Raw genomic sequence first — 57671 nt, 5'->3', positions numbered from 1 at the left:
CTGTGGGTCAAGGAGATCGAGGGTTTCCGTATCCAGTTCGACTGGTACCCGACCAGCGACTCCACCGATCCGGTCAACATGCGGCTCAACCTGCTCGCCGACGGCAAGACGGTGAGCGAGACCTGGCTCTATCAGTACTTCCCGCCGGCTCCGGAGGAGCGCCAGTATCCGGCGCACCCCAACCAGCCGAGTTGAAGCCGAACGGCAGTGAAACGAGCCCTATGACCGAGAGGTAACCAACAATGACACAGACAACCTCCATTCCGCTGGTCGACATGAGCGGTGTTCGCGAAGGCGACGCCGCCAGCTTGGCCCGTGCCGGGGAAGCGATCCGCCGGGCCTGCACCGAGGTGGGGTTCTTCTATATCGTCAATCACGGCCTACCGCAGACGGTCATCGACACCGCCCTGGAGACCGCCCACGACTTCTTCGCCCTGCCGCTGGAGCGCAAGGTCGAGGTCGCGGTCAACAAGCGTCATCGGGGATTCCACCGCAAGGGCGGCGCCACCATGTACCAGGCGACGCGCCCCGACGAGAAGGAGTTCTACAGCATGGGGCTCGACCTGCCGGAGGACGATCCCTGCGTGCTGGCGGGCGAGGCCTTGCGCGGCCCCAACCAGTGGCCAGCGTTCATGCCCGAATGGCAGCGGGCGATGGATGCCTACTTCGCCGAAGTCGGCCGCTGCGGCGCCGATCTGCTGCGGGCGGTGGCGGTCAGCCTGGAGATCGATCCGGAATTCTTCGCCGCCAAGTACACCAAGCCGCTGCAGCGCACCCAGGCCGTCTACTACCCGGTGCAGCCCGACGATCGCCCCGAGGATCAGTTCGGAGTGGCGCCGCATACCGACTATGGCTGCATCACGCTGCTGTACCAGGATGACGTCGGCGGCCTGCAGGTACGTGAACTGGGCAGCGAGCGCTGGATCGACGCCCCCTTCGTGCCGGGCTCGCTGGTGGTCAATGTCGGCGATCTGCTGGCGCGCTGGTCCAACGATCGCTTCCTGTCGACGATGCACCGGGTGATCAACGCAAGCGGTCGCGAGCGCTATTCGATCGCCACCTTCTACGATCCCGACTATGCGGCGATCGTCGATCCCGCCGACCTGGGGGTAGCGTCCGAGGCGGTGAAGTATCCGCCGGTCGCGGCGGGGGACTACATTCTCGGCCGCATCGACGCCTCGATGAGCTACCGCAAGCAGGCTGCAGGCTCCTAGCCCACTTCCGGTCCCGCGTCTGTCGTGGGCGGCGCGGCAGCACTCCGGCCATAACCGAAACGCGCCGCCACCGGGGCGGTGATGCCGGCGATCATCGCCAGCTCCTCGTCGCTGAACTTCGGCTGGTAGTAGGTCGGCGCGTGCAGACCGCTGGCGGCCTGCTCCAGCGTGTCGGGGGCGATCTCGAGTCCGGCATGATCGAACACCTGCCGCAGACGTTCCCGCGGCTCGCCGCAGAGATCCTCGTAGCGCACCACCAGGCAGGCCTGGCGCAGTTCGGGATCGGCTTCCAGGGTATCGGCGACATGGGCGTAGATCGCCGCCCAGTAATGCGCCAAGCCCTTGACTTCCTGGCCGGATTCCCATAGCTCGGTGATGCGCCGGGTCTGCTCGTCGTCGCCGACGTTGATGGCGCGTCGGTCGAGGCCGAATTCGTAGTGGCCGACCCGGCGCATGTGCTCCAGGGCGCGGGGCTCACTGGTCTCGCCGGCAACGAACAGCTTCTGCTGCTTCATCAGCGAGGCGATGTGCCATACCGGATCGCGAATCGCGACGATGAAGCGCGCTTCCGGGTAGAGCTTGTGCAGATACCCCAGCCGCACCAGATTGTAGTTGCCCTTGGCGACGTAGCGCTGGCGCTTGCGCACGGCGAGCAGCTTGCGAATGTGCTCGTCGTAGAAACGCTCGAACTCGGGATTGGCGGCGTCGCGCCCCATGACCGAGCTGTGGGCCGGATCGTGGGTATCGGGGAAGAACGCCATCCACAGCATCTCCTCGAACGCTTCCGGGCTCTTCGAGGTCACGGCGATGCCATCCTTATGGGCGCGCTCCTGCGCCTTCTCCTGGGAATTGGGAACCAGCGCCAGCCAGCGATTCCACCAGTAAGGCGTCAACAGCGGCGGAAAGTCGGCGTAGCGATGGGTCGCCACCGCCGGATGCCGAGCCAGGTGCTCGAGCAGCACGGTCGTGCCGGAGCGGGCCAGGCCGGCGACGTAGACCGGGCGGTCGACGCGGATATCGGCGATGGCGTCCTGCACCGCGCGGCTTTCCACGTTGCCCAGCTTGATCCAGGTGCGTGGCCGGCGATGAACCCAGCCGCCGAGCCAGTGCATCCAGCTGGGCACCACGAAGCCCGGATCGCTGACCTTGCCGCTGTCGGCCGGCGTGTCGGCACGCGTATCCGAATCGCCCGGGGCGTGTTGGTGCGTCGAGTTCTGGGGCGTCGGCTTTTGATCGGGAGAGGTGGTCATTCGATTTTCGCCCATCGGTAGGTGAGCAGGGAGACGATCAGCATGACCGGGAAGAACACCGCCAGCCAGTGGCGCATCCAGCCCGGGCCGAAAGGCAGATACTCCGGCTGCGGCAGCTCGACGGTGATGCGCTCGACGCCGCTTTCCGCCGGCAGGTAGCCGAGTGGATTGCCGATCAGCCAATTCCACCATTGACGCTGTTCGATCACCGGAATGGGGGCCGTCATCTTCACGTTGACGAGTTCGCTGTCGCTGTCACTGACGGTCAGGTGGGGGCCGTCGTCTTCTTGCGACCACTGCGGCTCGTAGGTGTCCGGCACGACCTGCATCTGCGGTGTATCGCCTGCGGCCGGCAGCGCGTGCGCATAGTGACTCTCCAACCAGGTCAGCAGTGCCAGCAGCGGCAGGATCGATACCAGCGTCGGCACAACCACCAGGCCCAAGTGCTTGAAGGCGCTGGAGAACTGATCGCGGATCAGCGGCCCGGCGTCGCTGAATTCACCATCGAATTCATTGAGCCGTTTGCGCGCGGCGCGGGCGTTGCGCTTGGCCTCGCCGATCTTGCCCTGCGGGGAGAGCAGCCGATAGAGAAACAAGGTGCCGACACCGGCGATGATCGCCCACACCGCCAGGCGCAAAGTGGCCGGCAGAAAGGTTGCCATGCCGCCGTCGATGACGCCGAACAGCGGGTCGGGCAAATCCAGTAATCCCATGTGTCCTCCTGACACGAGACGAGCGTTGCAGCGTCAGACCCCGCCGCGGCTGGATCACTCCTCCCGCGGCGAGATGCTCACCTGCTTCAACCATGGTTCGGGGCGCGGCTCGGCGCGGTATCCCTGCCGTCTGCCGGCCGCGCCATCAAGGTCGGTCAGGAACGGTGGCCGGCATGCGTGGTACCGGATGCCGTATCGTCGTTGTGCGGGGCGTTCGTTCCCGCTGCCGGCTCGTCCTGTGCGGAGCGCGCCTGGGCCACGCCCGAACCCTCGGCACCTGCATCGGCAGCGGCTGCCTCGGCCTTGCGCCGGCGGCGCATGCGGCGGATCGGCCACATGATCACGAAGAAGACCGCCATGCCGATCGCGGCGACGATGCCCCAGAGAGCGGTCAATAGGCTGAGCCCCGCACCTGGGCCGACATAGGCTTCGGCGGTCAGTGGCAGGGTGGCGCCAACGGCGAGCAGGCCCGTCAGCAGGAACTTGTCGTATCGCTTGGTCAAACGCGTCATGACGATCACCTCCCAGTGGTGTCGAGATCGGCGCGGAAATCCGCGTCGAGGTTTGCAACGGTAATGCGTTGGCCCGATGAGACAACGGGGATGTACTGATCCTTGTCTCCCCCGCGCACGGGATTGATGAATTCCCAGGCGATGTCTCCCTGTGGAGTCGCCTCGAACACCCGGCCGCCATCGGACTCGGTGATCAGCCGGTTGCCGTTCGGCAGCGTCTCTGCGGCGCCGCGCAGTCCGCTGTCGAAGGGATGTTCTTCACTCCCGGTATAACTTGCGACAATGGCATGGCTGGTTGGGTTCACTTCCAATATCCGCGTGCGGTTGTCCGGCTCGAAATTCCCCAGGTTGTCGAACAGGGTGAAGTTGCCATTGGGCTGCACCCGCGCATAGTGCTGGCCGAGCCAGGGGCCCTTGGTTGCCCAGGTCATCTCGCCGCTGCCGGGATCGACCAGCGCCACTGCACCGGGATGACGGAACGACAGCATCACCTGACCGGCGCGGCCCCTGGCGGGGGCGAACGCCTGGGTCAACTCGTCGTCCAGATACTGCACGCTGTTGGTATGCAGCGGATCTTCCATGGCGAAGCTCGGCACGGCATAGAACAGGCTGGCAAAAGGGGAATCCATGAAGGCGTCGCCGAGCGACACCTTGCTGATCTCCTCTCCGGTTTCGCCGTCCAGGACCACCAGATAATCGTTCAGCCAGGGGTACTCCAGCGCCCCGAGATCAGGAACCTTCTGCTGGGTGAACTCGTGCGTCAGAGTCACGATGTCGCCATCCGGCGTGATGTCGAGATCATGGTGAGTGCTGGCATGGTATTTCCACACCACGTTGGAATCCGGGTCCAGCCGGACCAGCCCGTAACCCCACGGCGTATCGTTGTCGGCGATATACATCGCCACCAGATCGCCGTTGGGCATCAGTCTTGCCTTGCGCCAGTACATATGATCGTCCGGACGTGGATCGCGGCCGACCGGGCTTTCGTCCCAGATGGCGCTGTAGGGCAACTCCCAGTGATGCACCACGTTGCCCTGCATATCGATCAGATTGGCGTAGGTACCGTCGCCGGAGGTGTAGAGCGTCAACCCGTCGTAGGCCTTCGAGGCGTCGTCGATCGTCACGCCCTGGTCGCTGCGACGGGCTTCGCGCCACAGGTCGGAGTCGGCATAGAGGTCATCCGAGGCGTACTGCTTGACGAGGGCGCCTGCTGCCTTATAGGCGTCGTCCAGATAGGCATAGGGAAACGTTTTGGTGAGAATCACGAAAGCCCCACCAATGAAAGCAATGAATGCAATCGCCACGCAGAAGATGGCGAAGCCGGCACGATCCGAGTTGTGCATTGACCATTCCTGAAGTTGCTGCGATAGCCCCTTCAATTCACCCCGGGGGCGGCCATGTTGGCGTTGATCTGGTCCGGGCCGCCCGAGCCGACGCTTCCTGCGTCGGTCGTTATTGCTTATTCAGCTTAAGAAACGTAAACGGAAAATGACATGAGGTTTTTGTTAACCGATTTGCCGGCAAGTCCGACGCTTTGTAACGGCAGGTGAGTGTGGTTGCCGAGTGACCGGCGCGAGGGGCTGGCATGGTGCCGCCAACAACCCCGAATTGGAACGGGCTCGATCCGCGCTTGCGCAAGATTCCCGGCCGCCGAGGCTGTTAAGCTAGGGGACTGTTAGCCTGAAAAAGGAATCCGGCATGAGCAAAGGCACCGGCAAGAGTACCAAAACGTCCAAGACGGCCAAGAGCACCAAGCGCGGTACGGCACCGCTGAACGCGGATGCGATGGCGTTTCTCGAGCGCTATCTGAACAACGCCTCGCCCACCGGCTACGAGTGGGAAGGCCAGAAGCTGTGGATGGACTATCTGCGACCCTACGTCGACGAATTCATCACCGACACCTACGGCACCGCCGTCGGCGTGATCAATCCGGACGCCGACTACAAGGTGGTGATCGAAGGGCATGCCGACGAGATCTCCTGGTACGTCAACTACATCACCGACAACGGCCTGATCTATGTCATCCGCAATGGTGGCAGCGACCATCAGATCGCACCTTCCAAGCGGGTCAACATCCACACCGACAATGGTATCGTGCCGGGCGTGTTCGGCTGGCCGGCGATTCACACCCGCCGCCAGGGGCCGAAGGAGAAGCCGCCGGAGCTCGACAATATCTTCATCGACGTTGGTTGCAGCACCAGGGATGAAGTCGAGGCGCTCGGCGTTCACGTCGGCTGCGTGATCACTTATCCCGACGAATTCATGGTGCTCAACGGCGACAAGCTGGTCTGCCGCGCCATCGACAACCGCATCGGCGGCTTCATGATCGCCGAGGTGGCGCGGCTGCTGAAGGCGCGCAAGCAGAAGCTCGATTTCGGTCTGTATATCGTCAACGCGGTGCAGGAAGAAGTCGGCCTGCGCGGCGCGGAAATGATCGCCGAGCGTCTGAACCCCAACGTTGCCATCGTCACCGACGTCAGCCACGACACCTCGACGCCGATGATCGAACCCAAGCGGGAAGGAGCCAACAAGATCGGCGACGGCCCGGTGATCTGCTACGCGCCGGCGATCCAGAACAAGCTGCGCGAACGTCTGATCGAGGTCGCGACCGAGCAGAAGATCCCGTTCCAGCGCCTGCCGCGCTCGCGCGCCACCGGCACCGATACCGACGCCTTCGCCTACTCGAATTCCGGTGTCGCCTCGGCCTTGATCTCGCTGCCGCTGCGCTACATGCACACCACCGTCGAGATGGTCCACAAGCAGGACGTCGAAAACGTGATCGAGCTGATCTACCACACCCTGCTCAATATCGAGCCGGGAGAAACGTTCAGCTATTTCGACTAAGGACGCGTTCGACTAACGACGCGCTGGCGTAATCCAGGCGCCCCCGAAGAGTCATCATCGGGGGCGCTGTCGTTATCGGATCAGATGCTGATCAGGCTTTCCCAGCGACGGCGCAGCGATTGCCACCAGTCATGACTGTTCTCGCGCGCCTGGCGGTCGCTGTCGAGATAGATGGTGGCGGTCAGGCCGGCGGAGAGCTTGGTGCCTTCGGGGATCTCGTCGAGGGCGATGCGGACCGGAATGCGCTGCGACAGACGCACCCAGTCGAACGAGGCATTGACCGCGGCCAGGCCGTTGTCCTGGCTGCTCAGGCTGTTGTCCGTGATGCCGCGGGCGAAACTATCGACATGGCCCCAGATCGGCTCATCGCCGGCAAGCAACTGTACGCGGACCGGCGCGCCGATGTGGACGCTATCGAGCTTGGTCTCCTCGAAATAACCCAAGGCGTAGAAACTGTTGGCGTCGATCAGTGTCAAGGCATCGGTGCCGACACTGACGTACTGCCCGGGGCGCAGCAGCAGATTGGTGACATAGCCGTCCACCGGCGCCCGCACCGTCGCACGCTCGAGGTCCAGCTCGGCCTGCGCGACCGCGACCCGCGCCTGCTGCACGGCGGCCTGGGCCGTCAACAGGGCGAAGCGGGCATTGTCCTTGTCTTCCTGCGAGACGTAATCGTGCAGGCGCTGGCGGCGGCTGTTGGCGGCCTGGGCCTCGTCGCGCTGCTGTTCGAGCTGGCTGAGGTTGGCCTTGGCTTCATCCAGCGCCAACTGGTAACGCTGCTGGTCGATGGTGAACAGCACATCGCCTTTCTTCACCAACTGGTTATCGTGTACCTCGAGGTTGTCGACGAGGCCGGCGACGTCGGTACCCAGGTTGACCACGTCGGCGCGAATGCGGCCGTCCCGGGTCCAGGGGTCGTGCATGTAGTGATTCCAGATCTGGGCGACGGCGACGATGGCGGCGGCGACCACGGCCAGGGTCAACAGCAGTCGAACCGTTTTACGAAGCCCGGTTGGCCAATTCATCGATACCTGTTCCTTATCCTGCAAGCGGTAGTGAGCCGGTGAGCGTCAGCACGGCCCACAACAGCAAGGCGTAAATGGCGATATCCAGAAGCACCGGCTGCCAGAACCAGTGATAGAGTTTCAAGCGGACGAGCAGACGGCGTAACAGGACATAGCAGCCGAGCGCCAGTAGCACCGGTACGGCTAACGGTGGCAACAGGAAACCGAGAAATGACCATTCAACCAGCATGCTTGGGATTTTCCGCCGTGGTGGATGAGGGTTGCCGCTCTGCCTGATTGCTGCTCTCGAGCTCGATACCGGGGGCGTTGCGCATCAACTGCCTCAGCATGGCGAATTCGCCGATGGTGGCGATCGGCAGATGGGCTTCGTGGTAGAGCCGCGAGACCCAGCCCTGCGCCTGATCGGTCAGGGTTTGCCACATCTTCGGGTCGTGGTGATGCGTGGCGAGACGGGAGCCGATGGTCGCCAACCAGGTCTCGATGTCGTTGTGCCGGGGGCCGATGTCATCACGCAGGCGCCGTATCCGCCACACGCACAGCGCCATGGCATGCAAGTCGACCGCCTCGCGCAATGCCTTGTCGGTGCCGCCCAAGGCGACCAGACGCCCGAGGCGATCGTAGAGACGGCTTTCCAGGCGCGCCCGATTGGGCAGAGCGCGGTCCTGCATCAGGCGCCTGAGGCCACGCCAGTAGGCGTTCATCAGTGTCTCGATACGCTCTGCCGGGGAGCGTTGCCGGAGTAGCGAGAAGGTCACCATGGAAGCGAGCGTGCCGATGATCGAGGCCAAGCCGCCGTTGACGTAGCTGGCCGGCGAAAAGGTGTAGGTCGAGTGGAGATTGAGCAGTGTCATCATGACGATGGCGCCCGCCATGCCGATCAGCGACCAGCGGAGATGCGGCGTCATCAGGGTTCCGATGGCGACCGGGATACCAATGGCGATGGCCAGTAAAGGAAAGCCGTTGATGACTGGTAACACCAGAAACAACAGGATGCCGCCGAGGATCACCGCGGCGATCGTTCCCCACAGGAACTGATAGACCACGGCGGCGGGATCGGGCGCCTTGGCGAACAGCATGGTAAACACGCCGAGCAGCATCATCGCCAGGTAGCCGGAGTGCCAGCCGCTGTGTATCCAGAACAGACCCAGCAACTCGACGGAGATGAACAGACGAAACGCATTGTAGCGCGCGACGAAATGCTCGTTGTGCGTCGTGCGCGAACGGCGTGAACGGGGCAGTGTCTTGACCTTGGAGGACGCCGGGTCATCGAGCGCGTTGCGCAGGTGGTGGCCGTGTTGCAGAAGTCCCAGCACCTCTCCCAGGCGTTGCCTGACCAGTTCGGCTCGTGTCCGCGAGCGGGGTTCGACCTCGTCTTCGTCCCAGACGAAATCAGCCAGTTGCAGATGCTCGCCGGGACTACCGTCCGGTGCTGCCTCGATTGCCTGGAGCAGGGGAGTGGCCTGCCGTTTCAACTGGCGCAACCAGTGTTCGCCATCGTCGCATTCACGCAGATAGTCGAGCGCCGTTTCCAGTTCCCGAACGGCGGTGAGCAGTGCCAGGCTATCGCTGGCGAAGCGATCCAGTGCGGGGATGAAATGGCTCAGCCGGCGCGTTTCGAGGCGGGTCAATCCGCGTAGTTGCTCGAATTGCTGGTGGTGCTGCAGCAGCGCCTTTAGCCGAGCGTCGCGGGTCTCGCGAGGGCGGACGGTCTCCATCGCGGCCAACGTCTCGGTCGCTGCCTTGGAGAGAAACTCGGAAAGCGCTCCCGGCAGTGCGCGACTGCCGAAGCGGGGGGCAATCGCGACGTGCACCACGAGCGCGCAGCCGATGCCCAGGGCGGTCTCGCTGAAACGTCCCTGGGCCACGGACCAGATATCCTCCACGCCGGTACCGATGGCGGTCAGCGAGACCAACGTCGAGGTGTAGCCGCTCAACATCATCACGTAGCCGAGATACTCATCCTGCTCGAGCATCACCCAATAGAGGCAGAAAGCCAGCCAGCCGCCGGAAAACAGCAGATAGAGCATCGGCTGCTGACCGAACAGCACGATCAATACCAGGCCGACGATGGAGCCGAACAATGTCCCGAACAGGCGCGCCAGGCCGCGCCCGATGATGATGCCGATCGGCGGCGTGCCGCCGGTGAACATGACCGGCTGCAGCGTCACGATCATCACCGCCATCATCGCCCAGGCCGGTTGGTAGAGATCGAGACGCAGGGAGAGAAACAGCGCCAGCCAGACGGCGAGCACGGTTCTCAATGCCAGGAGCCAGTGATCGGCAGGAATTCGAATCATAAAAGAGCGACGCCCGTGAGTGCGGACATTCACGGGAAGCAAAGTCAAAAGCAGCGTTAAAATTAGGCTGCGAAGTGTTTCATCTTATGTGACTTTTGTCCACCGATTCCGTACGGCATCGGGCTAGCTTGGTGGGAGATGAGGCCGGGAGGGGAAAATCTTCGAATAAAAAAGGCCACCGGGCGGTGGCCAAAACAGCACAAGTGACTCGGTGATCAGAAGCGGTAACCGACACCTGCCATGACGACCCATGGATCGATATGCACGGTGGTGTCGTAGGACTGGCCGCCGACCTTGGCGGTGGCGTCGGAGTCGATGTCGATGTACCAGGCGGCAGCATTGAACGACCAGTGATCGTCGACCAGCAGATCGACCCCCAGCTGACCGGCGGCGCCCCAGGAGTCGTCCAGATCCAGGCTGCCGACATCCAGATCCTCATCGGAGAAGTGGGTGTAATTGACGCCGGCGCCGATGTACGGCTGCACCCAGGCATCGGTGCCACCAAGCGGATAGTATTGCAGGGTCAGGGTCGGCGGCAGGTGCTTGGTGGAGGCAAGATCGTCGCCGTTGAGGTTGATATCATGCTTGAACGGTTGCGCCGCCAGCAACTCGACGCCCCAATTGTCCAGGAAACGATAGCCGAGGGTGAAGGCGAAGCCGGTGTCGTCATCGACGTCGACATCCATATCGAGGCCGCCGAAATGGCCGTTGTCGCTCTTGGGCGAAACCTTGGCCACGCCGAAGTGGGTGAACCAGTCGCCGGCGCCGTAGGCAAAGGCATTGCCGGTCCCCAGCACGGTGATCGTCGCCAGCCCAGCGACGGAAAAACGACGAAGAATCGTATTCATTGATGGCGCTCCCTTGTGAACCCTCTTGCGCTCGCCCCGGCGGCCAACCCGACCGCGATGACGATGAAATCAGTATACATCTTAATAACCATATTGTTAGTGTGGTTATTTGTCGCAAGATGCGGCTACGGGCTACGGGCTACGGGCTACGGATGGAAGGTATGGTATGCGGATCGTATTGGTGCAAGGGCGTGTTTGGAACGATGAATTTAGTGCAAGTGCTTCCGCAGTATGCTGAATGGCAGCGTGTTGCGCAAAGTAACCATATTGTTTTTCAAGGGAAGCTATCCGAATTGGCACGCTTCTTCTATACAACTCGATATCAAGTCCAAGTCTGGCCCTCGGCCTGTAAATCTTGAGTAGCACAATGCGCTGATTGGCGCTCGGCAATGAAGCCTGGATGTCTTCACGGACGTCCGGGCTTTTTTTTATGGAATCGTTCATGACGCTCACGTTACCCATCGGGGTGCTCTATTCGACATCGGGGACTTATCAGCGCATCAGCAATCACGCGCGCTGCGGTGCATTGCGTGCGATCGACGAGATCAATCAACGGAAGGAGAATCTGCGCCTGATCGTGCATGAGGCCGATCCGCGTGGTCGGCTCGAGGGTTATCACCGGGGCATCGAATCGCTGCTCCAGCGCGGAGTTCGTCACGTGGTGGGTACTACGACGTCGGCTAGCCGCAAGGATATCGTGCCCGATCTCGAGCGGGCCGGGGCGCAGCTCTGGTATGCGAGCCCCTATGAAGGTTTCGAATGCAGCGAAAGCGTAGTCTATCTGGGCGGCAGCCCGAACCAGAATCTCGTACCGTTGCTCGCCTACGTGCTCCGCCAATACGGCAAGCGCGGTGTTCTGATCGGCTCGAACTACGTCTGGGGATGGGAGAGCAATCGTATCGCCCGCGAACTGATCGATGCGGCCGCGGGAGAGGTCATCGTCGAGAAGTACTTTCACTTCGGGGAGGGAGATTTTGCATCAATCATCGAACAGATCATGTCCAGCGAAAGCGATTTCGTGCTCAACAATCTGGTCGGCGAGTCCTCCTATTTTTTTCTGGAACAACTCGATACCGCCTGTGCCCGCGCCAGCCGTCGCGTGCCGGTCCTGAGCTGCAACTTCACCGAGTGCGAGTTGCCGGCGATTCCCCGCTTGAAGCACATCCGTCTGCTCTCCAGCGGTCCCTGGTTTGATGTTCCCGGCAACGCGTTCAGTGCACGCCAGCGCATGGGATGCGCCGAGCGCGTGTTCTCCAGCTGCTACACCTGTGCCTACACCGCCGTGACGCTGCTGGCCCGGGCCTGCGAGGCGATTGCCGATGACGACCCCGAAGCCGTGCTGGCCTGGTTGCAACGAGAACCCCAGGCCACTCCGATGGGGCAGTTGTCACTGCAGCCCCATAACAATCATCTGATGCTACCCAACGTCATCGCCGAAGCGCGCGATGGCCGTTTCGAAATCGTCCATCGCGAGCCCGATGCGCTCGAGGCCGATCCCTATCTGACGCGCACCTCGCTTTCCTCTTTTCATGCGCTGGCGCTCCATCCGGCATCGGCACCCAATCTGAGGGTGGTGAAATGAGCCATCTTGATCTCTCTCCCCATCTGCTGCTGGTCGATTGCGAGCCGCGTTCGCTGGCGATGCTGCTCAAGAGTCTCGATCGATTGGGGTTGCGTTCGCGCGCGGTTGCCAACGATGCCCCGACAGCGCTGGACGACGTGAGTGGCGTGATCGTCGAACTCGATCATTTCGATAGTGATCGATTGCTGGCACGGGTACGCGGTGCCGGTATCCCGATCATCGCCATGACCCAACATCAGACGCTGTCCCAGATCCAGCGCGCGGTACGCCTGGGAGCCACGGCCATTCTCAACAAGCCGGTCACCCAGAGTGCGGTCTACACCACACTGGCCATGGCCAAGGAGCTGCGCCAGCAATCCCGGGCACTGGAGGCCGCCAACCATCAGCTTGCCCAGCGCCTGGCGTGCCAGGGCACGCTTGCGCGTGCCGTCGCGCACTTGATGGTGCGGTTCGAGTGCGACGAGTCGCAGGCTTTCGAGCGGCTGCGCAGTTACGCCATGGAGGAACGACTGAGCCTGGAACAGGCGGCCGAGCGCCTGCTGTTGCGGAGCTCCAGCGCTAAGCGCCGAGGAGGTCAATCGTCATGACGCTGCTGATGGCACTGCTCCAGCGCAAGAGCGTGGCGATCTCGCTGCTGTTCATCCTCATCGTCGTGGTGGCTGCGCTCTTCGCGCCCTGGCTGGCGCCTTGCGATCCCACTCAGCAATTCTTCGACGGCTTGACCATCGAAGGCGCGCCACTGCCGCCCAGCGCGGACTTCTATCTCGGTACGGACCTGCTCGGACGGGATCTGTTGTCTCGCATCATATACGGTGCCCGAACCTCCTTGATCATCGGCGTGGTTTCCAACGGCATTGCCGTGGTCATCGGCACTCTCGTGGGTGTTACCGCGGGATTCGTGCGTGGTTGGGTCGGCTCGGTGCTGATGCGTTTCACCGACCTGATGATGTCGTTCCCGGCGCTGCTGCTGGCGATCGCGCTGGCAGCCATCCTGCATCCCAGCCTGTGGATCGTGGCGCTGGTCATCGCGATGGTGAACTGGGTGCAGATCGCACGGGTGATCCATGCGCAGACGATCTCCATCGCGGCCAAGGATTTCGTCGCCGTGGAGCGCACCATCGGTGCCGGCCCGCTGCGTATTCTGTTCTCACATCTGCTGCCCCATCTGTTGCCGACGATCCTGGTCTGGGCGACCTTGGGCATCTCCACCACGGTGCTGTTGGAAGCGACGCTGTCGTTCCTGGGGGTCGGCGTGCAACCGCCGATGCCGAGCTGGGGCAACATCATCTTCGAGAGTCAGACCTACTTCACCTCGGCGATGTGGCTGGTGCTGTTTCCGGGCATCGCCATCGTCGCGCTGTCGCTCAGCTTCAACCTGGTCGGCGATGCGCTGCGCGACGAACTGGACCCGACCTTGAAGGGCCGCTTATGAAGTGGAACGAGGGGAGGTTGATGCCTGCAAAAAGACGAGGTCAAACATGAGTCGTTTGGCGACGATACCTGTCAGCGAGACTGGCGCGAAGGCTAGCCCCGATCAGCATTGCGTACTGCGGGTAGACGACTTGAGTCTGGGATTCCGGGCCGATACCGAGGTCCTGAGTATTCTCGATGGCGTTAGCTTCGAGCTGAACGCCGGACGCACTCTATGCCTGGTGGGAGAATCGGGTTGTGGCAAGAGCGTGACCTCGCTTTCGATCATGGGCTTGCTGGCCGACAATGCCGAGATTCTCGGTGGTAGCATCCGACTGGACGGGCGTGAACTGCTTGGCCTGGAGCGGCGCAGTCTAGAGCGCCTGCGTGGCGATGCCATGGCGATGGTCTTTCAAGAACCGATGACCAGCCTCAATCCCGCTTTCACTATCGGCGATCAAATGATCGAGGCTATCCGATGTCACCGCGATCTCAATGCGGACAAAGCGCGTCAACATGCCGTCGAGATGCTAATACGGGCACGCATTCCGGCGGCGGAGGAGCGCCTGAACGAATATCCCCATCAGCTTTCTGGTGGTATGCGACAGCGGGTAATGATCGCGATGGCACTGGCCAACGATCCACAGTTGCTAATTGCCGATGAACCGACCACTGCGCTGGATGTGACCATTCAGGCGCAAATTCTGGAACTGATCCGACGCCTGCAATGCGACACCGGTACGGCGGTGCTGATGATTACCCATGATCTAGGGGTGGTCGCCGAGACCGGTGATGACGTGGCGGTCATGTACGCCGGACGGATCATCGAGAAAGCCAGTGTTGTGGAATTGTTCGACGACCCGCAGCACCCCTATACCATCGGCTTGTTGAGCTCGATCCCGCGTCTCGATGGCAATCTTGAGCGTCTGCCGGTCATCCCCGGTGCGGTACCAACACCGAACGAAATGCCATCCGGGTGCCGCTTCTCGACACGTTGCCCATTTGCCGACGAGCGCTGTCTTGAACAGGTGCCGCCGCTTGGTGAGGTCGCTGGCAGCGAGACGCATGCCGTCGCTTGCTGGAAGGCTCCACTCGAGCATCAGCTGGCCTATCAGGAGGTCGGTGCGTGATGGAAACATTATTGAGCCTCAGCAATATCAGCAAGTGGTATCCGGTCGGGCGAGACCTGCTCGGACGCCCGAGTGGCATGCTACGGGCGGTCAATGACATTTCGCTCGAGGTCAAGCGTGGCGAGACGTTGGCGCTGGTGGGTGAGTCGGGCTGCGGCAAGTCGACCCTGGCACGTCTCATGCTGCGCTTGCTCGAGCCGAGCGGCGGGCGTGTCATCTTCGATGGCGAGGATATCTCGCACTGGTCGGCACGCCGGATGCGTCCGTTGCGCGCACGCATGCAGTTGATCTTCCAGGATCCCTTCTCCTCGCTCAATCCCCGCATGACGGTGGGCGATGTTCTGGAGGAGCCGCTGCGTATCAATGGCTGGACACGCAGTCGGCGGCGTGCGCGGGTCGCCGAGTTGCTCGCTACGGTAGGATTGCATGCCGCCCATGCCGAGCGTTATCCACATGAATTTTCCGGCGGCCAGCGTCAACGGGTCGGTATCGCCCGGGCATTGGCCTGTGGGCCAGAGTTCATTGTGGGAGACGAACCGGTTTCGGCGCTCGATGTCCTGGTGCAAGCACAGATCATCAATCTGCTTGGCGATCTCAAGGCGCAACTGGGCTTGACTCTGGTGATGATTGCCCACGATCTGTCCGTGGTCCGTCATATGGCCGATCGCGTCGGCGTGATGTACCTGGGGGAAATTGTCGAGTTGACCGATACTCGCACGCTATTCGAACGTCCTCGTCATCCCTATACCCGGGCATTGATCGAGGCTGTGCCGCAGCCCAATCCACATATCCGGCCCAGCCGGGATTTGCTCGAAGGTGAGTCGCCCAGTCCGCTGGTTGCAGCGCAGGGTTGTCGTTTTGCCGAACGCTGTCCGCTGGTTCGCGATCGTTGCCACAGCGACCCGCCGGTGCTGCGAGAAACCCTCGAAGGAGGCGGTAGCCATCAGGTGGCTTGTCACTTCTGGCGTGAAGCTGATCGTGGCACCCCGATTGCCACCGCGCATGGGCAGGGCTCGGCACGTTACCGTCAGCGCTTGGCGCTGTTCCAGGAACAACTTGCTCGACAACAGCGGGTGGCTCAGCAATCAACGACGGACTGTCCAACCATAGCTCGTTGCTCGACCCCAAATCACTAACAACAATTTGGAGGAAGTCTTCATGTCCTTGTCTTTCAAACGCTGTGGCTTGATTTTGGCCGGGACCGCCGCACTCTTCACCAAAGTGGCGATCGCCCAGACGCTGACCATTGGCCTGGCCGAAGATCCAGACATGCTCGATCCGGACCGGGGACGTTCCTATGTTGGGCGCGTCGTGTTCACAGGCATGTGCGACAAGCTCATTGATGTCGGTGCGAAGCTCGATTTGGTCCCCCAACTGGCCACTCAGTGGTCATGGAACGATGACCAGACCGTGTTGACAATGAATCTGCGTCAAGGCGTGCAATTCCAGGACGGCACGCCATTCGACGCCGATGCGGTGAAATACAATCTGGAACGTTCGTTGAATCTGCCGGATTCGAATCGCAAAAACGAGATCAGTGCCATCGATCATATCGAAGTCGTCGATGCTCACACCGTCAAGCTGTATCTCAAGTCGCCATTCGCCCCTTTGCTGGCGGCACTGTCGGATCGTGCCGGGATGATGATCTCGCCGACCGCCGCTGAAAAAGAAGGCGCTGACTTTTCACGCCATCCGGTCTGCTCTGGGCCTTTCGAATTCGATCAACGGGTCGCCCAGGACAAGATCGTGCTGAAACAATTTCCCGAGTACTGGAACAAGGATGCGATCCACTTGGATGAGGTCGTCTACCGGCCGATTCCAGATGCCACTGTGCGTCTAGCCAACCTGCAAGCCGGGCAGTTGGATATCATCGATCGTGCCGCAACTGCCGATCTCGAGCGGATTCGCGGGGATAGCGATCTCAAGCTCGAGTCGGCTGTCAGCCTCGGTTACAGCGGTATCACCATCAATATCGACCATGGACCGCAGGCCGATAATCTGCTGGGCCAGGATCCGCGCGTGCGCGAAGCATTCGAACTGGCGATTGATCGCAGCATCATCAATCAGGTCGCCTTCGACGGGGAGTTCACTCCGGACAACCAGCCGCTGTCACCGGATAGCCCTTATCATCTCGATCGTCCGCTGCCGGCACGTGATGTCGAACATGCCAAGGCGCTATTGAAAGAGGCAGGAGTCGATCATGTCGATGTCGAACTGATGGTAACCAACAACCCGGATTCAATGCGGGTCGCACAGATCATCCAATCGATGGTGGGAGAGGCCGGGTTCAATGTCAAAATCACCGCTAGTGAATTCGCCAGCATGCTGGATCGCTACAGCAGCGGTGATTTCCAGGCGGGCTTGCTCAGTTGGAGCGGGCGTGCCGATCCGGACGGCAACCTTTACGCTTTCCTAGCCTGCGATGGCACCCTCAACGATGGCAAATACTGCAACTCCGATCTCGATAGCCAACTCAAGGTTGCGCGGCGCAGCAATGATATGGCTGAGCGTCAGAAGGCCTATACGGCGGTCGGAGATATCCTGCTCGAGGATCGGCCAATCCTCTATCTCTATCACCCCAACTGGTTCTGGGGACTGTCGAGCCGGGTTCACGGTTTCAAACCCTATCCCGACGGCATGATTAGGCTCGAAGACGTCAGTCTCGACTGAGATCGCTTAGGACGGTCGCGGGCGCTGCCAGGCGGCGCCTACCGCTGGAAAGGAGTTGAGCATGCTAGGTTTTATCGTCAGACGCTTGTTGATTGCCTTGCCAACGCTGTTCCTGATCACCTTGATGGTGTTTTCGCTACAGTTGCTATTGCCTGGTGACCCAGCATTGGCATTGGCCGGTGAAGAGCGTGATCCCGCGGTCATCGAGGCGATTCGCGAGCAGTATCACCTGAATGACCCGATTCCAGTGCAGTATGCCCACTGGCTGATCGCTGCACTGCATGGTGATCTGGGAATTTCGCTACGCAATCGTGAGCCGGTCACGTCTCTGATCGTGGACAAGCTGCCGGTGACACTGGAACTGGCCATACTGGCCATGCTGATTGCACTTGTCATCGGTATCGCCGCGGGGCTGGTATCGGCAATCAAAAAAGGCTCGCGCTGGGATTTCGGTGCCAACGTGGTGGCGCTGTCGGGCATTTCGGTCCCTAACTTCTGGCTGGGAATCATGCTCATCCTGCTGATTTCGGTGCGCTGGGGATGGTTGCCGGCGTCGGGTTATACCAGCCCGCTCGACAGCCTGGCGCAGAATCTCGAGATGATGATTATGCCGGCGGTGGTGCTGGGAACGGCCATCGCTGGTGTGATGATGCGACATACTCGCTCGGCGATGATATCGGCTATCCATGCCGACTATGTACGAACCGCGCGGGCCAAAGGGCTATCCGAGCGCGTGGTAATGCTCAAGCATGCTCTGCGCAATGCACTGGTGCCGGTGGTGACGATGGGCACGCTGCAGTTTGGGGAGTTGCTTTCCGGTGCAGTGCTGACCGAGCAAGTATTCACCATTCCCGGCTTCGGCAAGCTGATCGTCGATGCGGTATTCAACCGCGATTATGCGGTAGTGCAGGGCGTCGTGCTGTTTACCGGCACGGTCTATATCTTGATGAACCTGCTTGCCGATTTGCTCTATTACCTGCTCAATCCACGCTTGCGCGCTTGAGAATGTTGCTAATGACGACTCTTTCCCGCGCCTTTGGTGGCGTCTCTCCTGCCAAACCGGCCAATCGATCTTCCGCATCACGTGTCTGGCGACGCTTACTTCGTCATCCCAGTACATTGCTGGGAGGCGCGCTGGTGATGTTGTTCATTGCTGTCGCACTGCTCGCACCCTGGCTGGCGCCATTCGATCCTGCTGCCAATGACTGGACATCGATTCGCCAAGCGCCTTCCGCGGTACATTGGTTGGGCACCGACGACGTCGGTCGCGATGTCCTTTCCCGGTTGCTGTTCGGTGCGCGCGCTTCGCTGTATGCCGGGGTGATTTCGGTAGTAATTGCGTTCTGCATCGGTGTACCGCTGGGATTGCTCTCCGGATATTACGGCGGGATTCTGGAGTTGGTGATTTCGCGCATCGTAGAAGCGGTGCTTGCCTGCCCGTTCCTGATCTTGGCGATTGCCTTCGCAGCCTTTCTCGGCCCATCGTTGGACAATGCGATGATTGCCATTGGCATTGCCGCCTCGCCGATCTTCGCTCGACTGACTCGAGGCCAGGTGCTGGCGATCAAGACCGAGGATTATATCGAGGGTGCGCGTGCCGTTGGCGCTTCCGACCTGCGCATCATTTGCTATTACATTCTGCCCAACGTGATTACGCCGCTACTGGTCCAGGCGACACTGACCATTGCCACCGCGATCATCGCCGAATCGAGCCTGTCATTTCTGGGCCTGGGACAGCAGCCTCCAGCACCGAGCTGGGGCTCGATGCTAGACACCGCCAAGAACTTCATCGTTCAGGCTCCCTGGATGGCGCTGTTCCCCGGCATCGGTATTTTCGTCGTGGTGTTCGGATTCAATATCTTGGGTGACGGCCTACGCGATGCTCTCGACCCACGGGAGGCGCGCTGACGATGGCCTGGTACGTTGCCAAGCGGCTTTTCTCCGCGGCACTGATCCTGCTCGGCGTGACGTTCATCACGTATCTGCTGCTGTTCCTGATCCCCGCCGATCCGGCGCGCCAGATCGCCGGGCGCAGCGCCACGGCGGAAGTGGTCGCCAATATACGCCACCAGCTGGGACTGGATCTGCCGTTCTACGAGCAGTATCTGCGCTATCTGGGCAACCTGTTGCAGGGCGATCTGGGGCGCTCCTACGTCCAGCGCTCGCCGGTCTCGGACCTGATGGCCGCGCGGATCGGGCCGTCGCTGCAACTGATGGCGGCCGGTATCGGCTTCGAGCTGTTGATCGGGATCACGTTGGGCATCGTCGCGGCGATCAAACGCAACTCGGCGCTCGATCGGCTATTGATGGCCTTCTCGTTCGTCGGCGTCTCCTCGCCGCATTTTATCGCCGCCATGCTGGCGCTCTACTTCTTCGCCGTGAAGCTCGACTGGTTTCCGCTGGGAGGGTATGGCGGCATCGAGCACCTGCTGTTGCCGGCGATCACGCTCGGCATCCTCGGCAGTGGCTGGTACTCGCGCATGGTGCGCTCGTCGATGATCGACGTGCTGCACCAGGACTTCATCCGCACCGCGCGGGCCAAGGGACTGACCCGCATCCGCGTACTGCTCAGGCACGTTCTCCCCAACGCCATCGTTCCGGTGATCCCGATGATCGGCATCGACATCGGGATCTTCATGAGCGGACTGGTGGTGGTGGAGTCCGTGTTCGGCTGGCCGGGCATCGGTCAACTCGCCTGGCAGGCGATCCAGCAGGTGGACATTCCGATCATCGTCGGCGTGACCACGCTGTCGGCGATCGCCATCGTACTGGGCAATCTGGTCGCCGATCTGGCGGTGCTCTTCGTCGATCCGCGTATCGATGTCAGGCACGCTTGAAACATCCGTTCGACAAATCACGGACACAACAAGGAAAACCAACATGCACAGGATTCTCAAGGGGTTGGCCCTGGCCGCACTGACGACCGCAATCAGCGCTACGGCACTGGCCCAGGACGCACCGAAGCCGGGCGGCGAGATCGTCGTCACCTACCAGAACGACGTCGCCACGCTGGACCCGGCGATCGGCTACGACTGGCAGAACTGGTCGATGATCAAGTCGCTCTTCGACGGCCTGATGGACTACGAGCCGGGAACCACCAACCTGGTGCCCGATCTCGCCGAGAGCTACGACATTTCCGACGATGGGCTCACCTACACTTTCCATCTGCGCCATGGCGTCAAGTTCCATAACGGTCGCGAGATGACCGCGGCCGACGTCAAGTACTCGCTCGAGCGTACCGTCAACCCGCGGACGCAGAGCCCCGGTGCCGGATTCTTCTCCTCCATCGTCGGTTTCGATGAGGAGTCTAACGGCGACGCCACGACCTTGAGCGGCATCACCACACCGGATGAGCATACCGTTCAGATCACGCTGAGCGCACCGGATGCCACCTTCCTCCACGTGATGGCGCTCAACTTTGCTTCCGTCGTGCCCAAGGAGGCCGTCGAGAAGTGGGGGCGCGATTTCGGCAAGCATCCAGTCGGCACCGGCGCTTTCAAGTTGAAGGAGTGGGCGCTCGGTCAGCATCTGACTTTCGTCAAGAATGACGACTACTATCGCGACGGTATCCCTTATCTCGATCAAATCGACTTCGAGATCGGCCAGGAGCCCAACGTGGCCCTGTTGCGTCTGCAGCGTGGAGAGGTGGATATCGCCGGCGATGGCATTCCCCCGGCGCAATTCCTGCAGTTCAAGAACGATCCCGAGTTCCAGAAACTGATGGTAGTTGGCGATCAGTTGCATACCGGTTACGTCACGCTCAACGTCACCATACCGCCGCTGGACAACGTCAAGGTGCGCCAGGCGATCAACATGGCGATCAACAAGGATCGCATCGTGCGTGTGATCAACGGTCGCGCCACGCCGGCCAACCAACCGCTGCCACCGGCCATGCCGGGGTATGACGAGGACTACCAGGGTTATCCCTACGATCCCGAAAAAGCCAAGGCGCTGCTCGAGGAGGCCGGTTTCAAAGACGGTTTCGATACCGAACTCTATGTCATGAATACCGATCCGCAGCCGCGCATCGCCCAGGCGATCCAGCAGGATCTGGTGGCGATCGGCATCCGTGCCCAGATCAAGTCGCTGGCCCAGGCCAATGTCATTGCCGCCGGTGGCGACAAGGACCAGGCGCCGATGATCTGGTCCGGCGGCATGGCCTGGATCGCCGACTTTCCCGACCCTTCCAATTTCTGGGGGCCGATCCTCGGCTGCGAAGGCGCGGTTCCCGGTGGCTGGAACTGGGCCTGGTACTGCAACGAGAAGCTCGACGCCGAAGCCGATGCCGCCAACGCCATGGTCAAGCCGGAACAGCAGGAGGCGCGTGCCGAACGCTGGGGCGAGATCTTCACCACGGCCATGGACGATGCGCCCTGGGTGCCGATCTTCAACGAACAGCGCTATACCGTGCACTCCGCGCGCATGGGCGGCGAGGACGCGCTTTACGTAGACCCGGTCCACGTGCCGGTCAACTATGACTATATCTGGGTGAAATGATGTGCGAGCACGGTCTGATCAAGACGATTCACGGGCATCAATCCCACCTGGGATGGGACAACGCCAATGCCCCGGTCGCGCGGGTCGCGCCGGGCACCACGTTGAGCTTCGAGTGCAACGACTCTTCCGGCGGGCACTTCACGCCGGCGTCGACGCTCGAATCGGTGGCATCGATGCCGTTCGACCGCATCAACCCCGTGACGGGGCCGATCTTCGTCGACGGTGCCGAGCCCGGTGACATTCTGACGGTGACCATCGAGGAGTTCACGCCGTCCGGCTTTGGCTGGACGGCCAACATTCCCGGTTTCGGATTGCTGGCGGACCAGTTCACCGAACCGGCATTGGCGCTTTGGCGTTACGACACCCGGACATTGGCGCCGGCGGCGTTCGGCGAGCATGCCCGGATACCGCTCAAGCCGTTTGCCGGCACTATCGGCGTGGCACCGGCCGAACCCGGCACCCACTCTATCGTGCCGCCACGTCGGGTCGGCGGCAATCTCGACGTTCGTGACATCGGTGCCGGCTGCACGCTCTACCTGCCGGTGGAAGTCGCGGGGGCGTTGTTCTCGATCGGCGATACCCACGCAGCGCAAGGCGATGGTGAAGTCTGCGGTACGGCGCTCGAGAGTGCGATGGATGTGAGCGTGACGCTGGATCTGATCAAGCAGACGCCGCTGGCGATGCCGCGCTTCTCGACGCCGGGGCCGGTCACGCGGCACCTGGACGGCGCTGGCTACGAGGTCTTCACCGGCATCGGCAGCGACCTGATGAGCGGCGCGCGCCAAGCCGTGGAGGGCGCTATCGAGTGGCTGGTGAAGACGCGCAACATGCCGGCGGAGCAGGCCTACATGCTGTGCTCGGTATGCGGCGATCTGCGTATCAGCGAGATCGTCGATCAACCCAACTGGGTGGTGTCGTTCTATGTGCCGCGCATCGTCTTCGAATGAGCCCCGTCAATAGGTGAAGCCGTGACCTCGTCAGAAACCAGCCAGGATTCGCGGGTGCTTTCCGTCGAGCGCTTGTCGATCGACATCTCGCACGGGCGCGATGGGGCGCAACGCGTCGTCGACGATCTCAGCTTTCAATTGCATGCCGGCCGCACGCTATGCATCGCCGGTGAATCCGGCAGCGGCAAATCGCTGTCGTCGCTGGCGATCATGGGGTTGCTGCCCAAGGTGGCAACGCTGCCGAGCGGTGCGATCCTCTACGACGACCGCGATCTGCTGAGTCTGTCGGATCGTCAGATGTCACGCCTGCGCGGCCGAGAGATCGCGATGATCTTTCAGGAGCCGATGACCTCGCTCAATCCGTTGATGCGGGTCGGTCAGCAGTTGGAGGAGACGATTCGCCGGCATCGCCTAGACGAAGGCAATGGCGCCCGGCGCCGGGCCCGCGAGGTGCTCGATGCGGTGCGCGTTCCGCATGTGGAGAAGCGGCTAAGGCAGTATCCCCACGAGCTTTCCGGTGGCATGCGCCAGCGGGTGATGATCGCCATGGCGATGGTCTGTCGTCCCAGGATTCTGATCGCCGACGAGCCGACCACGGCGCTCGACGTCACCATTCAGGCCCAGATCCTCGAACTGATGCGCGAGCTACAGCAGGCGTTCGGCACGGCACTGCTGATGATCACGCACGATATGGGCGTGGTCGCCGAGATGGCCGACGATGTCGTGGTGATGAACCGTGGCGTGGTCGAGGAGCGGGCATCGGCGCGGGTGCTGTTCAGCGCTCCGCGATCGGCCTACACGCGGAAACTGCTGGCGGCCGTGCCACGCCTGGGCACCGCCCCGGTGCTGCCCCCGAGAACCTCGCAGCCGCGCGTGCTGGAAGTGAACGGGCTGAGCGTGCGTTTTCCGGTCAAGCGCGTCTCGCCTTTCGCTCCCGCCACCGAGGTGTGCGCGGTGGAGAACGTCAGCTTCGAAGTCCGGGCGGGAGAAACCCTGGGGCTGGTCGGGGAGAGCGGCTGTGGCAAGTCGACCACCGGCAAGGCGCTGCTGAACATGCTCGACCATTCCGGCAGCGTGCGCCTGAACGGACGTGAACTGAGCGGCTTGAAGGGCAGTGCCCTCAAGGCGGTGCGTCGCGAGATCCAGATGATCTTCCAGGACCCTTTCGCGGCGCTCAATCCCCGCAAGACCATCGGCGAACTGATCGCCGAGCCGCTGCTGGTGCATGATCTGGCGGATGGTGCCGGACGTCGCCGGCGTGTCGGCGAGCTGCTGGAACAGGTCGGTCTGCCTGCTGATGCGGCGGCTCGCTATCCCCACCAGTTTTCCGGCGGACAACGCCAGCGTATCTGCATCGCCCGTGCGCTGGCGCTGGAACCGAGCGTGATCATTGCCGACGAGCCGGTCTCGGCGCTCGACGTGTCGGTGCAGGCCCAGGTGCTCGAACTGATGAAGTCGCTGCAGGAGCGGCTCGGGCTCAGCTATCTGTTCATTTCTCACGACATGGCGGTGGTCGAGCAGGTCTGCCATCGGGTGGCAGTGATGTATTGCGGCCAGATCGTCGAGATCGGCAATTGCCAGCAGGTGCTGCACGATCCGCGGCATCCCTACACGCGTCGGCTGCTGTCGGCGGTGCCGATGCCGGATATCGATCACAAACGCGACTTCAAGGCGCTGTTGCAGGCCAGCGAAGTGCCCGATCCGATCAAGCCACGCGGATATCGGGCGCCGAGGCTGGAATATCTCGAAGCGCAGACAGGCCATTTCGTGGCGCGCACCGCGGATGCGGAAGACAGCAGCGTGGCCGAGCCAATGCCGGTTTGAGTGGCGGGCCGGACTCTCAAAGCGACAGGCGGCGTTGGCGGTCCAGTGGCCAGTGGCTGGCCAGACGCGACGCCAACGGCCGCTCGCAAGCGAGATGGATGCGCGGTAGCCCGAGCCAGCGCGCCAGCCGTTCGAGCTGATCGGCCAGGGCGTCGAGGGCGGCATCGTCGAACGTCACGCTGGGTTCCGAGTGAACGGCTAGAACGCTCAATTCACCCTCGGCGCGTCGGGCACGCAGATCGATCCGGGCGATCAGCCGACCGCCATGCAGGAACGGCATCACGTAGTAGCCGTAACGCCGCTTGGCGGGAGGAACGTAGAACTCCAACCGGTAGTGGAAGCCGAACAGCCGCTCGGTGCGTTCGCGATACCAGATCAGCGAGTCGAACGGCGACAGCAGTGCCGAGGCGTTCACGCGGCGGGGAATCACCGGGTCGCCGATGACGTAAGCCGGCTGGCGCCAGCCATCGACCGCCACCGGCGTCAGCGTGCCATCCTCGAGCAGCGTCGCCAGTGCTCTGCGAGTGTCGTCGGGGGCGAGGCGGTAGTAATCGCGAAGATCCTTCTCGGTGGCGACGCCTAGCGCTTCGGCGGATTGTCGAAGCAGTTGCCGGTGCGCCTCCAGCAGGTCGGGTTCCGGGGGCGCCAGGATCGATTCCGGCAGCACCCGTTCGGGCAGATCGTAGAGGCGCTCGAAGCCGCGTCTTCCGGCGACCGTCACCTCGCCGGCGGCGAACAGCCACTCCAGGGCGTGTTTTTCGTCGCTCCAGTCCCACCAGGGGCCGGAAGGCCCCTCGCGGGTATTCAACTCGCCAGCGCCCAGCGGGCCATGCACCTCGACGCTTGCCAGCACGCGCTCGATCACGTCGCGCCGTTCGCGGCCGAAACGGGCCAGATGGCGGTAGATGCCGACGCCATCGCGGGCCCGGTGCATGCGCCAGCGCATCGCGGGGTAGAGCGACAGCGGCAGCAGTGAGGCCTCGTGCCCCCAATATTCGAACAGCGCGCGATGCCGATTGCGACTCCAGGCGGCCTCGTCGAGCAGTGTCGTCGGATAGCTACCCAGGCGTGAGAAGGCTGGCAGGTAGTGGGATCGCACCAGGGCATTGACGGAGTCGATCTGCAGCACACCGAGACGATCGAGAAGGCGCTTGAGGTGTCCCCGGTTGACCGTATCGGGCGTGCTGACGCCAAAGCCTTGCGCCTTCAAGGCAAGACGGCGGGCTTGGGATAGCGAGAGGTGGCGCTGCGGCATGGGAATCGAAGCGGGCATGGGAGCGGTCTTTGACGGCAAAGGCTGCCGGCCAGTCTCGCCCAGCGCGATGGAATTGGCCAGCGGCGGGACCGCGCCGCTGGCCATGATCTATCAGTTGCCGTCTGCCTCGAGCGCGTCGATCAGGGTGTCGACATTGTGGCGGAACATGCCGAGATAGGTGCTGCCTTCGCCATCCGGTGTCAGCGCATCGGCATAGAGCGTGCCGCCGATGGCGATGCCGGTCTCTTCATGCAGCTGGTTGATCAGCGCCGGATTGCTCATGTTCTCCAGGAACAGCGCCTTGGCGTGACTGGTCTCGATCTGCTGAATCAATGCAGCCATGTCGCTGGCACTAGGCTCGGCCAAGGTATTGATGCCCACCGGCGAGAGGAGCTTCAGGCCATAGGCATCGGCGAAATAGCCGAAGGCGTCATGGCTGGTGATGATCAGGCGGTTGGCTTCGGGAATTTGCGCCATGCGCTGCTTGGCCTCGGCGTCCAGCGTTTTCATCTGTTCGATGTACTGCTCGGCATTGGCGCGGTAGTCATCGGCATGGGCCGGATCGATTTTGACCAGCGCGTCGCGAATATTGCGAGCGTACTGCTCGCCGTTCTCGAGATCCTGCCAGGCGTGCGGATCGATGTCCCCATGGTGATGATGTTCTTCTTCACCGGCGGCGGCATGATCATGATCGTCATGGTCATGGTCATGGTCATGGTCTTCCTCGTCTTCATGACCTTCGAACGCACGCGTCTTGATGCCGTCGCTGGCGACCACGATCTCTCCGTCATACTCGCTGGCGTCGATCAGCCGGTCGATCCAGCCCTCGAGCTGCAAGCCATTGACCACGATCAGGTCGGCGTCGGCAAGCGACTGGGCGTCGGCGGGCTTGGGCGAAAAGGCATGTACATCGCCATCCGGCCCTACCAGCGATTGCACCGCGACGTGATCGCCGCCGATGGTTTCGACCATATCCTCGAGGATACTGAAGCTGGTGACGACCTTCAGCGGCTCCTGAGCGTAGGCCGGAACGAGCGCGGCAAGGCTCAGGGTGCCGGCCATCAAGGCCTTGAGCAGCGTGGCAGGAAGCAGGTGACGAGACATCGCGAATTCCTCTTGCGTAAGTGAATGGTGGTGGACGACGACTCAGCCGTGGGCATCCGGCGGCAGAATCGGTTGTACCCGGCGACGCCAGCGCGCAAACACGCTGTGATATCGCCCGAACAGCGCTGAGAGCAGATAGACCACGCCGGCCAGCAGAATGATGCAGGGGCCGGAGGGCAGGCCGAGATGGTAGGAAAGCAGCAGGCCGCCGGTGCTGGAGAACATGCCGATGGCGATCGCCAGCCCCATCAGGCCTTCCAGGCGCTTCGACCAGAACCGCGCAGCCGTCGCCGGCAGCATCATCAGGCCGACCGCCATCAGCGTGCCGAGGGTCTGGAAGCCAGCGGTGAGATTGAGCACCATCAGGCCGAGAAACAGTCCATGCACGGCTCCCCCGCGAACGCCCTGGCCGCGCAGGAACAGCGGGTCCAGACACTCCACCACCAGGATGCGGAAGATCGCAGCGAGCACGATCAGCGTGATGCTGGAAACGCCGACGATCAGCCACAGTGCGGTGCTGTCCACCGCCAGGATCGAGCCGAACAGCACATGCGTGAGGTCGACGCTGCTGCCGCGCAGCGAGATCAGCATCACCCCGGCGGCCAGCGAGATCAGATAGAAGCTGGCGATGGCCGAGTCCTCGCGATGCCCGGTCAGGCGCGAGACACTGCCGGCGAGTCCGGCCACCAGCAAGCCGGCAATCAACCCGCCGAAACTCATCGCCGGCAGCGAGAAACCGGCGAGCAGAAAGCCGACGGCGACCCCCGGCAGCACCGCGTGGGCCATGGCATCGCCGACCAGGCTCATGCCGCGCAGCGTGAGGAAGACGCCCAGCGGCGGCGCCACCAGTGACAGCGCCAGTCCCGCGACCAGCGCGCGGCGCATGAAACCGAAATCCACCAGCGGAGAGAACAACCAATCGATCATGCCGGATTTCCCGTCGGTGGAGTGGAACCGGAAGCGTGTGCGAGGGATGCCGAGACCTGGGCCGTGGGCCGGTTTTCCAGTGCCGCCGGGGTGGTCCAGGTGCCGTGGCCGCGGTCGAGCAGCAGAACGCGATCGGCCAGCCGCCGCAGCTGATCGTGATCGTGCAGCACGATAATGATCGAAACGCCATCGGCGGCCATGTCGCGCAGCGCGTCGATCAGGATTTCCACCGTGGCCGCATCGACGTTGGCAAAGGGCTCGTCGAGCAGCAGCAGCTGCGCTTCCTGCATCAGCGTACGGCCTAGCAGTGCGCGCTGGCGCTGGCCGCCCGAGAGTTCACCCAGCGGGCGGTGTTCGAACGCCTGCAGGCCGAGGCGCTGCATCACTGCCTGGCCGCGGCGATACTCCGCCGGGCCGTAGCGCTTGAAACTGCCATGAGTCGGCCAACAGCCGGTCATCACCAGCTCCTCGACGCTCATGGGAAAGGTGAGATCGAGCGCCAACTGCTGGGGGAGCCAGGCACGGCGGGCGTTGGGAACCTCGCAGCGCACCCGGCCGCGGATCGGCCGCAATACGCCCATGATGCCCTGGACCAGCGTGCTCTTGCCGGCGCCGTTGGGGCCGACCAGGGCGGTGATGCTGCCGGTCTCGAACTGGCCGTCGATATTTTCCAATACCAGACGGTTGCCCTGTGCCAGCGTCAGCGACTCGAGTGTCAGAATCGAAGCCATGACCTAGCCCAGCACTCCGGCAGCCCAGGCCGCCGTCAGCCACAACACGACCAGTGGCAACAACGCGAGCAGGACTCGCCGCCCGGCACCGAGCGACATCAAGGAAAAATGACATGGCCCATCGGGGCGATGACGGTGACGATGTGACATGGAGCTACCTCTTGAAAGAGGCGTGAAGGTTATAACATAACAAAAGTGGTGCCAAGGAAAGTTTACTTGTGGCATTCAATCACTCTGCAGCTGATGCTTTGCGCGACTTCTGATGTAAGAGAAATCAGACAATCGATAGGCATCGCTTGTTGACATGAAGTTTTTGAGTTACCAACGGTAACAGACCTTCTTGCAGCCTGAGCGATGCCATGGACGACCTTTCGCCCAATGACCTGAAAACGATACTCCACTCTAAACGGGCCAATCTGTACTACCTGCAACACTGCCGGGTACTGGTGAACGGTGGCCGGGTCGAGTACGTCACCGACGAAGGAAAGCGCTCGCGTTACTGGAATATTCCGATTGCCAATACCACTTCCCTGTTATTAGGGACGGGAACGTCGATCACTCAGGCGGCGATGCGTGAGCTGGCCAAGGCCGGCGTGCTGGTGGGTTTTTGCGGCGGCGGTGGCACGCCGCTGTTCGCAGCGAACGAGGTCGATGTCGACGTCGCCTGGCTGACCCCGCAGAGTGAATACCGGCCCACCGAGTAACCGATGCATCGTCCTACGTGCGCTGCCGCCCAGGCAGCTCAGAAAAATGACAAGCGTGGCCATGGGGGCCCGGTCGGCCCGCCCAGATAGAACCATTGACCATTTTCGTCAGAGAAGCTCCGGCGGAGTCGTGCCTCGCATCCGAACACGAACGTATCAAGGCGCTGGAACCAGTGCTTTGTGAGTGGCTCCATGATCATGAGTGACTTCTGTGGGGCGCCTTTGGGGAACAGGAACAAGCCAGATAAACGGCGATCAATACAGCAATATAGCCCGTATTTTGTCTATCAGTTTTGGGTATTTCCTGCCCAAGGCTACCCGTCTGGCTCGGTCGCCGGTGGCTACCGGAACCGATCGGCGGCTTGCGCAACGCTATTGAAGAGGGCCGGATCGGGAAAGGCTCCTGTAGCCTTGACTGAATTGGCTCGGGCCACATATATCGTATGCCTCGACGTGGAGAGATCATGTGAGGCGTGTCTTGAGCGCGCGCTGTGCCGGCAGGGCTTGGTGAGCATGTAAGGATATGGCTTCTGGCCGGAAGGAAGGGGAGAGACTAGCGGCAAGGGCGGAGGGCGAAAAGGTGGAGAAGAAGACCGAATTCAATCTCTGGTACTGGGTGCTGGCTTTCGTCGCGGTGATCGTTATCCAGGATATCATCGCCGGTTCACGGGACGTGGTGCCGATCAGTTACAGTCAATTCGAGTCCTACCTCGAAGACGGCAGGATACGGGCGGTCGCCGTGGGTAGCGACACGATCACCGGTACCTTCGACACACCGGTCGATGGCCACAGCCAGTTCGTTACCAACATCGTGGACCCCGCGATCCTCGACCGGCTTGATGCGGCCGACGTCGAGATCACCGGTGTGCCAAGACACACCTGGGTCGGGACGATCCTGTCGTGGGTCGTGCCGGCCTTTGTCTTCTTTGCGGTGTGGATGCTGCTGTTTCGCAAGTTCGCCGAGAAGCAGGGGTTCGGCGGTTTCATGCCGGTCGGCAAGAGCCGCGCCAAGGTCTACATGGAGAAGGAAACCGGCGTGACCTTCGACGACGTCGCTGGCGTCGACGAGGCCAAGGGCGAACTGGAGGAGATCGTGGACTTCCTGCGCAACCCCGAGGAGTATGGAAGGCTCGGCGCTCGAGTGCCGAAGGGCGTGCTGCTGGTCGGCCCCCCGGGCACCGGCAAGACTCTACTTGCCCGCGCCGTGGCCGGGCAGGCGGGTGTCACATTTCTGTCGATCTCGGGCTCGGAGTTCGTCGAAATGTTCGTGGGTGTCGGTGCGGCGCGCGTTCGCGATCTCTTCGAGCAGGCCCGCAAGAATGCCCCCGCGATCATCTTCATCGACGAGCTCGACGCCTTGGGCCGTGCACGCAATTCGGGCCAGCATGCCGGCGGCAATGACGAGCGGGAACAGACGCTGAACCAGCTCTTGACCGAGTTGGACGGTTTCGACCCGACATCGGGGATTGTGCTGCTGGCCGCGACCAACAGGCCTGAGGTGCTTGATCCTGCGCTGTTGCGGGCGGGGCGCTTCGATCGGCAGGTGCTGGTGGACAAGCCCGACAAGGCGGGGCGGATCGCGATCCTGACCGTGCACATGAAGAAGGTGACGCTTGCGCCTGATGTCGATGCGGAGAAGGTGGCGGCCCTGACCCCCGGCTTCTCGGGGGCGGATCTCGCAAACCTCGTCAACGAGGCCGCCCTGCTCGCCACCCGGCGCCGGGCAGAGGCCGTGACCATGGCCGATTTCAACAACGCGGTCGAGCGCATTGTCGCGGGGCTGGAGAAACGCAACCGTGTCCTCAATCCGCGCGAGCGCGAGATCGTGGCGCATCATGAGATGGGGCATGCGCTGGTCGCGATGGCGGTGCCGGGCGTGGATCCGGTGCACAAGGTCTCCATTATCCCGCGAGGCATCGGTGCGCTCGGCTACACGATCCAGCGCCCGACGGAGGACCGTTTCCTGATGGCCCGCGAGGAACTCGAGAACAAGATCGCGGTGCTGCTGGGTGGACGGGCGGCCGAAAAGATCATCTATGGTCACCTCTCCACCGGTGCGGCCGACGACTTGGTGAAGGCTACCGATATCGCCCGCGCCATGGTGGCCCGCTATGGCATGGATGAGGAACTCGGCCATGTCAGCTACGACACGGACCGCCCCGGCTTTCTCGGCACGGGCGATCAATCCTCGTGGTTGAACCGCCGCTACAGCGAGGCGACGGCCGAGAGGATGGATGCGGCGGTGAAGGCGATTATCGACAGAGTCTTCGCGCGTACTGTGGCGATTCTCGAAGCGAACCGGGCGCTGCTGGAAGAGACGGCTCGCGAACTGCTCGATCGCGAAACACTCGATGAGCCTGATCTTGCCGCCGTCGCGGAGAAGGTCCGTGTGCCCGAGGTCGCGGCTGCCTGAACGGTTCTGGCCAGTTCCCGGTCAGGATTGTGATAGAGGCGAATAATGGCAACCGGCACCGGTATGGTTGCCACGCCTACCTGTCGGCTTTTGCGTGCAGCTTCCGTCGACGCCGAATACCGGGGCATGAGGTTCGGCGACTCGGTGGCCGCCAGGTAGCGTGCCCTGACTCTGCGTGCTGGAAAGGAATGGCGTTTTCCATGCGGCTATGGCGAGAAACTAAGGATGACCCCCACTCGACGGCATCGTGTATATAACTTCTTGCACTCTGCCCTGTTGATCGGCGGAATGGGGCTGATCGTCTGGGCCGTGGTCGGGATGATGGCAGGGCCCGCGCTGACGTTTTTGATCGTCGCGGGCGCGATGCTGGGTCTCGTCCTGACCCCGGCGCTGCCGAGGCGTCTGCTGATGTCGTCCTATAAGGCGCGACGGCTCAGCGGCAGGGAGTTTCCCGAAGGCATTGTCATGATGGCGGATCTGGCGCGCAGGGCCGGATTACCGCGAGTGCCGGAACTCTATTACGTGCCCAGCCGCCTGCCCAACGCCTTTGCGGTCGGCGCGCCCGAAGAGAGTGCGGTATGCGTCACCGATGGGCTCCTGCGACTGCTGGACCGGCGGGAGCTGCAGGGGGTTCTGGCGCATGAGGTCGCGCATATTTCACACCGTGACCTGTGGATCATGGGGCTTGCCGATGCCATGTCGCGGATCGTCTCCCTGGCCTCCTGGATCGGTCAGCTGATTCTGTTGCTGAACCTGCCGCTGTTCTTGACCGGGGCCGCTTATCTGCCCTGGCACATACTGCTGTTACTGGCCTTCTCGCCGCTTCTGATGGCGCTTCTGCAGCTGGCCTTGTCGCGTAGCCGGGAGTACGATGCCGACCGGGCGGCGGCGGAGCTGACCGGGGATCCCGCCGGGCTGGCCAGGGCGCTGCTCAAGCTCGAGCGTCGCGTCGGGCGCTTTTGGGAAGAGATGTTTCTGCCCGGACGACGCATTCCCGAACCGTCACTGTTGCGCACGCATCCCCCAACGGAGGACCGGGTGGCACGGTTGCGGTCGCTGCCACAGCGAAGCAGGCCGGTAGATCCCGCGCACGACGTGCTGTCGGTGCCGCCGGCATCGAATCCGGGTGTCCCCCGCTTCCGGGGCTTTGGTCATTACTGGTGATCGACGAAGGGTGTGAAAAGCCGGCACGCGACTGACATCGCTGGGGCCGGGGCGGGGATCAGACAGCCCGCCGGTGGCGGGCCGTGGTGGATGGCTCAATGCTCCTCGTTTTCGAACCGCTCGGCGGCGCGCAGCGCCTCGTCCTGGGTGTCGTGCTGGGAGACGACGTTCTCGTTGTCGGGCTGGCTTTCGTCGATCACGACCCAGTCGGTGACCTTCTCGTTCAGGCGGTGAATACCGGTTCCACACGGGCTTGTTTCTGCATGGTCGCTCCTTGCCTTGAGGATGCTGGCTCGAGTATTTCCGGTGTCCGGATCAGAGGCCTTCGCGGGGCAACTCGCCGGAAGCGGGGGAAGCGGGACGGTTGAGCTCGGTGCAGGGACACCCTTCGTGGATGCAGGGCATGCCATCGGGATGACCGGCCGCACAGGCCGAGCAACAGAAGGCCTGCCCTTCGCTCATGGCACTTGCTCGCTGGTGACTTCGTGTTCGCAGCCCACGCAGGCGCAGGTTCCCAGGTCGGCCATCGCTGTCTCCTGTTCGGCGGATTCGTTAGTCAAGGTAGAAAGCGTGGCTCGCTTTGCCAACTCCCCCGGAGCGCCCCTTGCGAGTGCGGCAAGGGGCTCGGCCAGCCGATCAGTCGGGCTTGTGGGCAAGGTCGTCGATGAAGCGCCGGCGCCATTCGAGCAGGCTGTTGCGCCTGAGTACGTCGATCATCTGCTGGAAGCGTTTGCGACGCTCATCGAGTGGCATGTTCAGTGCCTGTTCGATGGCGCTGGTAATGGCGCGCACATCGTAGGGGTTGACCAGCAGTGCACCGTTCAGCTCCTTGGCAGCGCCGGCCAGCTCGCTGAGCACTAGTACGCCGGGGTCGTCGGGGTCCTGGGCGGCGACGAACTCCTTGCAGACCAGGTTCATGCCGTCACGCAGCGGGGTTACCAGCCCGACCCGGGCGGAACGGAACAGGCCGATCAGCGCTTCGCGGGGGAAGGTCTGGTTGAGATAGTGCACCGGCACCCAGTCGAGATCGGCGTAGGTGCCATTGATGTGCCCGGCCATCTCCTCGAGTTGGCGGCGCAGTTCGTCATATTCGGGGATCGCGCTGCGCGAGGGGCTGGCGATCTGCATGAATATCGTCTTCTGGCGGCGATGCTCGAAATTGGCGAGCAGCGCCTCGAAGGCGTTGAAGCGCTGCACCAGACCCTTGGAGTAGTCGAGCCGGTCGGCGCCGATGACCAGATCACGCTCGCCGAGGTCCTCCCTGAGCTGACGCGCTTGTTCATTGTCGCAGGAGCGCTCGGCTTCGGCGGTTAGCGCTTCGACGTCGATGCCCACCGGGTAGACGCCGGTACGTACTTGGCGGCCTTTGCACTCGTTAGCGTCGCCGGACACCTCGGCGCCGAAGGCTTCGATCACTGACTGGCGGAAAGCATGCAGATCGTTGTTGGTCTGGAAGCCGAGCAGGTCGTAGTGCAGAAGGTCGTCGAGCAGGCCGCGGTAGCCTGGCAGCGCACGCAGCAGATCGTAGCCGGGAAAAGGGGTATGCAGGTAGAACCCCATCGGATCCTTGACGCCCTTTTTGCGCAGCGCTTTGCCCAGCGGCAGCAGATGATAGTCGTGTACCCAGATCAGTTCGCCGCCCTCGAGCAGGGTGTTTAGGGTGCCGGCAAAGCGTTCGTTGACTCGCTGATACGCCTCGGCGTACTTCAGTTGGAAGTCCATGGCACCGAGGTTGAAGTGAAAGACCGGCCAGAGGACTTCGTTGGAGAAGCCCAGGTAGTAGTCCTCGTAGTCTTCCTTGGATAACGGCAGCGTCGCGTAGGTGATGTTGTCGCGCTGCACGGTGGTGGGCTGGCTGGTAGCTGTCTGGCTGGTCTCGCCGTCCCAACCGAACCATAGCCCGCCATATTCGTCGAGGGCGCCGGTGATCGCGACGGCCAGGCCGCCGGCCTGGGGTTTGCCGGGTTCGGGGATGGATACGCGATTGGAAATGACAACGAGACGGGGCATACGGCCTCCTCCTGGTTACGACTGAGGTGTGTCGCCGAGCTGATCAACCGACCATGCTGTAGGTCTGCGGGAAGTTGCCCCACGCTTTGCGATTCGCGGTGTCGAGGAGTTCGGAGAGTCGCCCTGGCGGTGTGCCTGGTTATCGAACGGCACGCTGACCTGGCAGTTGCCGGCGAGGCCGCGTTCGCGCTGGTGTTCCGCGTCATGGGCAAGGTCAACGATCTTGCCGTGTCAGGCTCTCCAGCCATGTCAGTACCTCCTGTACCGATCCAAGGTAGCAGGTTGCGGCAGTCTCATCCTGGCTGCCGACACGTATGGAATGGCCGCCGCGAGCGTTGACGATGCGAAAGGCGTCCTCGTCGGTGACGTCGTCGCCAATGAAAACCGGCGTACGGTCCTGGAAGGCCGGTGTTTTGTCGAGCAGACGCTCGACGGCGGTGCCCTTGTGGTGACCGCTGGGACGCAGTTCGAGGACGCACTTGCCGGGGATCAGCTCGAAGGTGTCGCCAAGTGCTCGATGCTGGGCCTCGAAGAATTCGCGGCACGCCTCGGCGAGTTCCGGGGCACCGCGATAGTGCAGGGTCAGCGAGACGCCCTTGTCCTCGTAGTGCAGGCCGGGGTGGGCCGCGACGAAGGCCGCCAAGGCATCACGGCAGGAAGCCAATTGGGCGGGCTGGTCGACCGCCGTGTGGCGCGTGCCGTCGGCATCGCGCCACTCAAGCCCGTGAACGCCCGCCATCGGCAGGGAAACCGGCTCGAGCAGGCGCTCGAGCTGGTCCAGCGGACGTCCGCTGACCACCGCCACGGCACCGCCGAAAGTCCTGTCGAGCTCGCCGAGCAGCGCCTTCAGACGCGGCGATACGCGGACATCGTCGGGATGGGCGACGAGCGACACCAGGGTGCCGTCGAAGTCGAGAAACAGCGCCCAGTCACGGCGTGGCGGGGGAAGTTGCGAAGAAGGAAGATGCGTCGGAGATTTGGACATTTGGCCAGCGCAAGCCCCTCTCGGTGGATGGTCGGGTTCGAACGGAACCGATAGTTGCGTGGTGCCGTTCGGCCTAGAACTGTTCGGCTTGGTACTGCACTGTTCGACTTAGTGCTCGTCCTGTTCGAAGCGCTCGGCGGCGCGCAGCGCCTCGTCCTGAGTCGCATGCTCGGAGACGACGTTCTCGTTGTCGGGCTGGCTTTCATCGATGACCACCCAGCCGGTGATCGTTTCCTTCAGGTCGCTGCTGTCGAAGACCGGTTCGACGCGGGCTTGCTTCTGCATTGCTTCTTCCTCCTTGATGAAGTTGCCTTGATGGCTCGATCGATGGCCTCGTTAGCGTAGACGATACGCCGAGTCGATCGTCGGCCAGATCGGCTCAATCCTCGTCGTCTCTCGGCGCCTGAAAGGCGCGTTTGTCGTCCGGCAGGCGCACCATGTCGCCGACATTGAGGATGCCGTGGCTGTCGTGGCGCTCGCCGTCGTCGTCGATCAGCGCGGCGACCTTGCCGATACTGACGCCGTCCTTGTAGGCCTCGACCTGGATGCGGACCGTGGCGCCGTGGTAGCGGGCGGTGAGGATCATCCCGGGCTGCGGCGTGACTCGATGCTGTTCGTCCTTGGCGTAGTGGCTATCGACGCTGGCGTCGCCGGGGGAATCCCATTCGACGTGCTTGTGCATGGTTCTCTCCTTGCCGGAACATGATGGCGTCTTCAGCGTAGCGCGGAATTGCCAGGATTGCCGTCGGCCGCGACAACCTCTGCTTTGCGGGCAGTCGCTGACGATATAACCCGGTGGAAATTTGCCAAAAGACGGGGACACGAACCGTTACCAACGCTTGTCTTTTGGCTGAGGTGCTAGCAGAGTGAACAAGGCCTTTCGTAACCCAACAAAAGAGTGACAACAACGATGAAAAAGACAGTTCTCGCGCTGGCGATCGCCGCGACCTCGGTGTGTGCCGGTGCTGCGCAGGCGGATGTCAAGGTGGGATTCCTCGGGGGCTTCACCGGCGGTATCGAGAGTCTGACCCCGCCGATCTTCGACGGTGCCAAGTTAGCGATGCAGGAGGTCAACGACCAGGGCGGTCTACTCGATGGCGAGAAGATGACCATGCCTTCTGGCGATACCACCTGTTCGGACGCCTCGGCGGCTTCCAACGCCGCCGACCGGCTGGTGAACAGCGAACAGGTCACCGCGATCGTCGGCGCATTGTGTACCGGCGCGACCATCGCGGCGGCCAACAATGCGGCGATTCCCGGCGGTGTGGTCATGGTCTCGCCGGCGTCCACCGCGCCGGCGGTCACCGATCTGGATGACAACGATCTGGTCTTCCGCACCGTGCCATCCGATGCCTTCCAGGGTGAACAGCTGGCCAAACTACTGATCTCTAAGGGCATCGAGGATGTCGCCGTGACCTACGTCAACAACGACTACGGTCAAGGGCTGGACGGCGCTTTCACCAAGACCTTCGAAGCCGAGGGCGGCACGGTTTCGGCCAACCTGGCTCACGAAGATAATCGCGCCGACTACCGCTCGGAGATCGGCCAGCTATCCGCCAGCGGCTCGCAGGCGCTGGTTGTGCTTGCCTATGCCGATACCTCCGGGCAGACGATCCTGCGTCAGGCATACGAAAGCGGCGCCTTCACCCAGTTCATCGGCGCCGACGGCATGGTCGGCAACTCGCTGGTCGACGCGATCGGCGCGGACGTGCTCGAGGGGATGATCGCCACGCGGCCGGGCTCGCCGGACGTTCCCGGTTCGGGCATCTTCAACGATCTGGCCGAGAAGGCTGGCATCGATCCCAGCGCGGTATTCGCGGCGCAGTCCTACGACGCCGCCTTCCTGCTGGCACTGGCGATCGAGAAGAACGGCAGTGCCGATCGCGAGGGGCTCTCCGAGGCGCTGCGCGATGTCGCGACCGCGCCGGGCGAGACGATCCTGCCGGGCGAGTGGGAAAAGGCCAAGCAGCTGATCAAAGAGGGCAAGGAGATCAACTACGAAGGCGCTTCCGGCAGCGCGGAGTTCGACGACAACGGTGACGTGCCGGGCATCGTGGTCGAGATGGCGGTCGAGGATGGCCAGTTCGTCACCAAGGGGCCGGTTGGTGAATAAATAGCGTCACCAAGGGGCCGATCGAGCAGTAAGCTCTGCCGATTCGGTGCTAACGCAAGAACCCGANNCGGGTTCTTGCGTTTTGGGTCAGGGCAATGTCGAGCTCGAGCGCCTCCCGGCTCAATCGTGATGCGCGACCTTCTCCGGGATCAGCCCTCGAGGCGCGAATCGCAGTACCAGCAGAATCAACAGGCCGATCACGAAGACCCGGGCCTGCAGGGCACGACTGTCGAGATTGCCCGGCTGCCAGTCGAACCAGTCGGCCCCCAGGGCCGCGACCCCATGCATCAGCGCCAGTGCCAGCGGACCGGACATGATCCAGATCACGTAGACCAGCACGGCGCCGAACAGCGTGCCCAGGTTATTGCCCGGCCCGCCCAGAATCACCATCACCAGCACCAGGAAGGTATGGTTGAGCGGCAGGTAGCCCTGAGGATCGAAGATGCCGTTGAAGCTGGTCAGCGCGGCGCCGCCGATGCCCATCAGAATGCAGCCGAAGACGAAGATCTCCTGACGCCGGCGATTGATCGACTTGCCCATGGCCGCCGCGGAGACCTCGTTGTCGCGAATGGCGCGGATCATGCGCCCCCAGGGGGCGTGATAGGCGCGGTGCAGCAGGAAGAAGATCACCGCGATCATCACCACGGTCACCGACAGATAGAGCGCACGGGCGGTCAAAAAGCCCACCTCGCCGGGCGCCGGTACCGGCCAGGGCAACGGCGAGATGGTGGCGGTGCCGCGAGTCAGCCAGTCGGAATTCTTGAGGAATGCCTTGATGATCTCGGCGATGCCCAGGGTGGCGATGACCAGATAATCGCTGCGCAGCCCCAGGCAGATATGGCCGATGAAATAACCGATGCCACCGGCCAGCGCGCCGCCGACGATCCAGCCGAGCCACACCGGCAGTCCCAGGCCGCCGATGAATTCCACCTGGGATTCGATATCGTTGGTCACGCTGCGCAGCCAGCTGACGACGACCAGGTAGCCGACGATACCCGCGACAATCGCCAGGATCGTACGCAGCAGCTTGGGTACGCCGATACGATCGAGGCGGCTGATGGCGAAGACGATGGCGGTGACCGCGACCATTGCCAGCAATACCCAGCCCAGGCGGCCGGGGAGATCGCTGGCCCAGAACGCATGGTTGACCGGAATGCTGAGGAAGGTGGCGGAAAAACCGCCCAGGGCGACGAAGCCCATGATGCCGGCGTTGAACTGGCCAGCGTAACCCCACTGAATGGTCAGGCCGAGTGCCAGGATCGCATAGCAGGACGCCTCGACCAGCATGCGTGTGGCGTAGGCGGGGCCCATGAATGCGAAGACGCCGAGCACGACGACCGCAAGGCCGACGAACAGCAGCAGTTCGCGAGCGGGGAGCCTGCGTTGTGACGAGGACGGTTGCGGCGAGGAAAAGCGTGGCGAAGGAGTAGTCATCAGATCACCTTTCCTTTGAAGATGCCAGTCGGGCGCCAGATCAGCACCGCCACCAGAATGAAGAAGGGCACCACGATCTTGTATTCGGTGCCGACCAGCGCCAGGTTGTTGGGCAGTTCAAGCCAGGTGGGCAGGCTGTCGCGCAGCGGCCGCAGCAGCACCGACCAGTTGAAGACGGCGAGCGTTTCGGCGAAACCGACCAGAAAGCCGCCGGCGATGGCGCCGTAGGGGTGACCGACGCCGCCGACGATGGCGGCGGCGAAGATCGGCAGCAGCAGGAAGAAGCTGAGATCCGGCTTGAACGCGACGTCCAGCGACAGCAGGGTGCCGGCCAGCGTTGCCAGCGATCCGGCGATGATCCAGGTCAGGGTGATGATGAGCCGCGTGTTGATGCCGGAGGCGCGGGCCAGGTCCGGGTTGTCGGACATCGCGCGCATCGCCTTGCCGAGCCGAGCCCGGGTCAGGAACAGATGCAGGCCGACCACGGCGACGATGGTGACCGCGAACAGGATGATCTGCGGTTCGGTGACGACGATTGGCCGGGTGATGCCGGGCAGGTCGATGCGGAAGATCTCCTTGCGTGCATCGACGTACAGGCTTTGCGCGCCGGTCCCGGCGAACAGCCGGATCAGGCCCTGCAGCATCAGCGTCACGCCCAGCGAGGCGATCACCATCACGATCGGCTTGACCCCGTGGGCGCGCAGCGGCTGGTAGAAGGCGCGGTCGATGCCGACCGCGACCAGCGAGGTGACGGCCATGGCGATCGGCAGCATGACGATCGCGGTGGGCAGGCCGAGCGCATCGCCGGCGTGCGGGAACGCCAGCGTCAACAGCAACACCACGAAGGTGCCCAGCGTCATCATGTCGGCGTGAGCGAAGTGGGCGAAGCGCAGAATGCTGTAGATCAGCGTCACGCCGATGGCGCCCATGGCGTAGATGCAGCCGGTGACACTGCCGGCCACGACCACGTAGTTGAAGAAGTAGATCAGCTCATTCACGACGGAGTCTCTGTTGGAATCGGTTTGGCGCTAGGCTTGATGTCTTCGAGCTTCGAGCTTCGAACCGGGTCGCGAACCTCGGGCGCTTCAGAACGCGGTTTCAGCCGCCGAGGAAGCTCTTGGCCACCTGCGGGTCGTTGAGCAGCGCCTCGCCGGTATCGGTGAAACGGTTCTGGCCGGCCGCGAGCACGAAGCCCTTGTGCGCGATGCGCAGCGCCTGCTTGGCGTTCTGCTCCACCATCAGCACACCGACACCCGCGGCATTGATGGTCTTCACCCGTTCGAAGATCTCGTTCATGTAACGCGGCGAGAGCCCGGCGGTGGGCTCGTCGAGCAGCAGCACGCTGGGCTCGTTCATCAATGCGCGGCCCATGGCGACCATCTGGCGCTGGCCGCCGGAGAGTTCACCGGCCGGCTGTCGGCGCTTCTCGAACAGCGGCGGGAAGAATTCGTAGATCTGCCGTTTCAGGCGCGAGGCGGTGGCCGGTTTGAGAAACGCCCCCATCTCGAGATTCTCCTCGACCGAGAGGCTCGGAAAGATGTTCTTCTCCTGCGGCACGAAGCCCATGCCCATCTCCACCAGCTTGTGCGGCGAGAGGTTGGTGATCGCTTCACCGCGCAGGCGGATTTCGCCCTGGGTGATCGTCAGCAGGCCGAAGATGGCCTTGAGCATGGTCGATTTGCCGGCGCCGTTGGGGCCGACGATCACACCGATTTCATCGGCTTCGATCGCCATGTCGACGCCATTGAGGATGTTCATGCCGCCGTAGCCGCCATGAACGTCGATCGCTTCGAGTAAAGGCATTATGTGCTCGGTTTATTATTGCTCGGTATATTGTCGCGTCGTGCTTTGCCGTTCGGTGACTTGGTTACGCGCCAGATCGTAAGCGGACTTCGGCACTCAGGCCGGCTCGGCGCCGAAATAAGCCTCGATCACTTCCGGATTGTTCTGAATCTCGCCGATCGAGCCTTCCATCATCACCTGGCCCTGGGCGAGCACGATCACCGGATCGCACAGCCGCGCGATCATGTCCATGTCGTGCTCGATCACCAGGAAGGTGTAGCCGAGCTCGCGGTTGAGCCGTTCGATGTTGCCCATCAGGTCGCCCAGCAGGGTGCGGTTGACCCCGGCGGCGATCTCGTCGAGCAGCACGACCTGGGCGTCGGTCATCATGGTGCGGCCGAGTTCCAGCAGCTTCTTCTGCCCGCCGGAGAGATTGCCGGCAAGCTCGTTGCGCACGTGCGAGAGCCCGACGAAGTCGAGCACTTCGAGCGCGCGCCGCCGGACCTCCGTCTCCTGGCGCCGGACCTCGCCGGGCTTGAGCCAGGTGCTGAACAGATTTTCCCCTTCCTGGCGCGGCGGCACCATCATCAGATTCTCCAGCGAGGTCAGGTGGCTGAACTCGTGGGCGATCTGAAACGTCCGCAGCAGGCCTTTATGAAAGCGCTGGTTGGCCGGTAGATGGGTGATCGGCTCGCCATTCAGCAGCACCTCGCCGCTATCGGGCATCAGGCTGCCGGCGATGATGTTGAACAGCGTGGATTTGCCGGCGCCGTTGGGGCCGATCATGCCGGTGATCGAGCCCTTGGCGACCTGGATGGAGCAGTCGTCGATGACCGTCAGGCCACCGAACGACTTGCGGATATTGCGGACATCGATGATCGGCGTCATCGCGTCTCCCCTGCGGCTTTGTCGTTTATTGTCAGCAGCTATCGTGACCGGGGAAGCGCCGGCCCGTCCTGGAACGAGTGGCGCCTCTATCGTCTCGCCGTATGTTTCAGCGTGTATCGGCGCCACCTATCTTATCAGCCTTTGCGTCGAGATCAGCCCTTCTTGCCGGCTCGCTTGCGCTCGTTCTCGGTCAGGTGCTTCTTGCGCAGGCGGATATGGTTGGGCGTGATCTCGACCAGTTCGTCGTCGTCGAGGAACTCGATCGCCTGTTCCAGGGAGAAGCGCACCGGCGGCGTCAGCACGATGTTCTCATCGTTGCCGGAAGCGCGCATGTTGTCGAGCTTCTTGCCCTTGGTGGGGTTCACGACCATGTCGTTGGCGCGGTTGTTGATACCGACCAGCATGCCTTCGTAGACCTCGGTGCCGTGATCGATGATCAGCTTGCCGCGGTCCTGCAGCGCGTAGAGCGCGTAGGCCAGCGCCTTGCCGGAAACCATCGACACCAGCACGCCGTTGCGACGCTCGATGGCGGCGTCGGGCTTGAGCGGGCCGTAATGATCGAAGCGGCTGGTGAGGATGCCGGTGCCGGAGGTCAGCGTCAAAAACTGGCCGCGGAAGCCGATCAGCCCGCGCGCGGGAATGATGAAGTCCAGGCGCACGCGGCCCTTGCCGTCCGGGTTCATGTTGGTCAGCTCGCCCTTGCGGTAGCCGAGCTCTTCCATCACCGCGCCCTGATGCTGCTCTTCGCAGTCGATGATGACCTCTTCGTACGGCTCCTGCTTGACGCCGTCGATCTCCCTGATGATGACCTCGGGGCGGCCCACGGCCAGCTCGAAGCCTTCGCGGCGCATGGTTTCGATCAGCACCGACAGGTGCAGTTCGCCGCGCCCGGAGACCTTGAATTTCTCGGCCGACTCGCCCTGCTCGACGCGCAGCGCGACGTTGTGGATCAGCTCCTGGTCGAGGCGATCCTTGATGTTGCGGCTGGTGACGTACTTGCCGTCCTTGCCGGCGAACGGCGAGTCGTTGACCTGGAAGGTCATGGAGACGGTGGGTTCGTCGACGGAGAGCGGCGGCAGCGCTTCGACGACGTTGACGTCGCACAGCGTGTCGGAGATCGCCAGGTTGTCGATGCCGGTAACGCAGACGATGTCGCCGGCGGTGGCCTCGTCGGTCTGCACGCGCTCCAGGCCCAGGTGGGTCATGACCTGGCCGATCTTGCCCTTGCGGGTCGCGCCTTCCTTGGTGATGACGCTGATCTGCTGGCCGGGCTTGACGCTGCCGCGCTTGATCCGGCCAAGGCCGATGACGCCGACGTAGCTCGAGTAGTCGAGCGCCGAGATCTGCATCTGGAACGGGCCGTCGAGTTCGACGTTGGGGGGCTCGACGATGTCGACGATCGACTGGAACATCGGCGTCATGTCGTCGGCGAGCTGATCCGGCTCCATGCCGGCAATGCCGTTGAGCGCCGAGCAGTAGATGATCGGGAAGTCGAGCTGCTCGTCGGTGGCGCCGAGGTTGTCGAACAGATCGAAGATCTGGTCGATGACCCAGTCCGGACGCGCGCCGGGGCGGTCGATCTTGTTGACCACGACGATCGGCTTGAGCCCCTGGGCGAAGGCCTTCTGGGTCACGAAGCGGGTCTGCGGCATCGGGCCGTCGACGGCATCGACCAGCAGCAGTACCGAGTCGACCATCGACATCACGCGCTCGACCTCGCCGCCGAAGTCGGCGTGTCCTGGGGTGTCGACGATATTGATGTGATAGTCGCGGCCGTTGCCGTCGTTCCAGCGGATCGCGGTGTTCTTGGCCAGGATGGTGATACCGCGTTCCTTCTCCTGGTCGTTGGAGTCCATGATCCGCTCTTGGCCTTCGGCCTTGCGGTCCAGGGTGCCCGACTGGCTCAGCAGCTTGTCGACGAGCGTGGTCTTGCCATGATCGACGTGGGCAATAATGGCAATGTTCCTAATGCTCTCGATGCGAGCGTTAGAGGCGTTGTCACTCATGGGGCATAAATCCATCGTAAAATGTGTGCGCCCATGTCTAGGGGCTGTTGACGTTTCAGCGCGAACCGCGTTGCTGCGCCAAATGGTGCCAGGCCAGGCGCGGGATGCAGAGAAGAATGGTTCCCTTTTCCAATCCCGCAACGTCGCATGGCGCCATTTGCCGCGCAACCCGAAGGGTCGGGCCAGTTTTTGCACGGTGCTGCGTTATTCGTCGTTCATTTGGAACGACCAAATCACGCTCCTCACGCCTTGCCCCGCACAAAAACTGGCTCCGGCGCGGCCGTGCATGAAACGCCGACAGCCCCTAAATCGATGATCCACGCTCTAGCGCTGGATCGACGAGTCCCCTGGGCACGGGTAGGAAGGTCGGCCGCGCATTGTACAGGTAAGCGCGCGACACTGGCTACTTTCGTCGATAGCTATAGCACGCGTCGATAGTGATGACACGCCGATGGCGCATCGACGGGATTCCCGTCGTCCGCGGCCGTGCATGAAATGTCAACAGCCCCTAGACTATGGGCCTTCATAGGTAAACGAGGGACCTGGCTTGTCCACGTCAAACGACGACGGCTGTTGTCGATACTCCCCTTCTTTTTCATATCTGGTGCGATCCCGCGCCTTCCGGGCCGATGGCCCACGCGCTTCTCTCGCTGGCCGAGCGACCCGGAGTCGAGCCGCATGATCGAATGGTTCGAGTTTTCCTGGATGATCGATCCCGCCGCCTGGATAGGGCTTTTGACCCTGGTCGTCATCGAGATCGTCCTCGGCGTCGACAATCTGGTGTTCATCGCCATTCTGGCCGACAAGCTGCCGCCGGCGCAGCGCGACCGTGCACGGGTGATGGGGCTGTCGCTGGCGCTGGGGATGCGCCTGATCCTGTTGGCCGCGGTGTCATGGCTGATGGGGCTGACCCGGTCGCTGTTCTTCATCTTCGAGCACGGCTTCAGCGGGCGCGACCTGATTCTGCTCGGCGGCGGCCTGTTCCTGATCTACAAGGCGACCAGCGAGTTGCACGATCACGTCAATGCCGCCACGGCGCACCAGGGGCGCCATCGCGGCCAGTATGCCGCCTTCTGGGTGGTGGTGGCGCAGATCGTGGCGCTGGATGCGGTGTTCTCGATCGATTCGGTGATCACCGCCGTCGGCATGGTCGAGCATCTGATGGTGATGATGATCGCCGTGATCATCGCCGTTTCGCTGATGCTGATCGCCAGCAAGCCGTTGACCCGCTTCGTCGGCGAGCATCCGACGGTCATCCTGCTGTGTCTCGGCTTCCTATTGATGATCGGTTTCAGCCTGGTGGCCGAAGGCATGGGGCTGCACATTCCCAGAGGCTATCTCTACGGTGCGATCGGCTTCTCGATTCTGATCGAACTGATGCACGAGTGGCGCCGAAGTAACGTCCGTCGTCAGGGATATCGCCTGGGGATGCGCCGTGCACGTACCGCGGATGCCGTGATGCGGCTGATCAGTGGCGGGGAGATGGGGCTGGCGCGGCGTGACGACGCCGATGCGGCAGCGGCGATGTTCGACGCCGCGGAGCAGCGCATGGTGCGCGGCGTGCTGTCGATGGCCGACAAGCCGATTGGCGCGGTCATGACGCTGCGGCGCGATCTCGACTGCGTCGATCTGGCCGAACCCCAGGAGCGTCAAGTCGCCCAACTGCGGGAGAGTCGGCATGCCAGCCTGGTGGCGATCCGCAACGGTGAACGCGATGCACCCCTGGGCGTGGTGCACAAGAAACGCCTGCTCGACACGCTGCTCGACGGCAAGCCGCTGGACACCGAGGCGCTACTCGAACAGCCGCTGGTGCTGCTCGAGAACACCAGCCTGGTGGAAGCGTTGAGGCAGTTCCAGCGCAGCGGCGAGATGATCGCTTTCGTGGTGGACGAGTTCGGTACGTTGGAAGGGGTGGTGACGCTGCTCGACATCATGCTCGACATCGCCGAGGAGGACCCGCAAGCGCAAGGCGTTCAGGCCAAGATTCGCCAGGTCTCCGACGACTGCTACGAGATCGACGCCAGCGAGGACATGGTCGACGTCAACCAGCAGTTGCCGGAACCGCTGCCGCTGGGACGCAACTACACCAGCCTGGGTGGCTTGGTCGTCGACCGTCTGGAGACGTTGCCCTACATCGGAGCGCAGGTCGACGTCGGGCCCTGGCGGATCGAGATCCGCGATGTCGAGCGGCATCGTATCCGGCGCGTCCGGCTGTGCTGGAACGAGGATGCCGACGCGGCATCCGATTGAGACGCCGGGAGCGGACAGGAAACCGGACGCCGCTACTGCCTGATTCCCGCATTCGAATGGAGAGGCCATGAGCGATAGCGAACGCATCCTCGCCTGGATTCGCCAGGATCGATGGCGGATGGCGGCGCTGCGGCAGGCCCGTGAGGCGGCGCTGCCCGACTGGTGGCTGGCCGCCGGGTTCGTGCGCAATCTGGTATGGGATCGACTGCATGGCTACACGACAGCGACCGCGCTGAACGATATCGACCTGATCTATTTCGATCCCGGCGATGAGCGCCGCGAGCGGGATCGCGCGTTGACGCAGCGCCTGCGCGCGGCGTCGACGCTGCCGTGGTCGGTCAAGAACCAGGCACGCATGCATCGACGCCACGGTCATGAACCCTATGCTTCGGCATCCGATGCCATGCGTTTCTGGGTCGAGCGGGAAACGGCGATAGCCGTAACCTTGGATAGGGCCGGTCGGCTGTCCTTGAGCGCTCCGCTGGGGCTTGCCTCGTTGTTGCAGGGGAGAGTGACACACAATCCGAACCACGCCGACAGCAGCGATTTTCGGCGTCGCGTAGTGCAAAAGGGCTGGCGTCAGCACTGGCCGCAGCTCGAGATCGAGGCGCAGTAGGCAGGAAGAGACGGCAAGCGTTCAGGCGGGCAGATGTCCCAGCAGCCAATCGAACAGGCGTCCGGGGCTGCTGGCCAGCGGCTGCGAAATGACGAAGCGTGGCAACATCGAGGTATCCAGCGGCGGTTCGAGCCAGCCTGGCGTTCGTGTCAGCCAGTGCGTGGCATCGCCGAACTTGGCGAAGCGGTCGAGACGATCGCATGCCTCGGTATCGGTGCAGGCAATCGCGGCGAGGGGCTCGCGGCAGAGCTTGTCGAGCCTGTGCCGGCTCGCCTGCAGCTGGCGCCGGGCGTCGGGGCTGGAAGCCAGCGAAGACAGCTCGGCCAGATGACCGAAGCGCAGCAGGCCGCCCTGTTCCAGGCGACGGATGCTGAACGCATCGAGCCCCATCTCCTGCGGCAGTGTCTCTCGCCATAGCTCGTCGGCGAGCCGCTTGAGCAGCGCATCGGATGTCGACGCCAGCGTGTGTAGATAGTCGCGTATCGCCTGGCTGGCGCGTTCGTCGCGAATTGCCGGCGGGGCCGGGGGCAACGGTAGCCCGTTGTCGCCCAGCAGCGCCGTCAATGTCGCGGTGGAGCGCCCCTGCCAGAGCGCTTCGCCGATGGCGGCCCAATAGGGGATCCAGGGAGATTGCAGCGAGGCACTGGGAAGAAAGACGCTGGCGGGCAACGCCAGCCGTTCGAGCGCCGGCACGACCTGGGTCGCGATATCGCGCCAGCCGCCGTCGAACGTCAGGGCGATGCGCGGGCGAGGATCGTGGTGCAATTGCAAGGCGCTGTCGAGGCTCACCAGTTGCGTGATCTCGCTCAGACTGTCGAGTAGCTGACGGAAGCTGTCCGGACCCAGGCACCAGTCGAGGCGATGGGGCAACCGCGCCTCGGCCTCGTCATCGAGTACCCGGTTCACGGCCAGGATGGCGCTACGGCCCCATAGCGGCTCACTCAGACTGCGACGCCAGTGGCCGCGCAAGCGTTGTACCACGTCCTGTGGGCGATCCAGCTTGGGCATGAATGAAATCCGGGTCGGGGAACAGGAGCCGCCGGGTCGAGCGGCGATCTACCACAGTATCGGCCCAGCCTTCGGTTTGGGGAAGCCCCGGCATACTCGGCTGGATGCTTATATATGGTGCATTGGTATGAAGCAACGCACCAATATGGTGCTCTATATTGGCGTCGCTGAAACCGGGTCGCCGCTCCATGGCGGTCGAAGCGCTCGAAACGTGCCAGTACGCTTGGAAATTTAGCTTTTCGATCAGCCCGTTATGACGGGGTTCGATGCTCATGCTTCATTTTGGCACATTCTCTGCATACAAATGTAAAAACGGCGTGCGCATGGGCAAGCCCTTCAACGCATGCTAAAAAGCGGTGTTGGATATTCGCCAACGAATCGAGCCAAGGCTCACAGTGGAGGACAACATGTCTGAGAAAACCCTCGCCCTTATCGAGGAACACGACGTCAAGTGGGTTGATCTGCGCTTTACCGATACCAAGGGCAAGGAGCAGCACGTCACGATCCCGGCCAGCGCCGTCGACGCGGAATTCTTTGAAGATGGTCAGATGTTCGACGGTTCTTCCATCGAAGGCTGGAAGGGCATCAACGAATCGGACATGATCCTGCGTCCGGAAGACGGTACCGGTTTCCTCGATCCGTTCACCGAAGACGCCACCCTGATCCTGCGCTGTGACATCATCGAGCCGGCCACCATGCAGGGCTACGAGCGCGACCCGCGCTCCATCGCCAAGCGCGCCGAAGCCTACCTGAACAGCACTGGCCTGGGCGACACCGCCTTCTTCGGCCCGGAGCCGGAGTTCTTCATCTTCGACGAAGTGCACTGGAAGTCCGACATCGAAGGCTCCATGTACAAGATCTCGTCCGAAGAGGGCGCCTGGTCCACCGACCGTTCGTTCGAAGGCGGCAACCTGGCGCACCGTCCGCGCGTCAAGGGCGGCTATTTCCCGGTGCCGCCGGTCGACAGCTTCCATGATATCCGCAGCGCCATGTGCAACACGCTGCAGGCCATCGGCCAGGCCGTCGAGGTTCATCACCACGAAGTGGCCAACGCCGGTCAGAACGAGATCGGTGTCAAGTTCAACACCCTGGTGAAGAAGGCTGACGAAGTCCAGCAGCTGAAGTACGTGGTCCACAATGTGGCCCACGCCTACGGCAAGACCGCGACCTTCATGCCCAAGCCGCTGGTCGGTGATAACGGCTCCGGCATGCACGTTCACCAGTCCTTCTGGAAGGATGGCGTCAACCAGTTCGCGGGTGACGAATACGCTGGCCTGTCCGAGACCGCGCTGTACTACATCGGCGGCATCATCAAGCACGCGCGTGCCCTGAACGCTTTCACCAACGCTTCCACCAACTCCTACAAGCGTCTGGTGCCGGGCTTCGAAGCGCCGGTCATGCTCGCCTATAGCGCGCGCAACCGTTCTGCTTCCATTCGTATTCCGTACACCTCCAGCCCGAAGGGCAAACGCGTCGAGTGTCGTTTCCCCGATCCGACCGCCAACCCGTACCTGGCGTTCGCGGCGATGCTGATGGCCGGTATCGATGGCATCAAGAACAAGATCCATCCTGGCGATGCCATGGACAAGAACCTGTACGACCTGCCGCCGGAAGAAGGCAAGAAGGTTCCGACCGTGGCGACCAGCCTCGATCAGGCACTGGAAGCGCTCGACGCCGATCGCGCCTTCCTCACCGAAGGTGGCGTGTTCACCGACGAGATGCTCGACGCCTACATCGAGCTGAAAGGCGAAGACGTCGAGCGTCTGCGCATGACGACGCACCCGGTCGAGTTCGATCTCTACTACAGCGTCTAAGCGCTCGCGCAAGAACGGTATGGAAAGAAAGCCCCACCTCGGTGGGGCTTTTTGATACCCGCATCCCTGGCAGGCATCCTTCGGAGCCGTCGCTGCGCGACGTCAGAGTCGCTCCCGGCGTTTTTTTCGTTGGCTCTCGCGCACAGCGCAACCCGTGAAGATGAACGGGATGGCTCGGTTCTTTTAGACTGCGAGGCGGTGGCCGATAAGAGCTTCGGGCAATGACGGAGATTCGAGCGATGCGGGCATGGATGGGCTGTCTCATCTTGATGGTGGCCGTACCGGCGCTGGCAGCGCCGATATACCGTCATGTCGATGCCGACGGCAACGTGGTCTATAGCGACGAGCCCAAGACCGGCGAGCGGGTCGATCTCAAGCCGATCACCGTCGTCGATCCCGGTGACGCCGGAGCGAGCGCGTCGTCGGCACGGCCATCCGCCCCAGCGCCGGACACGCCGGCGTTCGAATATTCCCGGTTCGAGATCGTCAGCCCGCAAAACGGGCAGACCTTGCCCACCGGCCAGGCGGGCAACGTTCAGGTACGCCTGGTCATTGAGCCGCCACTACAACGCGGCGATCGCGTGCAACTGCGGGTCGATGGGGAAATTCGCCAGTCGCCCCTGCAGACCAACGTCTTCGCATTGAGTCAGCTCGAGCGTGGCGAACACCGACTGCAGGCTGAACTGCTGGATGCTCAGGGGCAGGTGCGGCTGGCCACGCCGCCCGTCACGCTCTACGTGCAGCGCGCCAGCGTTCATCTGCCGGCCAATCCTAATAACCCCGGCACCCGCAATCCCAATCGGTAAACATCGCCGAAGCCAATTGCACTAACTTGGTGCGTTAGGGTCTCCTTTCTATTGGTCATCGCCCGCGATTGGGCTAAATCGGGGAGTGGCGCGGTTTTTGCACTGTATAAGCACATACCGGATCACCACGATGGAACAACGTATGTATCAACGTCTGCTGGAGCACCTGACAACGGCCGTCGTGTTGCTCGACGATCGCTTGCAGGTGCGCTGGCTCAATCCGGCTGCCGAGGCGCTGCTGGCGGCCAGCCGACCGCGGGTCGTCGGCCAGTGGCTGGATTGTCTGGAAGGAGAGGACGGTGTCGTCCGCCAGGTGCTGCGCAAGGCGATGGAAGAGTTTCATCCCTACACGCAACGTGAGGCCTCCCTGGTACTCGCTTCGGGCGAGGTGATCACCGTGGATTTCACCGCTACGCCGATCACCAGTCGCGAGCTGTTGCTGGAGATCGAGCCGCGCGATCGTCTACTGCGAATTTCGCGGGAGGAGGCCCTGATCGCACGTCAGGAAACGGTCAAGGTACTGATGCGGGGGCTGGCGCATGAGGTCAAGAATCCCTTGGGTGGCATTCGCGGCGCGGCACAACTGCTCGAGCGCGATCTGCCCGATCCGCAACTGACCGAATTCACCCGGATCATCGTCGAGGAGGCCGACCGCCTGCGCGATCTGGTCGATCGCATGCTCGGGCCCAATACGCTGGTTCGTCACGAGGCACTCAACGTGCACAAGGTGCTGGAGCGGGTGCGGGCGCTGCTGGAGGCGGAGCATCATCAGCTGCAGTTCGAGCGCGACTACGATCCGAGTGTGCCGGATCTGATCGGTGATGAATCGCAGTTGATCCAGGCCACGCTCAACATCGCCCGCAATGCCGTTCAGGCGATGGAGGAGCATGGCACGCCGGCGCCGCGCCTGTTATTGCGCACTCGCGTACGCCGTCAATTCACGCTGGGGGCGGAGCGTCATCGCCTGGTGTGCGAGGTGGCCATCATCGACAACGGGCCGGGTATTCCCGAGCACATCCGCGAGACGCTGTTCTTCCCGATGGTTTCCGGGCGTGCCGAAGGTAGCGGCCTAGGCCTGTCGATCGCGCAGTCGATCCTGCATCAGCACCAAGGGTTGATCGAGTGCGAATCGCGCCCCGGCGCCACCGAATTTCGCCTGTTGATCCCGTTCGAGGCGCCACAGTGAGGTCGATCGAATCCATTGCCGGGTGTCGTTCGACACTCGCCATCGAAGTCGCCGAGAGCGCGATTCACCGTTCTGCAGGAGGACTGTCATGACAGATGTCGCTCGTATCGTGATCGTCGACGACGACCGTGCAATCCGTTGGGTGCTGGAACGCGCGCTGGCGCAGCCGGATCTCGAGGTGCAATCCTTCGAGCGCGCCGATGCGGCGCTCGAGGCGATCGAGCGCCAGCCGCCGGAGGTGCTGCTGACCGACATCCGCATGCCCGGCCTCGACGGTCTCGATCTGATGGCCAAGGTTCGCCAGATGCACCCCGACCTGCCGGTCATCGTGATGACGGCGCACTCCGATCTCGACAGCGCCGTCGCCTCCTATCAGGGCGGTGCGTTCGAGTATCTGCCCAAACCCTTCGATGTCGACGATGCGCTGGCGCTGGTGCGTCGTGGCGTCGCCCACGCCCGCGAGCGGCGCTCGCCGGCGGCGATGCCGGAGGGACTGTCGGCGGAAATCATCGGCGAGGCGCCGGCGATGCAGGAGGTGTTCCGCGCCATCGGCCGGTTGTCGCAATCGCACATTACCGTGCTGATCAACGGTGAATCGGGGACCGGCAAGGAGCGCGTGGCCCAGGCGCTGCATCAGCATAGTCCGCGCCAGGGCCACCCGTTCATCGCGCTGAACATGGCGGCTATCCCCAAGGACCTGATGGAATCCGAGCTGTTCGGCCACGAGAAGGGCGCTTTCACCGGGGCGACGTCGCAGCGCCGTGGACGCTTCGAGCAGGCCGATGGCGGCACGCTGTTCCTCGACGAGATCGGCGACATGCCGGCGGATACCCAGACACGGCTGCTGCGCGTACTGGCCGACGGCGAGTTCTACCGTGTCGGTGGCCACACGCCGGTCAAGGTCGATGTGCGGATCATCGCGGCGACGCACCAGAACCTGGAGAAGCTGGTGACCGATGGTCGCTTCCGCGAGGATCTGTTCCACCGTCTCAACGTCATTCGTGTGCATCTGCCGCGTCTGGCCGAGCGGCGCGAGGACATTCCGCGTCTGGCCCAGCACTTTCTCGCCGAAGCGGCCAAGGAACTCTCCACCGAGCCCAAGGTTCTTACCAAGGATGCCGAGGAGCATCTGACCCGGCTGCCGTGGCCGGGCAACGTACGCCAACTGGAGAATACCTGCCGCTGGCTGACGGTGATGGCTTCCGGTCGCGAGGTGCTGGTCGATGACCTGCCGCCGGAGCTGCGCGACATCGAAGGTGTCGAGACGCCGAGCGGCGATTGGCGCAACGCCTTCCGCGAGTGGGCGGACCGGGCGCTCGCCTCGGGGCACACGCATCTGCTGGAAGAGGCGGTGCCCGACTTCGAGCGCATCCTGATCGAGACCGCGCTCAAGCATACCGGCGGGCGCAAGGGAGAGGCGGCGGAGTTGCTGGGCTGGGGACGCAACACATTGACTCGCAAGCTCAAGGTGCTGCTCCCGGCGCTGGCCGACGATTGATCGCCCGCTCCGTTGGGACGTGAGCCATGGGAATGCGAGAGAACGGTGGGGATTTATGCCCGATATGACGCAATGGTGGCGCGGCAGCGTCATCTACCAGATCTATCCGCGAAGCTTCATGGATGCCCGAGGGGACGGTATCGGCGATCTTGCCGGCATCACGGCCAAGCTCGACTACGTGGCCGAACTCGGCGTCGACGCCATCTGGATCTCGCCTTTCTTCCCTTCGCCGATGAAGGATTTCGGTTACGACGTCACCGACTATCGCGGCGTCGACCCGATATTCGGCTCCTTCCACGACTTTCAAATGCTGTTGGAGCGGGCCCATGAACTCGGCCTGAAGGTGATCATCGACTTGGTGCTCAGCCATACCTCCGACCAGCATCACTGGTTCATTCAGAGCCGCAGCTCCCGCGACAACCAGCGCGCCGACTGGTACGTATGGGCCGACCCCAAGCCGGACGGCACACCACCCAACAACTGGCTGTCATTCTTCAGCGGCAGTGCCTGGACCTTCGACAGCCGGCGACGCCAGTACTACCTGCACAACTTCCTGTCATGTCAGCCGGATCTGAACTTCCACAACCCGGAAGTGCGCAGGGCGCAGCTCGACAATGCCCGTTTCTGGCTCGATCTCGGTGTCGACGGTTTTCGCCTCGATGCGTCCAACTTCTATTTCCATAGCCTGACGCTGCAGGACAATCCGCCATTGGGCAGTGGCGAGCTCAAGACGCCCAGCGTGCCGGCATCGAATCCCTATTCGATGCAGCGCCACCAGTTCGATATCAGTCAGCCGGAGAATCTCGGCTTTCTCAATGAGCTGCGCAGCCTAATGGACGAGTATCCCGGCACCATGACGGTGGGCGAGATCTCCGACGACCGCCCGCTCGAGCGCATGGTCGAGTACACCCTGGGCGATGATCGGCTGCACATGGCTTACACCTTCGACCTGTTCGACGCCGAATTCAGCGCCAAACCGTTGCGTGACATTATCGAGCACTTTCAGTATTACGCCGGCGATGCCTGGCCGTGCTGGGCGCTGTCGAACCACGACGTCACGCGCGTGGTATCGCGCTGGACCGATCATGAGCATCTCGAGCAGCAGGGACCGATGGTCGCCAAGGTCGCCACGCTCATGCTCTGCTCGCTCTACGGCAGTATCTGTCTCTATCAGGGCGAGGAGCTGGGCCTGCCGGAGGCCGACGTGCCCTACGAGCGGCTGGTGGATCCCTATGGCCTGGCGCTATGGCCCGAGTACAAGGGCCGCGACGGCTGCCGCACGCCGATGCCGTGGACCGATGGCGAGCGCGGCGGTTTTTCCACGGTGGAGCCGTGGCTGCCGGTGGATGGCCACCAGCGTCGCCTGTCGGTCGAAAGGCAACAGGCGGATACCGAGAGCACCCTCAGCGTGGTCCGGGATTTTCTCCACTGGCGCAAGACGCAGCCCGCCATGCTGGGCGGCACGCTGATCCTGGGCGACTTCGACGACGACCTGCTGGGCTGGCTGCGAGTCTCCCAGGATCAGGCGATTCTGGCGGTATTCAATCTGACGGCGGAGTCGCGTTCCACCCGCCTGCCGGAAGGTGCCGGCGGCCTCGCCTATCACCGCGGCTTCCGGGTTCGCCTGCAGGAGGGAATGTTGACGCTGCCGGCCTATCAGGCGGCCTTCATCCATGTCGATCGCGCCAGCATCGATCCCAAGGCACTGATCGAGCAGGAGCCCGACCCGGAACGCAAGGGCTTTCTCAGCCGCCTGCTGGGATCGCTGATACCTCAGGACGGCGTGGGGCCGAGCTGAGCCGCCGCTGGTGCTTAAGCGCACCAGCGACGAATGGGCTTTCAGGACCAGTATTCTCTGGCGATATCGAGTGTCAGCCGGATCTTGTCCCACTGCGCCTGTTCGGCCAGATCGTTGCCTTCCTCGGTGGAGGCGAAGCCACACTGCGGGCTCAGGCAGATCTGGCGCTTGTCGACGAACCGGGTCGCTTCGTCCAGGCGTGCCTTGACCGCCGCCGGATCCTCGAGCTGGCCCACCTTGGTGGTGATCAGCCCCAGCACCGCCTGCTGATGGCCTTCGGGAATGAAACGCAGCGGATCGAAGCTTCCCGCCCGGTCGCTGTCGTATTCGAGGAACCAGGCGTCGACGCCGACCTTGCCGAACAGCGTCTCGGCGACCGGCTCGTAGCCGCCTTCGCTGATCCAGGTGGAGCGGAAGTTGCCGCGGCAGACGTGCAGCGAGACATAGAGATCGTCCGGCTTGTCGGCCAGGGCGTGATTGAGCACGCCGGCGTAGATCGACTGCAACTGGTCGGGATCGTCGCCACGGTCACGCGCGGCCTGCAGTTCCTTCTCGGAACAGAGATAGGCCCACACGGTGTCGTCGAGCTGCAGATAGCGGCAGCCGGCGTCGTAAAAGGCGCGGATCGCATCGCGATAGGCATCGGCGGTATCGGCGAAGAAGGCGTCGAGGCTCGGGTAGACGCTGCTGTCGATCTTTTTCCGCCCGCCGCGGAAATGCAGCACGCTGGGGCTGGGGATGGTCATCTTGGGCATCACCGTGGCGACCTCCGCCAGGTAACGGAAATGATCGAGCATCGGATGCGCGGCGTTGAAGCCGACCTTGCCGTCGACACGGATCTGCTTGGCTGTGGTCTGCACGCCCTGGAACTGGATGCCCTGGTCACCCATGTAGCCGGTGACGCCATCGAGCTGTTCGAGAAAGTCGAAGTGCCACCAGGCGCGGCGGAATTCGCCGTCGGTCACCACCTTGAGACCGAGCGCTTCCTGCTGCTCGACCACGCGGCGAATCTCGCGATCCTCGATCGCCTTGAGGGCCGCGGCATCGATGTCGCCGCGTTGGAACTGGGCGCGGGCTTCCTTCAGCGCCGCCGGGCGAAGGAAGCTGCCGACGATATCGGCTCGGAATGGGGGATGCGCTTGCGACATGAAGTTTTCCTCTTGGACGGTGGAGTCGTCATGCTGAGTTGCGATGATCTTCGATACTGAGGCCGCTAATGATGCGGCTTCCCCGCCTTTTCGGCCAATGAAGCAGACTCAATGTCAGCATGCGGAATATTCAAGTCGTCCCGACGGGCGCGCTTGAGTCGGCGTCGTTGCTAAGACTTTGGTGGTAGAATTTCGGCATTCATCGGCGTTTGGTGGGGCTATTCCTTTCATGACGCCATTCATGGCGAAGCAACAGGAGTTTTTCGTGGCGACCCCTTCACAGCATGATCTGCGTATCGACTTCCGCCAGCTACTGGCCGGCGACGAGTGTTACTACACCGCTTCCGTCTTCGATCCGATGTCGGCGCGCATCGCCGCCGACCTGGGCTTCGAAGTCGGCATTCTGGGAGGTTCGGTGGCGTCGCTGCAGGTATTGGCGGCGCCCGATTTTGCGCTGATCACGCTGAGCGAATTCGTCGAGCAGGCGACGCGCATCGGACGCGTCACCCGGCTGCCGGTGATCGCTGATGCCGACCATGGCTACGGCAATGCGCTCAATGTCATGCGCACGATTACCGAACTGGAGCGTGCCGGCGTCGCCGCGTTGACCATCGAGGATACCTTGCTGCCGGCGCAGTACGGCCATAAATCCACCGATCTGATTCCGGTCGAGGAGGGCGTCGGCAAGATGCGCGCGGCGCTCGAAGCGCGCATCGACCCGGCCATGGCGATCATCGCCCGCACCAACGCCGGCCAGCTCGATGACGACGCTGCCGTGGCCCGCGTTCGCGCCTATCAGGCGGCCGGGGTCGATGCCATCTGTCTGGTCGGCGTGCGTGATTTCGAGCATCTGGAGACATTGGCGGCGCCGCTGACCGTGCCATTGATGCTGGTCACCTACGACAACCCCGCGTTGCGCGATCGTGCCCGCCTGGCCTCGCTGGGCGTGCGCATCGTGGTCAACGGCCATGCCGCCTATTTCGCCGCGATCAAGGCGACCTACGATTGCCTGCGCGAGCAGCGTAACATCGCCACCAACGACCTCGACGCCTCGCAGCTCTCCACGCGTTATTCCACTCTCGAGGAGTACCGCATCTGGGCGCGCGAGTACATGGACGTGAAAGAGTAAGGCCCCTTCGGGGAGCTGTAAGCTGTAAGAGCGGCGCTTCGCGCCTGGAAGCGGGAAGAAAAAAGGGGGTATACGGATTTAATGGTTGATGGGGCACCTTCACCCCATCAATCTGATACCACCCTCAGATGGTTGATAG

52 protein-coding genes (1 of these 52 running past the window's edge) are annotated in these 57671 nt (G+C 62.8%); 27 read left to right on the top strand and 25 right to left on the bottom strand.

Annotation, left to right across the window (positions count from 1 at the left end):
- Positions 1-195, top strand: partial view of an OpgD/OpgG family glucan biosynthesis protein gene (locus tag DOM57_RS11135; protein ID WP_110649264.1) — the 3' end only. Its footprint begins 1461 nt before the window's first position; 195 of the gene's 1656 nt are visible here — the last part of the coding sequence; its start codon lies beyond the left edge, outside the window; it ends in the stop codon at positions 193-195.
- Positions 196-242: 47 nt separating this feature from the next.
- Positions 243-1214 carry an isopenicillin N synthase family dioxygenase gene (locus DOM57_RS11130; protein ID WP_110649263.1) on the top strand — a complete coding sequence of 324 codons (972 nt, stop codon included), beginning with the start codon at positions 243-245 and terminating at the stop codon, positions 1212-1214.
- Here the strand turns inward: DOM57_RS11130 and DOM57_RS11125 are convergent.
- The 4 genes from DOM57_RS11125 to DOM57_RS11110 form a co-directional block, all read right to left on the bottom strand.
- Positions 1211-2464 (bottom strand): sulfotransferase family protein, encoded by a 1254-nt coding sequence (locus DOM57_RS11125; RefSeq protein ID WP_204352939.1) that lies wholly within the window; start codon positions 2462-2464, stop codon positions 1211-1213. The genes DOM57_RS11130 and DOM57_RS11125 overlap by 4 nt on opposite strands.
- Positions 2461-3177: a hypothetical protein gene (locus DOM57_RS11120; RefSeq protein WP_110649262.1), complete on the bottom strand. Its 717-nt coding sequence runs from the start codon at positions 3175-3177 to the stop codon at positions 2461-2463. Before DOM57_RS11120 ends, DOM57_RS11125 begins: the two co-directional genes overlap by 4 nt.
- A 155-nt stretch (positions 3178-3332) precedes the next feature.
- Positions 3333-3689 (bottom strand): hypothetical protein, encoded by a 357-nt coding sequence (locus tag DOM57_RS22055; protein WP_204352938.1) that lies wholly within the window; start codon positions 3687-3689, stop codon positions 3333-3335.
- Positions 3690-3694: 5 nt separating this feature from the next.
- The gene (locus tag DOM57_RS11110; protein WP_110649261.1) at positions 3695-5032 is read right to left on the bottom strand and encodes an arylsulfotransferase family protein; all 1338 of its coding nucleotides are present in this window, start codon (positions 5030-5032) and stop codon (positions 3695-3697) included.
- Between the two features lie 355 nt (positions 5033-5387).
- Here DOM57_RS11110 and DOM57_RS11105 point away from each other — a divergent pair, with 355 nt between their 5' ends.
- Positions 5388-6533: a M42 family metallopeptidase gene (locus tag DOM57_RS11105; RefSeq protein ID WP_204352937.1), complete on the top strand. Its 1146-nt coding sequence runs from the start codon at positions 5388-5390 to the stop codon at positions 6531-6533.
- A gap of 80 nt (positions 6534-6613) precedes the next feature.
- Here the strand turns inward: DOM57_RS11105 and DOM57_RS11100 are convergent, their stop codons facing one another.
- From DOM57_RS11100 to DOM57_RS11085, 4 genes are all read right to left on the bottom strand, one after another.
- Positions 6614-7558, bottom strand: a complete 945-nt coding sequence (locus tag DOM57_RS11100) for an efflux RND transporter periplasmic adaptor subunit (protein ID WP_110649260.1) — start codon at positions 7556-7558, stop codon at positions 6614-6616.
- Positions 7559-7571: 13 nt separating this feature from the next.
- Positions 7572-7787, bottom strand: coding sequence for a DUF1656 domain-containing protein (locus DOM57_RS11095; protein ID WP_110649259.1), 216 nt, complete (start codon positions 7785-7787; stop codon positions 7572-7574).
- The gene (locus DOM57_RS11090; protein WP_110649258.1) at positions 7777-9855 is read right to left on the bottom strand and encodes an FUSC family protein; all 2079 of its coding nucleotides are present in this window, start codon (positions 9853-9855) and stop codon (positions 7777-7779) included. Before DOM57_RS11090 ends, DOM57_RS11095 begins: the two co-directional genes overlap by 11 nt.
- 215 nt (positions 9856-10070) lie before the next feature.
- Positions 10071-10703 (bottom strand): OmpW/AlkL family protein, encoded by a 633-nt coding sequence (locus tag DOM57_RS11085; RefSeq protein WP_110649257.1) that lies wholly within the window; start codon positions 10701-10703, stop codon positions 10071-10073.
- A 442-nt stretch (positions 10704-11145) separates the two neighbouring features.
- Between DOM57_RS11085 and DOM57_RS11080 the strand changes: the two genes are divergently transcribed.
- The 12 genes from DOM57_RS11080 to DOM57_RS11025 all read left to right on the top strand — a co-directional run bounded on the left by DOM57_RS11080 (position 11146) and on the right by DOM57_RS11025 (position 24763).
- Positions 11146-12285, top strand: coding sequence for a transporter substrate-binding protein (locus DOM57_RS11080; protein ID WP_110649256.1), 1140 nt, complete (start codon positions 11146-11148; stop codon positions 12283-12285).
- Positions 12282-12872, top strand: a complete 591-nt coding sequence (locus DOM57_RS11075) for an ANTAR domain-containing response regulator (protein WP_110649255.1) — start codon at positions 12282-12284, stop codon at positions 12870-12872. Before DOM57_RS11080 ends, DOM57_RS11075 begins: the two co-directional genes overlap by 4 nt.
- Entirely contained in the window at positions 12869-13717 is an 849-nt protein-coding gene (locus DOM57_RS11070; protein WP_110649254.1) for an ABC transporter permease, read from the top strand. Before DOM57_RS11075 ends, DOM57_RS11070 begins: the two co-directional genes overlap by 4 nt.
- A 46-nt stretch (positions 13718-13763) precedes the next feature.
- On the top strand, positions 13764-14825 hold the full coding sequence (locus DOM57_RS11065) for an ABC transporter ATP-binding protein (RefSeq protein WP_110649253.1): 1062 nt from the start codon (positions 13764-13766) through the stop codon (positions 14823-14825).
- On the top strand, positions 14825-15961 hold the full coding sequence (locus tag DOM57_RS11060) for an ABC transporter ATP-binding protein (RefSeq protein ID WP_110649252.1): 1137 nt from the start codon (positions 14825-14827) through the stop codon (positions 15959-15961). Before DOM57_RS11065 ends, DOM57_RS11060 begins: the two co-directional genes overlap by 1 nt.
- A 22-nt stretch (positions 15962-15983) precedes the next feature.
- Positions 15984-17495, top strand: a complete 1512-nt coding sequence (locus DOM57_RS11055; protein ID WP_110649251.1) for an ABC transporter substrate-binding protein — start codon at positions 15984-15986, stop codon at positions 17493-17495.
- A gap of 61 nt (positions 17496-17556) precedes the next feature.
- Complete coding sequence (locus DOM57_RS11050; RefSeq protein WP_110649250.1) at positions 17557-18498, top strand: ABC transporter permease; 942 nt, start codon at positions 17557-17559, stop codon at positions 18496-18498.
- Positions 18499-18500: 2 nt separating this feature from the next.
- Positions 18501-19403 (top strand): ABC transporter permease, encoded by a 903-nt coding sequence (locus tag DOM57_RS11045; protein WP_338056473.1) that lies wholly within the window; start codon positions 18501-18503, stop codon positions 19401-19403.
- Between the two features lie 2 nt (positions 19404-19405).
- Complete coding sequence (locus DOM57_RS11040; protein WP_110649248.1) at positions 19406-20332, top strand: ABC transporter permease; 927 nt, start codon at positions 19406-19408, stop codon at positions 20330-20332.
- Between the two features lie 43 nt (positions 20333-20375).
- Positions 20376-21992 (top strand): ABC transporter substrate-binding protein, encoded by a 1617-nt coding sequence (locus DOM57_RS11035; protein WP_110649247.1) that lies wholly within the window; start codon positions 20376-20378, stop codon positions 21990-21992.
- A complete protein-coding gene (locus tag DOM57_RS11030; protein ID WP_110649246.1) occupies positions 21992-22939 on the top strand; it encodes an acetamidase/formamidase family protein in 948 nt (315 codons plus the stop codon). The genes DOM57_RS11035 and DOM57_RS11030 overlap by 1 nt, the downstream gene beginning before the upstream one ends.
- 21 nt (positions 22940-22960) lie before the next feature.
- Positions 22961-24763: an ABC transporter ATP-binding protein gene (locus DOM57_RS11025; protein WP_110649245.1), complete on the top strand. Its 1803-nt coding sequence runs from the start codon at positions 22961-22963 to the stop codon at positions 24761-24763.
- 16 nt (positions 24764-24779) lie between these two features.
- Here DOM57_RS11025 and DOM57_RS11020 read toward each other — a convergent pair whose 3' ends face one another.
- The 5 genes from DOM57_RS11020 to DOM57_RS22050 form a co-directional block, all read right to left on the bottom strand.
- A complete protein-coding gene (locus DOM57_RS11020; protein ID WP_110649276.1) occupies positions 24780-26036 on the bottom strand; it encodes a winged helix-turn-helix domain-containing protein in 1257 nt (418 codons plus the stop codon).
- Positions 26037-26129: 93 nt separating this feature from the next.
- Positions 26130-27122, bottom strand: a complete 993-nt coding sequence (locus DOM57_RS11015; RefSeq protein WP_204352935.1) for a metal ABC transporter substrate-binding protein — start codon at positions 27120-27122, stop codon at positions 26130-26132.
- Positions 27123-27164: 42 nt separating this feature from the next.
- On the bottom strand, positions 27165-28049 hold the full coding sequence (locus tag DOM57_RS11010; RefSeq protein WP_110649244.1) for a metal ABC transporter permease: 885 nt from the start codon (positions 28047-28049) through the stop codon (positions 27165-27167).
- Positions 28046-28780 carry a metal ABC transporter ATP-binding protein gene (locus DOM57_RS11005; protein WP_110649243.1) on the bottom strand — a complete coding sequence of 245 codons (735 nt, stop codon included), beginning with the start codon at positions 28778-28780 and terminating at the stop codon, positions 28046-28048. The genes DOM57_RS11010 and DOM57_RS11005 overlap by 4 nt, the downstream gene beginning before the upstream one ends.
- Positions 28781-28783: 3 nt before the next feature.
- Positions 28784-28930: a hypothetical protein gene (locus tag DOM57_RS22050; protein ID WP_204352934.1), complete on the bottom strand. Its 147-nt coding sequence runs from the start codon at positions 28928-28930 to the stop codon at positions 28784-28786.
- Between the two features lie 209 nt (positions 28931-29139).
- On the opposite strand from DOM57_RS22050, the gene cas1f reads away from it, so the two are divergent.
- From cas1f to DOM57_RS10990, 3 genes are all read left to right on the top strand, one after another.
- The gene (cas1f, locus tag DOM57_RS11000; protein ID WP_239496190.1) at positions 29140-29484 is read left to right on the top strand and encodes a type I-F CRISPR-associated endonuclease Cas1f; all 345 of its coding nucleotides are present in this window, start codon (positions 29140-29142) and stop codon (positions 29482-29484) included.
- A gap of 580 nt (positions 29485-30064) precedes the next feature.
- Positions 30065-31897, top strand: a complete 1833-nt coding sequence (gene ftsH / locus DOM57_RS10995; RefSeq protein WP_110649242.1) for an ATP-dependent zinc metalloprotease FtsH — start codon at positions 30065-30067, stop codon at positions 31895-31897.
- A 261-nt stretch (positions 31898-32158) separates the two neighbouring features.
- Positions 32159-33061: a zinc metalloprotease HtpX gene (locus DOM57_RS10990; protein ID WP_204352933.1), complete on the top strand. Its 903-nt coding sequence runs from the start codon at positions 32159-32161 to the stop codon at positions 33059-33061.
- Positions 33062-33376: 315 nt separating this feature from the next.
- Here DOM57_RS10990 and DOM57_RS10985 read toward each other — a convergent pair whose 3' ends face one another.
- The 5 genes from DOM57_RS10985 to DOM57_RS10970 form a co-directional block, all read right to left on the bottom strand.
- Complete coding sequence (locus tag DOM57_RS10985) at positions 33377-33523, bottom strand: hypothetical protein (protein WP_110649240.1); 147 nt, start codon at positions 33521-33523, stop codon at positions 33377-33379.
- 174 nt (positions 33524-33697) lie between these two features.
- A complete protein-coding gene (locus DOM57_RS10980) occupies positions 33698-35071 on the bottom strand; it encodes an alpha,alpha-trehalose-phosphate synthase (UDP-forming) (RefSeq protein ID WP_110649239.1) in 1374 nt (457 codons plus the stop codon).
- Between the two features lie 214 nt (positions 35072-35285).
- Positions 35286-36056 carry a trehalose-phosphatase gene (gene otsB, locus DOM57_RS10975; RefSeq protein ID WP_110649238.1) on the bottom strand — a complete coding sequence of 257 codons (771 nt, stop codon included), beginning with the start codon at positions 36054-36056 and terminating at the stop codon, positions 35286-35288.
- Between the two features lie 108 nt (positions 36057-36164).
- The gene (locus tag DOM57_RS22045; protein ID WP_204352932.1) at positions 36165-36341 is read right to left on the bottom strand and encodes a hypothetical protein; all 177 of its coding nucleotides are present in this window, start codon (positions 36339-36341) and stop codon (positions 36165-36167) included.
- A gap of 94 nt (positions 36342-36435) precedes the next feature.
- A complete protein-coding gene (locus DOM57_RS10970) occupies positions 36436-36738 on the bottom strand; it encodes a hypothetical protein (protein WP_110649237.1) in 303 nt (100 codons plus the stop codon).
- Positions 36739-36966: 228 nt separating this feature from the next.
- Between DOM57_RS10970 and DOM57_RS10965 the strand changes: the two genes are divergently transcribed.
- Positions 36967-38169, top strand: coding sequence for an ABC transporter substrate-binding protein (locus tag DOM57_RS10965; protein ID WP_110649236.1), 1203 nt, complete (start codon positions 36967-36969; stop codon positions 38167-38169).
- Positions 38170-38289: 120 nt separating this feature from the next.
- Here DOM57_RS10965 and DOM57_RS10960 read toward each other — a convergent pair whose 3' ends face one another.
- The 5 genes from DOM57_RS10960 to typA all read right to left on the bottom strand — a co-directional run bounded on the left by DOM57_RS10960 (position 38290) and on the right by typA (position 44279).
- Positions 38290-39603, bottom strand: coding sequence for a branched-chain amino acid ABC transporter permease (locus DOM57_RS10960; RefSeq protein ID WP_110649235.1), 1314 nt, complete (start codon positions 39601-39603; stop codon positions 38290-38292).
- Positions 39603-40601, bottom strand: a complete 999-nt coding sequence (locus tag DOM57_RS10955; RefSeq protein ID WP_110649234.1) for a branched-chain amino acid ABC transporter permease — start codon at positions 40599-40601, stop codon at positions 39603-39605. The genes DOM57_RS10960 and DOM57_RS10955 overlap by 1 nt, the downstream gene beginning before the upstream one ends.
- A gap of 100 nt (positions 40602-40701) precedes the next feature.
- A complete protein-coding gene (locus DOM57_RS10950) occupies positions 40702-41406 on the bottom strand; it encodes an ABC transporter ATP-binding protein (protein WP_110649233.1) in 705 nt (234 codons plus the stop codon).
- A gap of 96 nt (positions 41407-41502) precedes the next feature.
- Positions 41503-42273: an ABC transporter ATP-binding protein gene (locus DOM57_RS10945; protein WP_110649232.1), complete on the bottom strand. Its 771-nt coding sequence runs from the start codon at positions 42271-42273 to the stop codon at positions 41503-41505.
- A 152-nt stretch (positions 42274-42425) separates the two neighbouring features.
- Entirely contained in the window at positions 42426-44279 is a 1854-nt protein-coding gene (typA, locus tag DOM57_RS10940) for a translational GTPase TypA (RefSeq protein WP_110649231.1), read from the bottom strand.
- A gap of 678 nt (positions 44280-44957) precedes the next feature.
- On the opposite strand from typA, the gene DOM57_RS10930 reads away from it, so the two are divergent.
- On the top strand, positions 44958-46529 hold the full coding sequence (locus DOM57_RS10930; protein ID WP_110649229.1) for a TerC family protein: 1572 nt from the start codon (positions 44958-44960) through the stop codon (positions 46527-46529).
- Between the two features lie 67 nt (positions 46530-46596).
- A complete protein-coding gene (locus tag DOM57_RS10925; RefSeq protein ID WP_110649228.1) occupies positions 46597-47145 on the top strand; it encodes a nucleotidyltransferase family protein in 549 nt (182 codons plus the stop codon).
- A gap of 21 nt (positions 47146-47166) precedes the next feature.
- Here DOM57_RS10925 and DOM57_RS10920 read toward each other — a convergent pair whose 3' ends face one another.
- On the bottom strand, positions 47167-48153 hold the full coding sequence (locus DOM57_RS10920) for a polysaccharide deacetylase family protein (RefSeq protein WP_110649227.1): 987 nt from the start codon (positions 48151-48153) through the stop codon (positions 47167-47169).
- Between the two features lie 407 nt (positions 48154-48560).
- Here DOM57_RS10920 and glnA point away from each other — a divergent pair, with 407 nt between their 5' ends.
- The 5 genes from glnA to DOM57_RS10895 all read left to right on the top strand — a co-directional run bounded on the left by glnA (position 48561) and on the right by DOM57_RS10895 (position 55255).
- On the top strand, positions 48561-49967 hold the full coding sequence (gene glnA / locus DOM57_RS10915; RefSeq protein ID WP_110649226.1) for a glutamate--ammonia ligase: 1407 nt from the start codon (positions 48561-48563) through the stop codon (positions 49965-49967).
- A gap of 221 nt (positions 49968-50188) precedes the next feature.
- A complete protein-coding gene (locus DOM57_RS10910; RefSeq protein ID WP_239496189.1) occupies positions 50189-50773 on the top strand; it encodes a DUF4124 domain-containing protein in 585 nt (194 codons plus the stop codon).
- A gap of 142 nt (positions 50774-50915) precedes the next feature.
- Positions 50916-51959, top strand: coding sequence for a nitrogen regulation protein NR(II) (gene glnL / locus DOM57_RS10905; protein WP_110649224.1), 1044 nt, complete (start codon positions 50916-50918; stop codon positions 51957-51959).
- An 88-nt stretch (positions 51960-52047) separates the two neighbouring features.
- Complete coding sequence (gene glnG / locus DOM57_RS10900; protein WP_110649223.1) at positions 52048-53457, top strand: nitrogen regulation protein NR(I); 1410 nt, start codon at positions 52048-52050, stop codon at positions 53455-53457.
- Between the two features lie 55 nt (positions 53458-53512).
- The gene (locus DOM57_RS10895) at positions 53513-55255 is read left to right on the top strand and encodes an alpha-amylase family glycosyl hydrolase (RefSeq protein ID WP_110649222.1); all 1743 of its coding nucleotides are present in this window, start codon (positions 53513-53515) and stop codon (positions 55253-55255) included.
- 41 nt (positions 55256-55296) lie between these two features.
- Here DOM57_RS10895 and DOM57_RS10890 read toward each other — a convergent pair whose 3' ends face one another.
- Complete coding sequence (locus tag DOM57_RS10890) at positions 55297-56403, bottom strand: cobalamin-independent methionine synthase II family protein (RefSeq protein ID WP_110649221.1); 1107 nt, start codon at positions 56401-56403, stop codon at positions 55297-55299.
- A gap of 265 nt (positions 56404-56668) precedes the next feature.
- On the opposite strand from DOM57_RS10890, the gene DOM57_RS10885 reads away from it, so the two are divergent.
- A complete protein-coding gene (locus tag DOM57_RS10885) occupies positions 56669-57532 on the top strand; it encodes an isocitrate lyase/PEP mutase family protein (protein WP_110649274.1) in 864 nt (287 codons plus the stop codon).
- Positions 57533-57671 lie beyond the last annotated feature (139 nt).

The sequence above is a fragment of the Salinicola peritrichatus genome, from assembly GCF_003206715.1.
GTDB classification, from domain to species: domain Bacteria; phylum Pseudomonadota; class Gammaproteobacteria; order Pseudomonadales; family Halomonadaceae; genus Salinicola; species Salinicola peritrichatus.
This window is presented reverse-complemented; position numbering and strand designations above follow the sequence as displayed.

Coding starts and splice junctions, on each gene's coding strand:
- DOM57_RS11130 (WP_110649263.1), top strand. CDS start 243: ATGACACAGACAACCTCCATTCCGCTGGTCGACATGAGCGGTGTTCGC.
- DOM57_RS11125 (WP_204352939.1), bottom strand. CDS start 2,464: ATGACCACCTCTCCCGATCAAAAGCCGACGCCCCAGAACTCGACGCAC.
- DOM57_RS11120 (WP_110649262.1), bottom strand. CDS start 3,177: ATGGGATTACTGGATTTGCCCGACCCGCTGTTCGGCGTCATCGACGGC.
- DOM57_RS22055 (WP_204352938.1), bottom strand. CDS start 3,689: ATGACGCGTTTGACCAAGCGATACGACAAGTTCCTGCTGACGGGCCTG.
- DOM57_RS11110 (WP_110649261.1), bottom strand. CDS start 5,032: ATGCACAACTCGGATCGTGCCGGCTTCGCCATCTTCTGCGTGGCGATT.
- DOM57_RS11105 (WP_204352937.1), top strand. CDS start 5,388: ATGAGCAAAGGCACCGGCAAGAGTACCAAAACGTCCAAGACGGCCAAG.
- DOM57_RS11100 (WP_110649260.1), bottom strand. CDS start 7,558: ATGAATTGGCCAACCGGGCTTCGTAAAACGGTTCGACTGCTGTTGACC.
- DOM57_RS11095 (WP_110649259.1), bottom strand. CDS start 7,787: ATGCTGGTTGAATGGTCATTTCTCGGTTTCCTGTTGCCACCGTTAGCC.
- DOM57_RS11090 (WP_110649258.1), bottom strand. CDS start 9,855: ATGATTCGAATTCCTGCCGATCACTGGCTCCTGGCATTGAGAACCGTG.
- DOM57_RS11085 (WP_110649257.1), bottom strand. CDS start 10,703: ATGAATACGATTCTTCGTCGTTTTTCCGTCGCTGGGCTGGCGACGATC.
- DOM57_RS11080 (WP_110649256.1), top strand. CDS start 11,146: ATGACGCTCACGTTACCCATCGGGGTGCTCTATTCGACATCGGGGACT.
- DOM57_RS11075 (WP_110649255.1), top strand. CDS start 12,282: ATGAGCCATCTTGATCTCTCTCCCCATCTGCTGCTGGTCGATTGCGAG.
- DOM57_RS11070 (WP_110649254.1), top strand. CDS start 12,869: ATGACGCTGCTGATGGCACTGCTCCAGCGCAAGAGCGTGGCGATCTCG.
- DOM57_RS11065 (WP_110649253.1), top strand. CDS start 13,764: ATGAGTCGTTTGGCGACGATACCTGTCAGCGAGACTGGCGCGAAGGCT.
- DOM57_RS11060 (WP_110649252.1), top strand. CDS start 14,825: ATGGAAACATTATTGAGCCTCAGCAATATCAGCAAGTGGTATCCGGTC.
- DOM57_RS11055 (WP_110649251.1), top strand. CDS start 15,984: ATGTCCTTGTCTTTCAAACGCTGTGGCTTGATTTTGGCCGGGACCGCC.
- DOM57_RS11050 (WP_110649250.1), top strand. CDS start 17,557: ATGCTAGGTTTTATCGTCAGACGCTTGTTGATTGCCTTGCCAACGCTG.
- DOM57_RS11045 (WP_338056473.1), top strand. CDS start 18,501: ATGTTGCTAATGACGACTCTTTCCCGCGCCTTTGGTGGCGTCTCTCCT.
- DOM57_RS11040 (WP_110649248.1), top strand. CDS start 19,406: ATGGCCTGGTACGTTGCCAAGCGGCTTTTCTCCGCGGCACTGATCCTG.
- DOM57_RS11035 (WP_110649247.1), top strand. CDS start 20,376: ATGCACAGGATTCTCAAGGGGTTGGCCCTGGCCGCACTGACGACCGCA.
- DOM57_RS11030 (WP_110649246.1), top strand. CDS start 21,992: ATGTGCGAGCACGGTCTGATCAAGACGATTCACGGGCATCAATCCCAC.
- DOM57_RS11020 (WP_110649276.1), bottom strand. CDS start 26,036: ATGCCCGCTTCGATTCCCATGCCGCAGCGCCACCTCTCGCTATCCCAA.
- DOM57_RS11015 (WP_204352935.1), bottom strand. CDS start 27,122: ATGTCTCGTCACCTGCTTCCTGCCACGCTGCTCAAGGCCTTGATGGCC.
- DOM57_RS11010 (WP_110649244.1), bottom strand. CDS start 28,049: ATGATCGATTGGTTGTTCTCTCCGCTGGTGGATTTCGGTTTCATGCGC.
- DOM57_RS11005 (WP_110649243.1), bottom strand. CDS start 28,780: ATGGCTTCGATTCTGACACTCGAGTCGCTGACGCTGGCACAGGGCAAC.
- DOM57_RS22050 (WP_204352934.1), bottom strand. CDS start 28,930: ATGTCACATCGTCACCGTCATCGCCCCGATGGGCCATGTCATTTTTCC.
- cas1f (WP_239496190.1), top strand. CDS start 29,140: ATGGACGACCTTTCGCCCAATGACCTGAAAACGATACTCCACTCTAAA.
- DOM57_RS10985 (WP_110649240.1), bottom strand. CDS start 33,523: ATGAGCGAAGGGCAGGCCTTCTGTTGCTCGGCCTGTGCGGCCGGTCAT.
- DOM57_RS10980 (WP_110649239.1), bottom strand. CDS start 35,071: ATGCCCCGTCTCGTTGTCATTTCCAATCGCGTATCCATCCCCGAACCC.
- otsB (WP_110649238.1), bottom strand. CDS start 36,056: ATGTCCAAATCTCCGACGCATCTTCCTTCTTCGCAACTTCCCCCGCCA.
- DOM57_RS22045 (WP_204352932.1), bottom strand. CDS start 36,341: ATGCAGAAGCAAGCCCGCGTCGAACCGGTCTTCGACAGCAGCGACCTG.
- DOM57_RS10970 (WP_110649237.1), bottom strand. CDS start 36,738: ATGCACAAGCACGTCGAATGGGATTCCCCCGGCGACGCCAGCGTCGAT.
- DOM57_RS10965 (WP_110649236.1), top strand. CDS start 36,967: ATGAAAAAGACAGTTCTCGCGCTGGCGATCGCCGCGACCTCGGTGTGT.
- DOM57_RS10960 (WP_110649235.1), bottom strand. CDS start 39,603: ATGACTACTCCTTCGCCACGCTTTTCCTCGCCGCAACCGTCCTCGTCA.
- DOM57_RS10950 (WP_110649233.1), bottom strand. CDS start 41,406: ATGCCTTTACTCGAAGCGATCGACGTTCATGGCGGCTACGGCGGCATG.
- DOM57_RS10945 (WP_110649232.1), bottom strand. CDS start 42,273: ATGACGCCGATCATCGATGTCCGCAATATCCGCAAGTCGTTCGGTGGC.
- typA (WP_110649231.1), bottom strand. CDS start 44,279: ATGAGTGACAACGCCTCTAACGCTCGCATCGAGAGCATTAGGAACATT.
- DOM57_RS10930 (WP_110649229.1), top strand. CDS start 44,958: ATGATCGAATGGTTCGAGTTTTCCTGGATGATCGATCCCGCCGCCTGG.
- DOM57_RS10925 (WP_110649228.1), top strand. CDS start 46,597: ATGAGCGATAGCGAACGCATCCTCGCCTGGATTCGCCAGGATCGATGG.
- DOM57_RS10920 (WP_110649227.1), bottom strand. CDS start 48,153: ATGCCCAAGCTGGATCGCCCACAGGACGTGGTACAACGCTTGCGCGGC.
- glnA (WP_110649226.1), top strand. CDS start 48,561: ATGTCTGAGAAAACCCTCGCCCTTATCGAGGAACACGACGTCAAGTGG.
- DOM57_RS10910 (WP_239496189.1), top strand. CDS start 50,189: ATGACGGAGATTCGAGCGATGCGGGCATGGATGGGCTGTCTCATCTTG.
- glnL (WP_110649224.1), top strand. CDS start 50,916: ATGTATCAACGTCTGCTGGAGCACCTGACAACGGCCGTCGTGTTGCTC.
- glnG (WP_110649223.1), top strand. CDS start 52,048: ATGACAGATGTCGCTCGTATCGTGATCGTCGACGACGACCGTGCAATC.
- DOM57_RS10895 (WP_110649222.1), top strand. CDS start 53,513: ATGCCCGATATGACGCAATGGTGGCGCGGCAGCGTCATCTACCAGATC.
- DOM57_RS10890 (WP_110649221.1), bottom strand. CDS start 56,403: ATGTCGCAAGCGCATCCCCCATTCCGAGCCGATATCGTCGGCAGCTTC.